The sequence below is a fragment of the uncultured Microbulbifer sp. genome (genome assembly GCF_947489355.1).
Classification (GTDB): domain Bacteria; phylum Pseudomonadota; class Gammaproteobacteria; order Pseudomonadales; family Cellvibrionaceae; genus Microbulbifer.
Genome location: NZ_CANLDD010000006.1, coordinates 57672 through 115342 on the forward strand (window position 1 = coordinate 57672; position 57671 = coordinate 115342).

The following is a 57671-nucleotide window of genomic DNA, read 5'->3' on the forward strand; positions in this document are numbered from 1 at the left end:
TGAATCCGTGGTGATCTGGTAAGCGGTAAGCTGGTCACCATATACCGGGCAGCTACCCGCATAGCAAAATTCCCGTGTGGTACTAAAGCCTACACCATCGGCATTGATCCGTTTTTTCTCCCGCCCAAAATTATCATAGTGAATTGTGGTGGTCCGGTTATTAAAATGAATGGATTTCACCAAACCAAAGCGCTTGTCATAGTCTAGCGACATAGCTTGGCCCAGTGCGTTAGCAATGGTAGTTGGGTAACGCTTATCAACATAGTTGTTGACCGTTGATGTACGCTCTGCAATACCGGCACCGGTCACGGTTTCCGATATTATGTTACCGCTTGTATCATAACCGTACTCCGTTGTCAGCTCATAGTTTACGTCATCCGGAAAGCGCGTAACCGTACCCACTTTGTTTGTATCGCCGTAAGGCGTATAGACGACACTTTGCACTATATCAGCCGGTCGGCTTAAGGGCCCATTAAAGTAGCTAACCTGTTCTGCGGCCTTAAAACTAATTAGCCAATCAGATGACCTGTTATTATAGGTTGTGATGGTCTCTTTACTGCGCTTGATACCAGTTATGGAAACGGGTTTGACATCGCCCCAAAAATCCTGATCAGATGAGACATTTGCGTAAAGCGCAAAGCGGCCGGTTTTTACCATGTTTTCTACAAGCTCCCCATGATCACCATAATCGGCTTTTTGGGGCTGGTGGATGTAATAGTTATAACCAAGCGTCTGCCCGTTTTCAATAACCCACTCCAGACTCTGCTTAACATAAATGTATTTGGTAGAGTTCAAGCCCGCTGAAAGGTCTAAATTACCATACCTGAGTTGACGCTTTGCCAGCAATTCGTTACTGCCAGGGTAGACACCGGCATATTGTACCTCCCTGGCAATACGACCCGTATAGGGATAATCCAGACGGAATTGCCTGTAAATAACAATATTAGAACTCAAGTCATGGACTCTTTGTGCATGATAGCCCAAAAATCCGCGCCGGTTGTTGCTGACAAATCCATTACCCTGGTATGCATAGCTGGTTTTATGCCAGCCGTTAACATTACCGTTAGAGCGCCAAACCTCGGAAACCACCGAGCGGTATTTTCCATCTACAGCAGCCAGGGGGGTGCCATTGACCGGCGTTGTACCTTGACCAAAAGGCCTTTCAGAAAACAAGCCATCATCGGAATTATCCGCAATCATCGTATGATAAAAGCGCGTACTTTTCCCCAAAGTATCGGTAACTCCAGAAACGCCGGTATTAAAGTCGATAGGATTGGCGTTGTCAGGTACAACCCAATCAAACGCCATAGGATTTAAGCATAATTCATTATTGCCGTTTGCGTCGAAGGCACACTTTTGGACATACTTTAAACGCCGGTAATCTTCTATCTCTCCTTCATCTTCGGAGATTAATTTATATTTTCTGACTAGCTTGTTATTATAGAGCACTTTGATATGGTGCAGCAAAACCAGTTGCTCTTGCTGTATATCACCAGAATCCAGCGGTTGGGGCGGAGCATCACTACGCGTGCCGTATTCAAACAAAATCTGAGCATCAGAGTCGTTACCATAATTTATTTCCAGCGGGTAGTTAATACCCTCCACTGTATCGCGGTGGTATGTATAGTTGATGGTATTACCGAATGCATCGGTAACTTTATTGAGTGTCCAGCCAAAATGCGTAGACAATCCAACTTTTAAACGGCTGTCACCGGTTCTGCCATACTCCTGCACCTTACCATCAGGGGTTTGTACCTCAAACCATTTCCTGCCGTTTTCATTTTTCAACGTCACAAGATGAAAACTATCTTTTTGTGTGCGATATTTGCTGCCTGCATTCCATTTGCTGCCGGATACCACAACAAGCGGTTCACCATTAAGGCAAATAGAGTCCGAGTTGCTCAACAGTATTTTATCGGCATTGGGTCTGCCAACCACGCAGCGGCGAATAGCACCAAAGCCACCAATACGCCAACCATAGCCTAGATAATCTTCTGGCAAAGATTCATTTTTGCGTTGCCTAAAGCGTGCACCCGAATAGTTTATACTGACCGAAGGCGTAAGATCATTGACCCCAGGGGCCACTTCTACAGGAATATTAATGATCGCATCGCCAGTTCTGGTGACATTGGTCGAGTAAGCCATTTGTCCAGGCGTGCCACCACTAGTAAGCACTACCGCAGGCTCGATACCATCGAGATTATGCACTTTTACCCAGCTGCTGGTTTGCCATCCCGTACATTGATTACCATTGCAGGCTTTTACCCGATAGCGGTATTTATCGGCGATCTGCCCACGCGCCTCATAGATTTTTGCAGTGGCATTGTTGAGTTGCACAGTTTGCCAACCATCTGCGCCACAAGTTTCTGTACCGGTTTTACATTCCCTTTGTAACTGGTAAGCAGTTACACTACCGGATGCATTCCAGCTGATATCGTAGTCACCAAAATCGCTGGATTCCGGCGTAGTAATGGATACACCGGTAGGTTTAGGAAGTGGGATATTCACGGAGACTGCTTTATAATTCGCAGAAGGTGTCCAGGGCCCCCAGCCGGCGGTATTGTATGCGCGCGCTCGAAATTGATAGGTCCCAGCCGTGCCTGATGGTAAATTAACCGTCAAGGTGGTTGTTGTGCCGGTATTATCGTCGCCGCAGTTATTGAAGGTAAAGCCGCCGCCATCTTTACTGCACTGTATCTGATACTGCGTGATTGGATCAAAGGCACCTGTGGGCGCACTCCAAGCCACCTGGAAATTACCCGTCTGTGTACCGCCGCTTGGCTGGGTAAAATTTGTTACCGCGTCAGGTTTGCGATTAACTGTAAGGTATGTACTGTATTTCCAGGAGCCTCCCTTTACAGTATTACCCACTTTGACATAAGCACGTACGCGGTAGCGGTATTTACCATTACTTATTTTTCCTGATGAGGGAACTCTAATGGATTTTGTCCCAGTGCTCGATGATGAATAGATACGACTCCAGCTACCACTGCTATCGCAAGAGGTTAAACACTGATCCACATGATACCCCCTAATTTTCGGCGGTGTTTGTGGAGCGCCCCACTGTAAAGTAAATACACCGTTTCTGTCGGTACCGCCTTCATTATTGGAAAAACTGACACTGCCGGACGTGTTGGGCTTCCTGATTACCTTAATTTCATCGGTGTACACCCAGTTGGAACCATTAATGTCACCAACGTAATAGTGTTTGATCCGGTATTTATAAATACCGGAATCCATATTCTTAACATTAAGGATACTTTCTCCCGACTTGACATAGTGGCTATATACCGTATAAGCGCCACCATCCTTACTCACTTCTGTAACAACTTCGCTACAGTGTGTAAACCAAGCCGGATTAATATAAAACTTTAAATCATAGTTACCGTCCGTGTCCGAGCTCGGCAAACTTACATTGGTAACCAGAGGCGCCCTACCCGTACAGTCATTATCGGGTGGCTTAGGTAGCGCAAAGCTAGCAACAGACAACATAAAGAGAAAAACTGCAATTGTAAATCTTGTAAACATTAGTTGATCCAATATAATTAAAATAATAATTTGTTATTACATTTTTGGTTGTTATTTTCTTTGTGCTGCAAACACCTCCATATCTATTTATAAAAGCGCATTAGGTTTATTTTCATAAATAAAATCCCACTATTGGCGCAGGTAACGCAAGCTAAATAACACCCACTTATTATCATTGTTTGGCTTTATAGCGGACAATAAATCATACCCAAACTGGTCACCCCCCATAAGAATCAAGGTATTCCAAAAGCCACGCCCAACCAGAATCAAACTATTTATATTTGGTAGAATTTTTCCTTATAATATGCATGGAAAATAGTGTTGCTGACAACCCCTTTTGATAGAATGGCAGGCACAAAAAAATATCAGGTTACAGACTCATAATATTTTCTAAAAAATTGAATTATTTACCTTCACTCTTTTTGCCCACTTTAAGTAAGAAGCATTAAAAAACTACAGCCAAGCTGAATGAATATTTGGTGGTACCGCCGTCTGATGCGTAGAATTAAAAGGGTGGCGGCAAGCAGTAATTACGTTTTGGCCACTTGTTTTATCGCGGAATTTTTCTTACACCCCCAAAGTCACTTATAATAAAATACAGCGGGGATTTTTCAGCAAAAACATTAGACAACACAACGAAAGCCTCAAGGATAAAAACCTATTTTCGCAACCCTTTGGACTTTTTAAATTATGACTCATGAAAGTACTTCCAAGCATTCAAAAAAGAGATCCCTGCTTTTAATAAATACGGGCTCATTTCAAAGTAGAGAATTATTTAACTCCCAGCTTCTCTCATTTCTACGAAAAATTTAGTTAATTCTTGACAAAAGAACACCTATCCTAAACTATTTTTTTGAAAATCAACTTTGTGTAATTCCCCATCACTTTTAGGTAACCGGCCATAGTGGGCAAAAATTATCGTAGCAGGCTATTGGTACTCCAGCTCCATTTACGTTACCCAGTGCGGTATGAATCAGTAAATTATACCTGCGGACACCACTACAAAGTGACTTTCACTAGAATACTCATCCGCTGATAAAATCCAAGCTTCTATTTGTGATGTAATCCAATTTTTTCGATATTCAGGAGCGATATCACAGATTGAGTGCATGCACTCTCTATTGTTGAATTAAAAGATATGACCGATTAGGAGAACTTTCGTACCACATAAAGTAAAGCTGGTACAAAAGATCAAAATGCAAAGCCGGAAAAGCTCCACTCTATGCGCTGAGGATATAATTACCGGGCCGAAAACAAAGAATACCCTCCTCTCTGGGCACGCTGTGAATACCTCCCTGTACGCTCGTAATCGGCATCCATGCCACATACGGTCCCGAGAGCAGGATATCTTTCCCTCCGCCCTATGCGTAGGTTCCTGATTGGTGGCACATCTGACCTGTCAAGCACTTCGCTTGAGGCGGCCTTCAGGATTCCCGTGTTGTAGCCATTGATGCAATTTGTTGCAAGCTGACAAACAACTGCAAGGGCATTGCACCGCCAATGAAAGCAAAAACCGGTATGGATCTCAAACAATTTTCAAGATGACAGGAGAGCTGGCGATCTTCGAGCTTAAGGCCAAAAAAATGGACCCGGACGGCATCAGGGAATCTTCCCTCGCACAGGGTCTGCAGAGGCTTTGATGTAACAACTGTATTGGCTGTATCATGATCGCTTTTCGCAAATTCTCGCCATAGATCTTATCACTGCTTTTATCGTCACTTCCGGTTAGCCACTTTGGAGATAACGGTCACTCTAAATCAGTAAAAGCTAGCTTATCCTGTGGCAACGCTGGGTGCCACTGGGAGTGTAACTCTCCCCATATTTTCCACTCTGCATCACTTAAGAATTTACAAAGTGGTTTTTGTCGTTTTGATTGGGAGCATTTCCACTATCTGTGGGTAATCTGGGTGGGACCCATGGAGCAAGCCCTCCTGTCCTCGTGTATTCTCCATAAGCCCACTCGCTGAAATCACCCTTTATCAGTGCCAATGCCACGAAACCACTACAAGTTAAGCGACGGGCACTCTGTGCCGTACTCGCGCTTCATTTCCCGGCCCAGGCTCTCCAGGCACCAGTTGAGCCAATCCCCGATAAACCAATGCCATTAATGCACCGGCGAAAAATACCACGGATGGAGAACTGAGCCAGAGCAAGCCAAACAGCACTGGAATGACAACAGCGGCAATATGATTAATGGTAAAGCTGACCCCGGCAGATGCGGCAATATCGCGTTCATCAACAATCTTCTGAAAGTATGTCTTAATAGCAATTGTCATGGAGAAAAACAGGTGATCAATGATATAGAGTGTCGCTGCCAGCATTGCGCTCTCTACCAGCGCGTAGCCGGCAAAGACCTGTATTAAACCCACATACTCCAAGGTGAGGATGCGGCGCTCTCCAAAGCGCACAAGAAGCTGGCCAATTTTTGGTGCTATATATAAATTGAGCAGATGGTTAACCGTATAGAGCCCGGCAATTTGCCCCCACGCTGTAGCCAAATTTTTCCACCATCAGGAAGCCGGCAAAGACGATAAAGATCTGCCGCCGCGCACCGCTCATCATGGTCAAGACATAGTAAAGCCAATAGCGCTTACGCAGTACCAGCTGTTTGCGCTGGTTGTGAGGTTGGGGAAACTGCGGGAAGAGCAGCCAAGCCATCAGGGCTATTGCCACCGTTGTGCCATCACCGATCATATAAAGCCAAGTGTAACCCAAATCGGCCAGGTTCATCAGCCCCCAAACCAATCCATAGGCCATCAGTGCTGCAAATGATCCGGCCGCAGCCATACGCCCCATCCAAATGGCTGAGGTCTGTTTGGGAAACCACTGCAAGGCCAGTGATGCCTGCAAGGTTTCGTAAACATGAAAGCCCGTGGACATTAACAGTGTGGTGAGCAACAGCCCAGCCAGGGAAGGGTAAAAACCCGTCAGCATTACCCCAACACCGGTCGCTATTAAAGACAGCAGCGCCAAACGCTGCTCCCGAATCCAGAACAAAACAAAGACCACCAGGAAGGCAAGAAAACCGGGAATCCCCCGCACACTTTGCAAAAGCCCAATATCTGCACCGGTAAACGCAACCTTCTCGATCACAAAATTATTGAGTAGCGTGTTCCAAACTGAAAATGAGAACGGCATGGAAACCGCGAGCATCAGCAGGAGCGCTTCCGGTCGACGAAGGGTTTGTAGCATGGGTGAACTCCAACAGCGGATGGGGCAATATAGATTGTTAACGACAAGGGGTTCATTGAGCGATACAGTAGCCAGAGAGCAGGATGAAAGCGGTGTTGCATCACTGCCAGCGGTGCGGCCACAAGGTTTGTTTAGAAAAAACTGCCACGTCTTCGCCTATGCTGTCTTCAACAGCCACCATATACACCGGCGTTATTTATCTGCGGGCAGTCAGTATCGAATCACCCTTGGCGGATCAATCATCAATAAAAAGCTTCTGGAGTAAGTAAATGCTCACTAGCAAAAAGCACTTTGGCCTGGTGCGACAAGCCATTCTTTATATTGTGCTCTTGATTTTGACGTCATTTCATACGCTAGCGCAAGAAACCGGTCTGCCAAGCCAGCTAACGCTGAAGGAATGGAAGGTACCGTGGAAAGGGCTGCCAAGAGACCCTTATGGTGATAACAAAGGACAAGTCTGGTTTTGTGGGCAGGCGGGCAACTATATCGGCCGGTTTACGCCCACAGGCGGAGCATTCAAGCAGTATGAGGTACCTGAAGGTACCCACCCGCACAACCTGATTGTGGATAAACAGGACCAGGTTTGGTACGCCGGTAATCGCAACGCGCATATCGGGCGCCTGGACCCGGAAACCGGTAAAATCCGCCAATACCCGATGCCCAAGGGTGTCGATGACCCCCACACACTGGTCTTTAATCGGGAAGGCAATATCTGGTTCACTGCCCAGCAGAGCAATCGCATTGGTCTTCTGAATGTTAGTAATAGGGAAGTCCGGGTTGTTACACCACAAACTGCCAAGGCGCGCCCCTACGGTATCAAAATAGACCCACAGGATCGTCCCTGGGTAGCGCTGTTTGGCACTAATAAACTGGCCTGGGTGGATCCAAAAAGCATGACCGTCACCGAAATCACTCTCCCCCGCACCAATGCCCGCCCACGACGATTGGAAATCGATCCATATGGCCATATCTGGTATGTGGATTATCCGGGAGGTTACCTAGGCCGCTATGTACCAGACACAAAAGCGTTTAGGGAGTGGAAATTTCCCGGCGAGAACCCACGTCCCTATGGCATGGCACTGGATAGCAAGGGGCGGATTTGGGTGGCGAATACCGGAAAAATTCCGAATACCATCCTGGCTTTTGATACAGGGTCGGAGAAATTTATCAGCGAGACCACAGTACCCAGTGGTGGAAATATCCGGCATATGTATTTTGATAACAGGGATGGAAGCTTTTGGTTTGGGGTGGATACCGGGTATTTGGATCAGGGGATACCCAAGAAGTGACTCTCTAGCAGTGTGTTGAAAAACCTTCTGTGGCCTTTCTCAACCCGGGCTTGCGGCGCAAGTCCGCAAACCCTCCACGACAAATCCAGCACTGACATGCTTGATTTGCGGCCCCTCGGAGAAACATACTACCGGGTCGGAAGCAAAGAATACCCTCCTCTCGGGACACGCTGTGAATACCTCCCTGTACGCTCGTAATCGGCGTCCATGCCTCATACGGTCCCGAGATAAGGGTATTCTTCCCTTCCGCCTTGTTAGTATGAGCCTGTAAGGGCGGGTTGGCTGACAACCGGAAGAAAATGAGGATACCAACGCCCCCCATTAATTCTGGCCTGCGCGATCAGCGCACCCTTGTTACCCCTTAGCAGGTTGTTGAAAAAGGCATCCTGCCTTTTTCAACACACGAAAAGCGAAACATGTGATTTTCACTTTTCTTCCAAAATTAACGACTTAGGCTTCGCCGATTTTGCCGAAATATCCATATTTCGGTACCAGGCGTCGAACTTCTTCGAATTTCAACAGCCTGTTAGGTTGCACAATCCCCTGAGTTCCTGGTTAAAGGGACTCAGGGTGCGATTTTTTTCTTTAAAGCTTTACTTAACGGCCTTGGGATATTCGGAAGGGTTTTCAATAACCAGGGCAGTACCTTGCGTTTCACGCCGTTTAATGACTCTGGTACCACAGCTTCGATCAGGTGTGGGCCTGGCATTTCAAGCGCATATTCCAGGGCCTTTAACAGCGCTTCTGACGTTTTCACACGTGTGCTATGCACGCCCATGCTCTGAGCCAATAGCGCATAGTTGGTGACCGGATCACTGATATCGAGCTGGGATTTGGCTTTCTCCCCGGCTTCATCCGCCCCTACGCGCTCCAGTTCAATATTCAAAACCGAATAGGAGGCGTTGTTGAAGATAATGGTGGTCACGTTCAGCTTTTCCCGCGCCATGGTCCATAAAGCCTGGTTGGTGTACATGGCGGTACCATCGCCAATCAGGGCCAGTACCGGCCTATTCGGGCAGGCTACGGCGGCTCCTACAGCGCTGGGCAATCCCTGACCAATAGCGCCGCCGGTGAGGGTAATCATATCGTGCCTTGGTGCTCCGGCGGTCATGGCATTGAGTAACAAACCCGAGGTGATGGATTCGTCCACAACGATACTATTTTCTGGCATCAACTCACCTACAGCCCGGCAAACTTTTTCAGCGGTCAGTTTGCCCTTGGGCCTGCCGGGCCTGCCGGCGGGTTGCAGCACTGGTTGCGTACTCCCCGCACCCAGGGTATCTGCGAGTTTATTCAGGCTGGCTGCGGCGTCTTGCCCAGACGTACTCAGAGTGTGAACGGTACAGCCATCCGGTACCAAATAACTCTGCTTGTCCGGGTAAGCAAAAAAAGATACCGGGGCTTTGGCGTCCACCAAAATCAAATTGTCGAATTCGGACAATTGCAAAGAGGCGAGTTCCGCCAGATAGGCTATACGCTCCACCGCGGGCAGGCCGGCACCGCGCTCTATACGGGTGGGAAAGGTTTCGGCAAAAACAACTACACCACTGTGGGCGGCAATGCGGGCAGCAGCCAGCAGCCCTGGTTCCCGCAGGGCGCGACCGCCAAGCAGCAGGGCCGTTTTCCTGCTGCTGCGTATTGCTTCAGCCACAGCATCAATGGCCGCATTGTCCGCTATCGGCGCTTTCGCCTGGGGTGGCACCACAAAGGGCTGGCCCCCTTCTCCCCAGGAGACATTCGCAGGCAGGATCAGGGTGGCCACCTGACCGGGTAAACCCCGAGCGGCGGTGATGGCATCAGCAGCATCCCGGCACAGGGATTCAGTGCTCGTTGAAGTACGGACAAAGTTGGGCGACACATTATAGGCTACTGTTTCAATATCTGACTGCAACTGGGCATCGTACTTGACATGATAAGTGGCGTGGTCACCCACAATGTTCACAATCGGGGATTTTCCTTTGCGGGCGTTGTGCAGATTGGCCAAGCCATTACCCAGGCCGCAACCCAGGTGCAACAGGGTGGCAGCGGGCTTGTCTGCCATGCGCGCGTAACCGTCGGCAGCTCCAGTGGCCACACCTTCAAACAGCGCGAGAACCGCCCGCATCTTGGGCTCGCCATCCAAAGCTGCAACAAAATGCATTTCACTGGTGCCGGGATTGCTAAAACACACTTCAATCCCGGCATCCACCAGGGTTTTCATCAAAGCTTGGGCGCCATTGGGCATACTGTCTCTCCTGATCCTATTCTTGTTCTATTTTTTGTTTTGGTTTTTTATTGTGCCGTTGGTCAATTACCCCTATTGATCGACCTGGCTGCTGCCTTGGCCGTCATGATGCAGCCGGGCAGGAAAGTGCCTTCCAGTGAGCGTTTACCGTTGCACCCACCACCGCCGAACCCGGCGGCCTCGCCAACGCAATAAAGACCGGAAATGGACTGGCCGTTGGCATCCAACACCCGGCTTTGCAGGTCGGTCTGCAATCCACCCAGGCTCTTACGAGTAGTCAGTTGTGTATGGATAGCAATAAATGGCCCGGCACCGGCTTTTTGTAATGGCGCTGGCTTACACGTACGTAACCGATCTGGCCCCCATTGGCGGGCATGGCGGATCAGGCGGATTTGCGGGTCGTTGTTTAGCTGGTCACCTTTGCTGAAATTGGCATCAAAAGCATCAGCAGTGGCTTTGAGTTCTGCCGGGTCAACATGCTGTGAACAGGTCAGTGCGTTCATTTTTTTTGCCAGCCCTTGCAGGGTGTTGTCCACAAGAAAGTGATTGCTCTCGTTCTGCATCTGATCCACTAGCGGTGTGTTGCCCAATAGCACTTCTTTTAGAAGTAGTGGGAACTGCTTATCCCGGATTCTGGCATTATGCTCTGCACCGGAAATGGCGAACTCCTTCAGTGCAATGCGTCTATTGAGTAGATGCCAGGTCCAAGGTTTCTCCTGGGCGGCAACTTGCTGGCATAACCAATGGGTATCGAATCCGGTAACCAGGGGTTCTGGACCGATACGCTCACCGCGATGATTCAGCCACAGAGCCGACTTACAGGGGATGGAGGAAAGACCATGGCCGGGGAAGTGAGGGAATGGGTGTGGAAAACCGGCGGCGTAATTCCACATTTCTCCGGCGTGAGTAATACAGGCTCCCAGATTGTCTTTTGTCCAGCGATGCAGCTTGCCATCAGACAAAGGGTGAGCACCATTCAGCATAGCGGTGGGTTGCGGCCGCTCAACCGGCCAATTGGCCCGACACTCATCGTGTCCGCTATTTAACCCCCCCATGGCCAACACTACAATCGGTGCTTCAAAGCGTTTTTCCCTGCCGGTGCTCTCATTCACCGCGACCGCCCCATGCACTTTTCCCGCCTGCTGATCCAGCCCGGTGATCCGGTGGTTATGATGAATCGTCAGTCTGCCTCCGGAACTGGCATCATGCAGCGCGCGCACCATGCATCGAACCAGTTCTCGTGAAGTCCCCCAAATGATGTGATAGCGAGGGACACTATTGCCGTCGCCAAAGCGGCCCCGTTCCACCCAGTTGACCGATGGCAGAAATTTCATGCCTTCACGGATAAGCCAGTCGTACACTTCAGCTTGCGAGTGCTCCACATAATAGCGGGCCCACTGCATGGGCCATTCATCTAGGGGGTCCAGCTCGCCAAAGCGTAGCCAGTCCTGCAGGGCCAGCTCTGCAGAGTCAGGAATTTTCATACGCCGTTGCAGCGCTGTGCCGATCAGTGCCATACCGCCAAAGGCCCACAGTGCCAGCCCGCCAAACCGCTGTGGGGTATCCCTATCGACTATGGTGACAGTTTTGCCTGCCCTTAACGCCTCTAGTGCAGTGATAATCCCTGCAAGCCCCCCTCCGGCAACCAAAATATCAGAGCAAACAGGTTTTGGCATGGTACTTTTCCCTATTATTTTCTTGCTGTAGACCATATAACGTTATAAACAGAGACTGATTGACTTAGCAGACCAGAAAATTGACTTTACAAGCCACGGTAGATAAAGCCGGCGCTACACCATTAGTGAACTTTGCCAGGCAACAACCTAGGCTATGCCGGATATACGCCTCTATCCAACCGCAGAGATGGACAGCCCTGCCGGCTTTGACTGCACTATGCCGGGGTTGTTTGTCACATTCCCATAACCAGCCCCTCGGTAGCTTATCTCTTATTGACGGCTCTGGCATTTTGACACTTTAATTCAATTCTCTCATACGGAGACCTATAGGCAATGTAAGCTACGCTGCCCTCCGCTCTTTAATTGAGAACGGGAGAATCTTGCTGTTCAGCGGGGGTTGAAAACGTCTGGAAAACCCTGTCCAGGGTGATCACTGCCTATTATCGGGTTTTCTTCGCCGGAAACGGCAAAGGTTTTGAAGCTTCTGGAGAGCAAGGTTAAAATTTCCAATCTTGTTGTTGTGTACCTTGACCGCCAATACCTTGTGCCATTCAAAAGCAGCACCAGCAGACGGTCTATTACCCCCGTCAGTTTTATTATTGGGTAGGTAGCTATTTTTGTGGCTTTAAGCATTTTATATTTTAAGTGCTCACTGCCATTAGCCAGTGATACTAGCGTTTCAGGGAAATATTATCAAGTGAACGGATTGGACCATAGCACACTCAATACATCCCAGCGACACAGGTAGAGTGTACAAAGCGGTTATGTATCTGGATTTCGCACCGCAGTTTAGCCACACAGGATTCTTCAATATATGACCATACAGTTTTGTAATACCTACTGAAATATCGGAAAAAATATACGACCAACTTATGAGGATGGACGAAGAGAAATCTCACATTCCTTGTTTGTCCACCTGCCCCCAAACTTACTCTCAGTGTTGTGGCTCACAACCTGAAAAAAATATTTCCTGCCGGGTAATGGGAAACAGGGCGTAGATTGGTTGACGGAAATACAGCTTTCAGTTGTCGTTGAAGCCGCGCTAAGTGAATATTATTACAGCAAGGAGCTGTATTCGAGGTGGACTCAACGCCTGTTTACGCCAACCTCTGTAAAATACAAATTGTTACGAATTCAAATGTGCAAATAAGCTGTCACGATAAGAACGGCTGAGTTTAAGTTTTGTACCGCCTTCAATCACTACTTCATAGTCACCAGAATCCATACTAACAAGCTCAATGATGAGGTCTACCTTGACAATTAATGAGCGATGAATACGCTGAAAGCCAGCACCTTCTAGGCGTTTTTCCATATTCCGCATGGTTTCACGAAGTAAATGTGTGCGGTTGTGAGTATGTACAGTTACATAATCTCCTTTCGCCTCCACCCATTGAATGTCTTGCGGGCGGACAAAATAGACATGGCCGTGGGAGCGCACAACAATTCGCTCGGGGTTCTGGGTATCAATACCACCAGGTTCTGTATTTAATCCTTGCAGGAGATCAGTAAGCTGTTGAGAATATTGGGAGATCTGCTTTTTCTTAATCTCAGTGCGTGCCCGGTTCAAACTTTCATAAAATAATGTTGGATTTATTGGCTTTAACAGGTAATCCAATGCATTAACCTGAAATGCTTCAATGGCATATTGATCATAAGCGGTCATAAATATAACCAGTGGCATGTTATCTGTACCCACTTCCTGAATAACGTCAAAGCCGGTTTTCCCAGGCATCTTAATATCCAGAAAGACCAGATCAGGTTTGTGGTCTTGAATAAAGTCTATCGCCTTCTCTGCATTCGGACACTCCCCTATAATTTCTATATCGACCTGAGATTCAAGATGAAATTTCACACCATCACGAGCCAAAGGTTCGTCATCAACAATAAGGATTTTGATAGTCATCGTTGATGCTCATTCGATTGTTTAATTGGCAATTTAATCGTAACCGTTACGCCTCTTCCAAACTCTCCGTTAAGGGTAAATAAATGATCGTTATCATATAATTGAATCAACCTTTGCCGCACATTTTCTATGCCAATACCGGGATTGTAATCCTTACCTGTAAAATCACAGCCTACACCATCGTCAATAACCTGTATCAACAGATACCCCCCGGCCATTTTACACCTCAAGGTGAGCGTACCGGGCCCAGTTTTTTCGCCCAGGCCATGGCTGATGGCATTTTCTACCAGGGGTTGCAGGATCATTGACGGAACAGAAATAGCCAGGACATTGTCATCTATATCCATTATTATTTTTAATCTTTCCCCAAAACGTGCTCTTTCAATAAATAGATATTGATCTAGAATCTCTATTTCAGATTTTAACGGCACCCATTGCGCTTCAGACTCTTCTAGTGTCTGACGGAAAAATGCACTTAATTTTTCAAGCAATGTGGCAGCTTGTTGTTTTTTTTCCTTAAGCACCAGCACCGATATGATATTTAATGTATTAAACAAGAAATGGGGGTTAATTTGCATGCGCAAAGCAAGCAATTTTGATTCCACCAATTGCCTTTTCAAGGTTTCACTTTCCAGTTCTTTTTCTTCGGCAAAGTTATAAAAATTACTTAAGTTCTGGCTTGCTACAAATAAAGTATAAATAATAAAATGAAAAAGAAACAGGTTATCACCAAACAAAAAATGGCCTATATGTTGCCACGGTTGATACCCCACCATTGATTCACTCATGGTTTCGAAAAAGTGATAATGATAACTGATCACAAAGGTTTGCAATAATGATAAAATCATCAATATAAAGAAATGCACACCTACCATTGGCAACCAATTTTCCGGCGTAATGGGGTAGCGTTTAGCAAAATACAATACCAGGGGGGATAGTATTGCCCAGGGCAACCACACTTTTATCATTAAATACGTGAATTGCCCCACTGGATTGGGTTGGTAGTTGTGAATCGTGAAAATTCCCGATAGCTGGGAAAGCGCGACATAACAACCAAGACCTATCGCAAGACAAAGCAGAATGACCATAAGTTGTCTATAGTTTTTTGCTGTTTCGCTCACCTAATGTCTTTCCTTTCCTATATTAGCTAAAGGTACACTGTTATAAGCCTATAGACAGATTATTGCAATAACTGTCCATCCAGCAGTTCGACGGTTCTGGTGGCTCTTTGTGCAAAACGAGAATCATGCGTCACCATACAAATCGTTGTGCCTTGCTGATTTAATTGATCCAGTAGCTCCATGATCTCTTCGCCATTTGCAGAGTCCAGGTTCCCAGTAGGCTCATCGGCCAAAAGTATGGAAGGATTAATGATCATTCCCCTTGCCACAGCAACCCTTTGTTGCTGCCCTCCCGATAATTGTGCGGGGTAATAATTCTCTCTGTGGGCCATGCTAACTTGATCGAGTTTCTCCATAACTCGTTGTTTTCGTTCGCTTTTTGATTCAAAACTGTAGGTAAGGGGTAATTCCACATTTTCGAAGACTGTCATATCACCAATCAGGTTAAACGCCTGAAAAACGAATCCAATTTCCTTGTTTCGTAATGCAGCCCTTTGGTAAAGATCGAAGTGTTCAACTTTGTGCTGCTTCAAGTAATAATTGCCTTTGGTCGCACCATCTAGCAGGCCCAATACGGATAATAAGGTGGATTTCCCACATCCAGATGGGCCAGAGATAGATACAAATTCTCCAGGATATATTTCAAGGTCAAGGTTGTGAATTGCGCGGGTCTCCATGCCGTTACTATTAAAATAGCGACATAAAGACTCCAACTGGATAAGGGGCTGTGTATCGTTCATCATATTTCCTTTAACTTATTCATTTCTCAGGGCGGAAGAAGGGTCGAGTTTGGTCGCTTTTAATGTTGGCGTCGTGACAGCCATAAGGGCTGCCAGAACTAACACGACTAAACTTGTCAGATATACAAATGGACTAAACACGCTTGTTTGATACAAAACACCTTGAAGGTAATTGCCAAGCAACGACATGACAACCAGCCCAATGCCAATACCAATTGCGATTACACTTATACTTTGTTTAAGTATCAATCCCATGATGGATTTAGGTGTGGCACCAACGGCAATACGTATTCCAATTTCTCTTAATCGCTGGCCTATGTTGTATGAGACCACACCGAAAATACCTGACAAGGTAATAAGGAGAGATAACAACCCGAACAATCCCAATAAACTGGCAATCAATGTAGGTGTGGTTAACCAGTCTTCTTTTATATCTGACATTGATTGCACTGATGCAATCGCTTGCTGAGGGTCCAGTTGACCAACAATTTTTGTTATAGGGTGCTGCAACTGATAAGGTGAACCGCGTGACTTAACCAACAATCTAACCTGCCCTGAAGGGAATTGCATAAAGGAGACATAAAATGCCGCTCCCTCTGTTTGATCAAGTCCGGTAGCTCTGACATCTGCCACCACTCCAACAATTTGGAGCCAGTTTTTCCCCCCATCTATGGATAGTCTTTCACCAAGTGGGCTCGCACCAGCAAAAAACTGCTCAGCAAGACTACGGTTAATCACTACTACACCAGAATTGTTTTCATCATCTGACTCATTGAAATAACGCCCTTCCAATAGAGCGATACCCAATAAAGAATGAAATTGATGGGAAACGGCAACCACTCTAGCCCTTGGACGAACGTCGTCCTGATTCAGATTTTGCCTTTGTGTTTCGAAGCTGCTTGGGCCAAGCACATTTGAAGCAAGAGGAAAACTGGCCGAGACGCTGACTTGTTCACTATCTGGCAGTGCTGATACTTCTCTGAGCAAATTGCGGGCAAAATCACGTACCTGCTGACCGTTAGTATAGTTGGTAAAGTTGAGGTCCAGGTTTATCGCCAAAACACTTTCAGTGTTAAAGCCAGTATCCTGGTTGCTGAGTTTATACAGGCTCACAGTCACCAGGGCTGAAACCGTCAGTATAACAAATGACAGAGCCAACTGAATAATCAACAATACGCTTCGCCACTTCTGTCCAGTGATGCTGGCGGTAACCTTATCTCCCCCTTCTTTTAAAGCATTATTGATGTTTCTTCTGCTAAATGCTGCTGCACTACCACTGATCAATCCTGCAACTACAGACACAACCAGGGAAAATATCAACACCATAGCATCCATTTTTACTTCGCTAGCCAGGGGTGTATAACGCGAAGAAAAGTCAGATAAAAGTGCAAGCGAGGGGTAGGCCAATAGTAGACCGACGAACCCGCCAGCTAAGGCATATAAAATACTTTCTGTTAAAAGCTGTTGCGCTATTCTCCCAGGGCTTGCGCCAATGGCCTCTCGAATAGCAAGTTCCTGACTACGCGAAGAAGCTCTAGCCAGATTAAGATTAGCAACATTAGCGCTGGAAATGAGTACTACTAATCCTGAAATAATCAACAGTAACAAGAAAGTGTTGGCAGAATCACCGATCATTTCAGATTTTAACGATACCAAATTTGCACTGTAGCCATTGCTGGTACGGTAGTCATCCGGATATTGTGCCTGTAACTGCCCTGCAATGGTGTTGACTTCTCTACTTACTCTTTCCAGGTCACCGTTCTCTTTAAGCTTTCCAAATAACGTCAACATACCTGTGCTTCGGTTATTGATCATGCCCTCACTGGAACGAAACGGACAACTTGCCGCCGAAATATAAATATCGTTATCATTCGGGTAAGCTGGCATGGGCGGCAGGACACCAATCACTGTATGTACGGCATTATTCATTTCAAGGCTGATACCCACTACATTCTCCCTTCCCCCAAAATGCTGCTGCCAGTATCGATAAGAAAGCAGAATAAGAGGTTCGGCACCGGGTTCGTCTTCACCATAAGAAAAATCACGCCCCAATAGGGGCTTAATTCCCAGCATGTTAAAAAAATCCCAACTCACAACACCCGTCTGAACCCTTTTGGGCATACCGTCGCCCAACAGAGTGAATTGCATGGAATGATACTCAACCAGGGAGTCCAGCCCCGTTGTCAAACTTCTGTAATCGAAGAAACTCTGTACCGATGAACCAAAATCCATTCTTTCCGCGATCGGTTGATGCTGTTGTAGGCGTACCAGCTTATCTCCTTCTGAATAGGGTAATGGTGCAAACATAACATGATAGACCATACTGAATATTGCACTATTAGCGCCTATTCCTAACGCAAATGTGATAACAATTAACGCACTGATTGCCGGTCTTTTTTTAGCAGCCCGCCAGGCATATCCAGTGTCTTGTAACAAACGGTGCATGATGATTCCTGTACTATTGAAGGCTAATCAGAGGACGTTGATTGAATTGCGAAATATCAGAAACAATGACTTTGTCACCGGCTTGAAGTCCACCGGTGACATGGATTCGGTCAACTGATCCACTTCCCAGGGATACTGCTACCAACTTAGCCTGCCTTTCATTCACTAGGTAGAGATTGTTATTACTGTTTTCCTGGCTTTGCACAGGCCTTCTGATCGTTAAAGCGTTTTCTACTCGCGCTATTTCTATTACACCATTTACCCTTAAATCCGGCCTTGCACCGGTTAAGCTTGCCTCATCAAAAATCACGTCAACCAAAACCACACCATTTTGTACAGCCGGATCAATGCGACTTATGCTTCCAGTAGCACGATTCCCCCCGGCACTAATCACTACTTTTTGCCCTAATACTACGTCTTTGATCAGGCTTTCCTGAACCCTGAGCTCAGCTTTAAGATCCTCTTCCCGGGCAACCCTGGCTAAAATATCGCCTGTATTTAGCTGCTGTCCTTGCTCTACCGGAATAAATTGTAATACCCCGGTTAATCCAGCCTTTACATTCAAATCACTTTCAAGGTTTTGCTGAAGTTTAAGCGCACTTCGTGCCTGGTTAACCTGGGCTTGTTTGGCTGCCAATTCAGCTAGATGAAGCTCCTTTAGGTGCTGCAGGCGCTTTTTCTCTATGCGTAGCCGGGATTGATATTGTTGTTGAAGCAGCTTATTTTCTTTCACATCCAAAACGGAAACGATCTGCAGGTCTTTTAGTGCTTCATTGGCTTTGAGTCTGAAATCGGCATTTTCGAATCTGGCCTGATAATCGATTACCATTGCTTCTTGAGCCAAAGCGTCACTTTTAAGACGTTTCCCCAAAGCATTAAATTCAGCTTGTGCGACCTCAAGCGCATAGGTGGCCCTTTCTAGCTCACGTGTCAGAGTTGGATTCGAAAGGCGCATGATAATGGTATCAATTTCTAATTTTGCGCCGGGTTGAACAAGGATTTGTTCGACCCTTGCCCTGGAAGTGGCGGCAATCCAGCGAAATGTTTGGGGCTGTAATGTACCCGGCGCGCGAATATCTCGAATAAATTGCCCGCGCTTCACACTGTCAATTACCAGTTCATTCATATTCACAGTGATAGCGTCTGGTCGATGTCTCAGGATTCCCCAGGCGGCAAGCACAATCACTGAAATTATGAATACGAAAATCTTTAGTGGTTTTAAAGCCAGTTTGGGCTGTTTAGCTTGCGGTATATCCACTCCCAAAGCCTCCTTATTGTGTTATTGGTACAATAAAGGGTGGGGTTTTTACTTTCAGTAGCCAATCGATAAAGCCCAGTTGCTTGCGGATAAGACGCAGGGAAATACGATGAAAGTGCCTTATCTAATGTTCGCAAAATTCTATACACGTACAGATTTGCTCACTTTTTGACCAGCAATGCATTTTTTGACGGTAACCGAATGGAGAATGTCACGGGTTAACGGTGGCTTTAAAGAGTGTACAGTCCAAATGATAAGGCCGCCCAATACCCTGCAGCAGCCCAAGTCAGCCAGGAGAGCAGCATGGTAGAGTCAGCCCTGTACAAGTAACGAAATCCATTTTGCAACCAGGGTGTGGTGGTACTGGCTAATCCAAAAAGCCCCGAAGTGTCGAAACAGGAAAAGCAAGGCAGGTAACGATCAGGACAGTGGTCAAATAGGCAGTATTTCGCTATTGATACCTTCATGGGCAAGGCTGTCGACTAAAAAGTCACACCGAGAAATCTGTTACCCCTTTGTTAGCCGCTTACAGGGCATCATTAAATTCTTCCCGGTATCTTACTACCCCGCCTTGTTTTGGTAAGGCGGCCTTATTGAACACAAAGACCATAAATACTTGATCTGGTACACCTTCCCATTGGCTGCGGAGTTTGTATCTCGATGCCACTTCAAAGCCGAAGCGTGGGTAATACTCCGCATGTCCCAGGACGATGACGAATGGGCAATGGGACTTTTGCAAGTACGCAAGGCCGTGGAGAACCAGCCGAGAGCCAATGCCTTTTCTCTGATAGGACGGCAATACCGCCATGGGTGCCAGCCCCATGCCAACAGAGGCCGATACATCAATAGTCACCGGGGTGAACAAGATGTATCCAACAACTGCACCGTGCTCGACAGCCACAAACGCGATATATTTCTCGCAATTGCTGCGAAGCCTATCGACGAGAGCCGCCTCAGGGCCGTTATTGAACGCGGCCAGGTTCAAGCGGTGGATCGCGTCGCTGTCTTCAGGTTTTTCTTGACGGATTTCGATCATTGAGTCAGTGTTCCATGTTGGAATGACTAATGTCCCAGGGGACGGCAGCAAACAGTGATGGCTATAATAATCCACTCAGTAGGCATTGAAACCCCATCAACTCCCTATTTTCTCCTTGGTCAACTTCCTCCTGGACACACCGTCTGTTTCATCAGCCTGCTAGCGATATCCCCGTTTTCGCGATAGAGTGGTGAAAAGTTCATCGAATCCAGGTGGCGATATGATTCAGCATAAGCATGTGGTCTATTCTCTACTTCTCTTGGTCAACTCATTTATTTTTCAGGCAAAAGCCGTCGAAATCGACAATATCACCTTCAAACCTACTCCGCTGAATGTCGGTGCAGGCCAACCGGCCATTACCGTTCTGGATTTCAATTCTGACGGCGCTGTGGATGTTATTTTTTCCAGTTATACCGCCAGTCATGCCGCGATTTACCAGGGTAATGGACGGGGCGGTTTAGCCAAAGTGGGCAGTGTCCCGGTGGGTGAGAATCCGGCAGATATGGCAGTTGCCGATCTCAATAAAGACGACAATGCCGATTTGGTGGTGGCCAACCACGAAACCGCCTACGTCACCTTACTGCTGGGTGATGGAAAGGGGGGCTTTCAACCATCGCCTCAATCGCCGCTGAAAATAGACGTGAAACCCCATATACATGTGGTTAAGCTGGCTGATCTTGACAGCGACAACAGAGTAGACCTGATTGTTGATAGCCGTGATGACAATGGCATGCGTTACTTTAAGGGGCTGGCCAATGGCAGCTTCACAACACCCGGCCAGCTGATCAACGCCGGAGGGGACCCCTATCGAGGCTTTGCGATCGGTGACATCAACGGTGACGGGCGCATTGATATGGTGACTCCCAACCCAAGGGAGATTGGCATTGTGACCCATACTGGCTCAAACAGCCCATCTTTTACCCTGAAAAAGCTGGCCCCCTATGTATCCCCCTTTGTTGTTGAATTGGCAGAAATGAATGGCGACGGGAAGCTGGATATGCTTGTCGGCTCAAATGGCAGTTCTGTCACCGTTATCCCAGGGAACGGTGATGGAACATTCAATGAAGCCAACAAAACCGCAATAACCACTCCCCCTGGTGCCAAGCAGATAGCCGTTGGTGATATCAATGACGATGGCCTTGAAGATGCACTGGTGGCTAACTGGTCCGGTGAACTGCTCGCTGTGCTCGGCAATAAAACGAAGGTCGAGACCATAAGATTCAAAGATGCCAACATCCCTAACCCATGGGGTGTGGCCTTGGCAGATCTCAATGGAGATGGAAACAGCGACCTGATTATTGCTGATGGAGACAGTAAAGCCGCAGTCGTATATCTTAGCCAAACGGAGTGATGGTTGGCAGACCTGAGTAAGCTCAGATGCGATACTGTCACGACAAATCAAGCAGTTACACGCTTGATTTGCGGCCCGAACGTCCGTGTTCGGGGCAGCGGGCTGCTGATATAGCTTTTTTCAGCAGCCTGCTAAGGTATCACAAGGAAATCTTCAGCGTCAGGGCATAAGCCTTCCACCCTAACCGAGTACTCCCAATCTGCAGTGGTATCAGCGAGGATCCAGTTTCCGGTATCGAGAAACACCTGAGTCCTTGCGCAATGCTGAGGATATACCGAGTAGCTTCTAGAGCCACCCCTGGGGTTGTCATAGTAATAACTGAAAACGTCAAACCCTTTGCCGATTCCAGGTCCACTACCCCGGTAGGGATTTAAGAAGCACTGTGAATTTTTCAAACACGTACGATCATCAACATTTAATGAGCGTTTGTATACGTGATGGTCATAATCCTCTGTGTTGGTGTCTTCATTTAGCTTTTTAACATTGGTTGAAAGCCAGCCTAAGAGGTAAGTTCCCGGTGATGTGGTGGTCAGGCTGCCTGTATTGTACTGATGCGGGTGTACGCATTGGTCCCAATTACGGGTTTCCCGACACAAGTCCATAGCGGTACTGATTTCCCCTATTGATGTGTGGCACTGGGTTGGCGAATTTTTGTTGTATGCACCGTAAAGATCACAACGCTCCCTATGCTGAACACTGATGTCCAGCCAGCGCCGCATTTGCGCCAAAGGACCCTGACTCCCTGTGTAATCGGCGAATATTTGACTGTGTGCATACGCATTGTACACGGTTGGCCGTTGATAATTATTGGTGGAGTAATCCACTGCCGCCCAATTTGAAGGATTGGTATCCTGTACAAATTGATTATATTTGTCTACAACATTTAAACCATTAAGCGCAATTCCAGCGGCCACGCCGGGAGGCCCTCCGATCTGGTCCGCTCTTACTTCAACGTTTAACCTGTCTAGGGTTTCAGTGAACGATGACGAAGAATCCGTAGCGCCACCAGCTTGAAAAACGTCTCCTATCGCTAAGCTCAGCTCTGCCTTTGCAGCCTCCCGCTCCTGATAACTGTATGCCTTGGCACTAAATCTAAACACCAGGTAGAGTCCCGATCCGATATTGACGCTGTTGATATAGTTATCTCCACAGCGTTCCCTAAAGTCTGCTTTGGCTTCGTCATCATTGGGTGACAATACGTTGCTGACCAATGCCGGATGGATTGCATTTACCGGTGTACTCAGACTCCAGAATTCACGCCTGTTTTTCACTTTAACGACATATCGAACATAGGTTTCGTCCGAAACTGAGTTGACATAGCGTTCCTTCTCGCCGGACAGACCCAAATTGAAGTCATCTGTTGAAAAACCAATTTGTGCGGAAGAGGAAACATCCAACAGTTGCGCCAGATGTCGATTATCGTTTACGTAGCTGATATCAAAGGTGCTCGCCTGATAAGGTGGTGTTTGCGTGATGACAAAATCCGGGTGATTGACATTTAAACAGGTTTCCTTAAGAGATCCTCTAACCAAATCAAAGCCATTGCCCAAATGGAATCTGCCCTCATCTGTATTCATTGAGCTACTTTGTCCTTCCGGGTAATCTCTTTTCAAACCTGTTTTGGCTGCTGAATTTACAGTTCGAAATTGATAATTTTCTGAATCCAGAGTGCTCATGGTCGTGGGATATTTTGAGTACAGGTTGGATTCCTGCCTGGGATTAATGAGGGAATAATTTCCATAACGATAAGAGCTGCTGAAACTGGCGTTTTTGGCCAACACCCTATACCGGTACTTTCCCGCAGTCTTGTTGCTCAGCACGCGACTGGGCAAAGATCCTGTGTAGATCTTTGCCCATCCCCCATTATTTTTACTTTCGTAAAGCTCATATGTAACTGGATAACCATTCCCGTAACTGGCAGCCCAGCTGATCTTTATAGAATTAGTATTAGTGTAAGCTGGATAGGTTATTGACGGAGGCGTGCTGGGTGGACCATAGGGTCCGCCACCACCGCCACCACCTGGGGCGCATGGATCTGGTTTAATTATTTCGTTTTGCTGACTGATTTCACGGGTAGTTAATGGTTCCAGACAGGGTTCGATTCTTTGAACTTCTACGCTTTGCAGGGAAACTGCAGCTGCAAATACCATTTTTGGAACTACTGCCGCTAAGGCTATATACTTGACGTATTTCATTGTCTGCGTACTCAAAGCTTAGTTATTTTTTTTGTAAAGCAAGTCTTATAGACCAGAAAGTCATATAGGAGATGTAAAATACCTAATTTAACCTTCACATAAAACATCCTGCCTGAAATTTTCGAGAATTTCTATCGGGCATCTCTAGAAATTGAGTTTTCCTTAATTTTATAGCCCTGGAGCCCCCATTACTCGGTGCTTATGGCCACCAAAAAAGTAATTTTTAGAAATGCCCTATCCTTTAAGTGACAATTTTCGGACTGCTATTAACTTACGGCCATATAGTTTTGTCTGATGTGGGTCACTCTAATATCAGAGTGGATTTTATACAGAACTATATGGTCGCCGGATTAATAACCCGGTAACTTATTTGGTTGCGGGGTTAACACTACTTCCAACAGATTGAACTCTAGTCAAATGTATCGTGCTACCAATTCGATTTTCCCTTTCAATTGACCAGGCTCTATATGCTTACTGTCCTTTGATGCCCCAGTGGACTTTCTAATACTGCTGGTTTGTGGTGCTGCGTGCAGGTTGTACCTGATATTAAGTGATCTTCGTGGTCACAACCTCAATCCCCACTAAGGCAGGATTGAATTAATCAGGTGTTTCTTTATAGTTATAATCATTATTGGTGTCAGCATATAATGTCCCATAAGCTACATAGGTTCATTTAGGTTTTCGCACAGACGGAGTAGCTTTTATCTGCTTTATAATTGAACGGCCCGGCTGGGTGGATAAGTAGGATGCGGATTGGGAGACTTAGTTTCGAGTTGTTGTTCTGCCTAATTAATATAACGTCTTGCTCAACGGCGACTATGGCTTTCCCGTTCGGTGGAGTGCCGAGGGACCGCAACGCATTGCAGCAATCGGCTGTAGGCTACGCATTGCGTGTTTTCTAAAATCACTGCGCTGGAGTCTCTATACCGCACTTTTCTTCGTGGGTTTCCTCCAACCAAGCGAGGCGCCTAAAGGAAACTTTGCGTGTATCAGGGGGCTACACCGTTTTTTGAGCCCCAATAACAGCGCTCAATTTCCTTTTTTATTCAGGTAGTGCCATGCACGAAAATTTCTTTCGTTCTGTATCACACTCCTTAGGGCCTATCACAAGAAAACAAACTCAATAGGCTCCTAGTCCCTGCGCACGTACCAGTTGATGGCCTTGGTCCCAACCTTGCGCGAGAAACGGAAACGGATCGTCTCCTGGTTGCCTTCGCGGTAGTCGTTGACCACGAAGCTGCCGGACTTCGTCTCAGAGGGCATGTTCAACTCCTTGATGATCCGCGTTTGCCAACCGCCGCCGGCCTTCTTCTGCTGGATCTTGACGGTCAGGACGTTGGAGCCTGAGCCCGCGCCCCTAACCGTGTACCTGTAAGTGGTGTTCTGGCTGGCGGTGTCCTCGAACGTATCAACGGTATCCAAGCCGGACAGGGTGCCATTGGAATTCCAGGCCAGCGGCGCCCTGGCAACGCTGGGTGTCCTCAGGGCAAACAGGCGCGGTGCGTTTTCTACCAGAGTGGGTAATACCTTGTGTTGAGACTCTGTGTATTGCTGCGCAACTTCAGTGACCGCAGTAATCTCCTTGTCAGCCGCAAACGAGCTATTCAGTAGAAATACTAAGTATAAGAACTTCATGTAACACTCCTTGTGTTTTAGCCAGTTGTTTATTGTCCTTTCGATGGCAGCTACGAAGCATCCTCCATAACTTGACTTTCTATTGTTCCGTGACTCAGTTTTATTTAATACTCCAGTTATTTCTGCAGTGATTAATCAGCGGGAACTGTAACTTATTGATTAATACAATACCATAAAAAATGCGGTAGTGTTCAAAACTCAATTAATTCAATATTACCCCTTGTTAGTTTACCATTTTTTATTAGGGAGGCTTGAACTACATTGCGCCTAACGCCGCGATCACCGACCTGTCCGGTGCAGCGCTTTATTATAAGCCATATCATCGCTCACACTAACTTTTTCCGGCTTAAGGCCGAACAGTCTGCGTGACATGTTGAACGGATATACAGCCAACAAGCATATGCTTGTCGTTACTAATAAAGAACTTACCAGCAATATCAAAGCCTTATATCCCAGCGATATTGGCCAGCTAATCACATAATAACCAATCACAACTATGACTGTTTGATGAAAAATATAAAAAGGGTAAATTAGCTCATTGCTGAGCTTAAGCCATTCAGGTGTGTTTTTTAGGTAATGCTGGGTATATCCTATTAGGGTCAGTAACGCCGACCAAGCAACCAAACAACAGACGAGCCACCAAATTGACCAGCGAGTTTGCAAGGATAAATACCTGCTTAAGTCTGGAGAGTAATAATATCCATAGAAGATCAGAGAACTTACAATCAACCACATCATATTGGCTCGACGGTTTTTACTGATTGACTGCCAAACAATCTGAGACTGGATGAAAGACATCCCTGAAACAAAAAAGAATAGGTAGAACAAAGAAGAAGCTGGATTACCAATAGTTTGGTCATTCTCTGGAAAATATATTTTTAATCCAACCCTAATTGCAATCAACACCGCAACCAGAAAAAATAGTCCGCTTGGGATAAATGATAGCCTTTCTAAACCAGACTTAATCAACATTGCCGGTTTCGATTTTAAAAAAATATGCAAAGGGATAGCGAATAGGGCGAAAACAATCAGATATTCAATAAACCAGAGGTGATTTGAATCAAACTTAAGTGCTAACGTAGGAAATGCTTGCCAGTACGATTCGTAGTCGCCAATGTTCTCTATAAAATTTTGTGGCGGGACAATGAACAGCATTCCCACCATCAAAGGAATAAATAGGCGAAAGAACTTTTCACGCAAAAATTGCAAAGCACTTATCCTGCGAAGAAGCAAGACACTACCTGCGCCCGCAATAAAAAATAGTGCGGGCAGCCTAAACTGCTCAAAATATACCATGATGTCATCCAGTAATTTACTAGATTCACTATTCATGATATGCCAACCATCCCCGTTAAATGGCATCAACACATGATGTAAAAATACTGCCAGAATTAAACCAACTCTTAACCAATCCAGTTCTGAAATCCTATTTATAATCATATTGTTCTTTCCATACTGCGTAGAACCCTAGTGACTTATAACCCCTAAAGCACCTGCGTCAAAACCATAGCGAAGCTGAAGTTTTGACGTCGAGTGCCTTTACTTGATAGCTGCCGGTTACTTTGATGCTGTTGCCAAGAAATAACCAGCACCTATAAAGGTTGAACCAAATATTCTACCCGGCACTTTACCCGAAACCACACGATTTGCGCTGAACCTGGCGCTTTGTGCCAACAGAGAGTACGTGGACAAACATATAAATGACAAGAACATAAAACTGAATACCAGAAATGTAAACTGAGGTAATAACGGCTCTGAACCTGAGATAAACTGGGGGAATAATGCTGTTATGAACACAATTGCTTTGGGATTTGTTAATGCTACAAATATACCTTGTGCATACAAACCAAAAATGCTGACTTTAGCGTTTTGAGAGATACTGCCCTCAAGTTTCCCTATACCATTTCTCCATAGTTTGAATCCCATGTAGATAAGATACATCGCTCCCAGAATCTTTACGGCAGTAAATGCTATGGCTGAATGAAGCACAACTACACTCAACCCAAGTACAGAAAACCCTGACATTATAAAGAGTCCAGAAATATTTCCTAGAACTGTCACCAGAGACTTCTTAAAACCAACGGATAAGCTATTCACTGAAACCAATAAAGCTGCCGGTCCAGGTGTTGCTGTAGCTAATAATGCAATGGAACAAAAAGCTAACCAACTTTCAAACTGCACAGAAATCTCCCAAGGTAGCTAATATCTCAATAACCGGCAGCTCAAACGCAGCAAAGCACAGTGTAAGCGGTTTGGCGCCGCAGGCGCGCTATTTATTGACTTGTTTTGAGACAGTTATCCGCTCAAGCGACTAACCACACGAGCATAAATAACTTTATAATTTCCGCGCAACCATAAAAACAACAGCATCCTTAATTCCATGATGCCACTGGCGTTCAATCGTAAATCCAGAATTATGGACTTCGCTAGCCAAATCAGATTTCGTCAGTACATACACATCAGGCATTACCCCTAGGAGTTTCCCTAGAGGCACAATAGGTTTAATAAAGCGGAGGTACGAATTACCTAGGCAAGCGGTACTACTAACGAAAACGCCCCCAGGTTTTAAGATTCTAGCCACTTCAGTGAGTACATACTGTCTATCTGGTAGTAAATGCAATACATTTAAACCTAAAACAACGTCCAAACTAGCTGCATCTGCGTTGAACTCAATCAGAGTTGAACGAGTGAACGTAATATTCTCAATACTTGCTTTGCTGGCTTTTTCACGACCAATATCAAGCATGTTCTCAGATATATCAATCGCATCAATGTGCAATACATGTGGTGCGTGATGCATTGCGGTTGTTCCTGTTCCGCAGCCAAACTCTAAAAGCCGCATTTTTTTCTCTAACAAGCTTTGCGTTTCGGTAAGCTTCCTCTTATAAGTCTCTTCGTCGGAAATCGGACTCTTTGCATACCCTTCTGCTTTTTTATTCCAAAACTTTTCAGATATATTCATATCAATCTCCATTAGACGGATAAAGCTCTGGCTCATAACGCTCAGTACACGGGGGGCTGAAGCATAGCATAGGTCGTCCATCCCGTGTTTTTTGAGGGGCGACCGTGCTGCTGCTTGTTAGAGTTTGTGTCAATCATGCTAATTTTTAAATGACAATATTTTGAGACCAAGACAAACCAGCTCCCCAATTAACACACCTTGCCCAGCAGCGATGACCGGAACTAATGGCACGACTAAAAGCATATTGTCAGGGGCTTCAGGTTGTACCAAAGCAGCAATTAAAAATAGCGGTGTAAAGATAACTGAAACACTTGTAGTCCAACCCTTCCATATTTGTTTGAACATTAATCACACTCGATCTTATTGGTAGCTCTAACATTTGCATACTGATCAGTATTTCTGGATTTTTTTCACGCCAAACTATTAAAAAATTACTGCAAAACAATCTAATACAGTAATTTAGTACTATCGAGCCACCTGGAATAATGATCACTACAACCAGTATCCCAAAAACCCCCAATAAATGTAACCCTCTGTATTTATTGGTTTTTAAGAAGAATAAGCCTTCACTGGGAAAATAACGGTCACGGTGATCGAAATATCGGCTCATATCTGATCATATTGCCTATAGAGCTGCACCACGATCCAAACAGGTATATCGCCAGGGCGGGCTCCCTCTCGCCCGTTGACACAGCTTTTCGGTACAGTTACGGCAGCGCCGCCTGCAGCGATTGAGCCTTGCGTATCTACAGCGGTACCAAGAGGGACGGAAATCCATTGTCTTGCCGTCCTGCCTGCGCTTACCTCCCCAGGGAGCGTACAAGAAGGTAAGCGTTTGCAGGGCTGCACAGGCTTTCAAGGTACCCGCTCAGCGCTACGTCTTTTTATTGGGGCGGTGCTTGAATGGCCTTAGGATGGCGGGGGGCTGATCGGTTGGGTACTTCTCCAGCGCCCAGGCTTCTTCCAACAATTGCAGTAACCGCACGGCCCGCATCACCCGGTTGCCCCTGCTGGGTGCAATGTGCAGATCCACAACGTTATCCCTGATGGCGACTGGCGTGATAATAAAATACCCACCCAGGTCCACTGGCTGAAATAATCGACAGGGTAATATAGGCATCTTGAATAGGCTCCTTATGTCACCTGTGGCGGAAAGGTGTAGCAACAGCGTATCGCTTTGCGCGGTTTCTCTCGCCGCAGGTGCGATCCTTGTGGGAAAAAGAAAAGGGAAACTTGCAGACAGGGTGCGTAGGAAGAGAGGCGGTGCGCGGCTGAAGTAAAAGACCACACCAATCATCACGCAACGCCACAGCACACTCCGCCGCCGGGTGCCGGAGTGACTCGGAAAATGCGCCTTCAGGGAGACGTTTATTGAAGGCGAACGAGTGTATGGCGTATCATTCAAGACAGCCTCGCTAGATAGCTCTGTTATCTATTGGGGTTAGCCATCCCCTGGTGTCTCTAGCACCGGGGGCTGGCGCTTACGCCTGACTTACGCGGCCATGATGCGGTCCTTCTTTTTGTGTTGAAAATTTGTTGTGGTTAGGGTTTCCCCACGAGTGCTGCCTTACAGGGCGCCTCGCGGGCTGAACGGTGATCGTTTGGGTGTTTTTTTCTATTTATTATTCTTTACTGGTGCCAGCTAAGCGGCTGGGTGCTATGACAGCAGGACTACCCTAATCGCTTTATGTCAAGAATTCAATCGAGATGAAGCTTTAAGCGACACCAAGTTTAGCCCCCACCCGCTGGTGAAGGGGGATGCAGTTTTGCCTGTGCAGGGTGAAGCGAAGCGGAGAACTACCTGGAGGCGCGGAGCGCCGGAGGTCCAGGCTGTCCTGACCGCGCGCATCTTCAATCAACTAAAAAAATATTTAAAAAAGCCATCGACCTCATCAGAATTCAATTTTTCTTCAGCCAAGAATCTGAGCCTTTCTAAAAAATCAGGCTTTAGATTGAGGTCCTCATCGCAACCTTCCATATCAAAATCAACCAGCTCACATTCCATCCAGTCAGAAAAAACATCAAAGAAACGGCTTAGGGAATTAGCAATCTTGAAACGATCTTTAAGGATTGATCCATAAACAACATTTGGAGAGATCGAAACATCTACAATCAGCGCATCACCGCTTTTATTGCCAATAACAACCCACGCATCTTGCCAGATAGAACTTTTAACTATCGCTCCATCTATATTTTTCACCCATTTCCATCCATACTGAGACCCCACGAGGTTACTAAACATATTGATCTGTAAAAACAAATCACCTCCGACTATCGCATTTTCAGAAAGGTCTAAATGCTCATAGAAAAATAACAATTCGTCGGAAAAAGGTATTTCAACTGGGTACTTAATAGATGATTTTTCTTGATATTTTATCGTTCCAATATCAAAACCATCTCTGCCAAAAATGTTGGCAAATTTCTGCAACGAGCACTCTAAATCTTTCATGGATTCCCTAAGGACAGTCTTTAGTTTTAGATGCTTTATATTGATCGACCATAGCTTGTCGATCAATCAACCTCCCCGTACTACTGTTATGGTAATCACCTCTATGACCCTGTGGTGAACTTATATGCTCATTAAAAGTAGCTGACCCATTAGGATGATTTTCATTTTCTAAGAACACAATATTTCTCGGATCTCCAGCCCACTTGGCCCCCAAATCTCCATTACCATTTACAGAGTTAATATGGTGGCCTGTATAACCTATATTCGACATTTCCGAAGTGAGTTTTTTGCTATTAGGGGTTGATTTTATTAGCTCTAATTCAGCTGCTGACCAATCTCTTGTGCCTTGACCAGTAGTCAACACCAATTCTCGCTCTAATTTCCAAGCACGATTGATTGCTGCTCCTCTACTCCCACTCAGAGCCGTCAATTCATTCCGGGGTTTATACCTTATTAAGTCACCCGAAGAGAGACCAAACGGATCAATCCAAGCAACCGGATTCGGCACATACTGATAATTATTAACCCCACCCAACAACCCAATCGGGTCCTGTTGGGTAAACTCCCCCACCTTCGGGTCATAGTATCTAAACCGATTGTAGTGCAGCCCGGTCTCTTCATCAAAATACTGACCCTGGAAGCGAATGGGCTGCTCCATCCGGTTTTCATGGGCCAGGGCGATATTGCCATAGCTCTTGTAGGCAACACTCCAGACCACTTCCCCTTCCTGGTTAGTGAGGGTGTCGGGGGTGCCGAGGTGGTCCAGATGGTAGTGATATAGCTGGTTGTCTTCCTTTAAGGCCACAGGCTTGAAAGTGCCGGGCTCAAAATAGTAGGTGCGGGTATTGAGTTCCTGCCGGGTTTGCCTATCGGTTTTGATTTCCCTCAACAGGGTATCGCCATCCCAGAGGAAGTGGGTCTGCTCACCATGGTCCGCCTTGTCAATACGGCGGCCCAGGGGGTCGTATTGGTAGTGGATCACCTGCTGGAACTGCTCGGTGCCCTTCTCTACCTTGAGCTTTTCCACCCGCACCAGTTGCTGGCGGCTATTGTAGTAATAACGGGTTTGCAGTTTTTGCCCTTTGCCGCGCAGTTCGGCGATGCGGTTGCCGTGCATATCGTAGCGGTAGTGGGTATCACCGCGAAAGGCTAAACGGTTGCCTTTGACTTCGGTGGCGCTGGCCTGCTGTTTGGCGTCGTCTTTTGCGTTGGCGGCGGCAAGAATATTGTGTGCGGGGTCGTGCACAAAGTATTCGGGGTTGGGGCTATCTACCTGGGTCAGGCGATCCAGGGCGTCGTAGTGGTAGCTGCGGGTGCCGCGCAGGCTGTCTTCGATTTTGGCGATCTGGCCGGCTTTGTTGTACTGGTAACTGCGCTGCAGGATTGGGGTTGTGCCCTGGGTGGGGTCAGACACCGGGCCCTGGCTTGCACTGCGGGTTTTGCCCAGTCGCAGTTTTTGCAGGCGGCCTTGTGGATCGTAGTCTCTCTGGCTTTCCAGTCCATTGCCGTGTTGCCGCTGGCTTTCCCTGCCCTGTTCGTCGTGGCTGATACTGGTGATCAGCTGATCGGTATCGCTGCCCAAGGGGCGGCGGTGCACGCTTTGAAATTGACCGGCGGGGTTAAAGGCAAAATTGAGCACTTCACCATCGGGCAGGGTAGTGGCGATACGGTTGCCGGCGGCATCGTACTGGTGGCTGAGTTTGTCCTTGCCCTGCCAGTCGGCGGTCACGCGGCCACTGGCGTCGTATTCCCAGCGCAGTTTGCGGTGGGTATTTTGCGCTTTGATAAGTTGTCCGCTGCGGTTGTAGCGGAAGCTGGTTATGCCATCCGGGGTGGTCTCTTCCAATAAGCGGCCGAAGGGGTCGCGCTCGAAGATGGTGTCGATACCTTTGCCGCTGTCTGTGTCGGTTACGGCTCTGGAGCTGACCAGGTGGCCGGCGCGGTTGTAGGCGTAGCGGGTAACGCGGCCATCAAAGCCCACTTCTTCAATCAGGCGTTCGTTGAGGTCGTATTTAAGCTGGTAGCGCTCGCCGTTTTCATTGGTGAGGCCGATTAAGTTGCGCTCGCCGTCATAATGATATTCCAGGCGGCTGCCGTCCGGGTTGATGCGGGTCTTAACCTGGCTGAGGCCGTCGTAGGCGTAGCAGGTACTGCGGCCTTCTGAGTCGGTCACCTCGGCAAGTAACCCCTGCGGATTGTAGCTGTATTGCGTGCGGGCACCGTCCGGGGTGGTCACCGCATGGATACGATCCTGGGCGTCGTATTCATAGCGGGTAACCTGGCCGGGGGCGTGTTGCACTGCTTCCAGGCGGCGGGCGCCGTCGTAGCGGTAGTGTTGGGCGCGCCCCATGGGGTCTTTGACTGCGGCGAGATTGCCCTCGGGGTTCCACAGGTAGCGGGTGGTATTGCCTAAAGGATCGGTAACACTGCCGATCAGGCCAACGGGGTTGTAACCGTACCGGGTACTGTTGCCGCAGGGGTCTTTGTTGGCAATGACCTGGCCATTGTTGTTGTATTCCCGTTGCCAGCTATTGCCGGCGGGATCGGTGACTTTTGCGGGCAGGCCTTCGCTATTGTATTCGATACGGTGGCTATTGCCGGCGGCATCGATCTTTTGTACCAGGCGACCCTGGCCATCGTATTGGTAAATTTCCTCACGCAGGCTGCCATCGTCGCTGGGCAACTGTACCCTGGTAACCTGGCCCAGGTCGTTGTAGCTATAGAGCGTCTCGGCCCCTTCCGGGTTGCGGTGGTAAATGGGCAGGGCGCGCTCGTTAAAGCGATAGCGTTCTTTACCACCACGGGTGTCGGTGACGGTAACGCCTTTGCCATCGTCGTCCCAGTCGAACTGGTAGTTGTACGTATCCTGCCCGCCGATCGGGTCGCCCCACTGGCGCACACAGCGGGCAGAAGGGCCTTCGGCATCCCATTCAAAGTGGAAGCGGTAGCCGGTTTTCAGGGTGCGCTGCTTAATGACGTGCTGATGGTATCGGTACTGCTCACTGTGGCCGTCGGCGTCGGTGACTTTGATCAGGTCGCCTTCATCGCTGTACTCATAATGCGCGAGTACTTTAATACGGCCATCGCGGGTTTCTTTTTTCAGCTCACCGATACGCTGGCTGTTGGCCTTTCCTGCGGGCGGGCTGATATGCAAGGCTTCGCCAAGACTGCTCTCGATGCAGACCAGGCGTTCGCCGATATAGTGGAGCAGGTAGTAGTTGCCGTAGCCATCGCGGATTTCCGCGAGCTTGAGGGCACCTTTATCACCGGTGGCCTTGAAGTGTTTCTGTACTCCGTTAGGGGCGCCGTAGGGAGCGATAATCCAGTGCTTGTCGTTGACACGACTGAGGCTGAGCTGCTCCACCACGTTGTGGCTGCGGCCACTGCCCCCCGGTGCGGGCAGGCTGATCACCCGACCTTCGGCATCGTGGAATTCTACGGCTTTGCCGAGGCGCAATACCAGGCGTTCGCCCAGGGTATGGGTCCAGCCGTGGCCCAGGCCAAAATCCATGGGGTTACTGCTGCGGTAGGTGCGCGCCAGGGTAAATGGCAGCGGGCCGTCCAGCACCGCGTCCACCAGGGTCAGGCGCTCTTCACCGGTTTTTAAGTTGATCGGTTCACCACCTTCACGGGCCCTGGCATTGCGCTGGGTTTTGTCGCCGTTGTGGTTTTCCCCGGTCGGGTTATTGGTGTTATCCGATTCGTTGGATGTGCTGCTATTACTCCTATTGCCCGCCTGGCTGTTCTGGGCGCTGGCGGAGCTTCCGTCGGAATGGTTGTTACTGCTTTGGTTGCCACTTTTATTGGCGCTTGAGCCACTGCTGGCTGGACCGGGGTTACTCGAAGACGGGCCGCTGCCACTGGGGGGCACCGCAGCATCAGTAGAACTAAAATCGGAGAAATTGGCCCCACTGCCCTTGGCCTTGCCGCCGCGCTTACTGGCAAGCAGGCTGCGCTGTTTTTTCAGTTTGGCGAAGTCCAGCATCAGTTCGCCGATACCGCGGAAGGCTTTCAGCAGACGGGCATTTTTTACCAGAGAGATTACAGCTCCGGCACCACCGGTAACCGCGGCCAATACGATGGTGAGAATAATCTCGAAAGCGCCGCTGCCGGCCAGCTCGGTGATTTCCAGACTGTGCTGGGCTTTGACATAATCCCGGGCGAAGCGGTAAATGGCGTCCCTTAGAGCCGGCTCTGCATAGATCAGTTGGGCCACGTCAAGGGCCAGCTCCAGTTGTTGCCTGGTGATCTTGGAGGGATCGAAGCCCAGTACATCCACCACTTCCCGCTGCACAGCAGACAGGTACTCCCTGCCCGATTCCTCAAAACTCTTGTCGTGCAGGAAGTAGTTGACGGTAGCGGTACTGTATTCGATGGACTGGCGGAGGGGATGCACCAGTGCCGCCACCTCCAGAATATCCTTGCTCCACACCGCCAGGCCCCAGGCCGCATTGCCCACGCCTTTAGCACCGCGATCAATATAAGCCCCCACCTTTTCCAGGGGGGAGCGCTGCTCGTGGCGTTGCTGGATTAATGCCGCCTCGGCGCGTTCCTGAGCAATAATCTGCTGTAAGCCCCTGCGAATCCTGGCGGTCAGTTCGGACTGTTTGTCGGCAAGCGCCGCATCCGCGAACGGGGCTTCTTCGATAATCAGGCGGTTTTGATTCAAAGCCAGGTAGATTTTCTGTTCCTGCCGGGAGAGGTGGCCAGGTGCTTCGGAAAGCGAGGGCAGGGGCGTTGTTCCCGCTTGGCTGGACTGGATACTGGCACTTTGCCCATTGCCGGAAATACCGTTCACGCCAAAGAAGTGATCGTAAATCTCCTGAATCACAGAGTCATCGAACATTGACAGCAGTTGGGTGGCACTGACCTTCAAGGGAATATCCATCTGATAGTCCCTGCCAGCCTTGACAATATAACGAACGCCCTGCCTGTTTTCGACACTTAGCTGCATGGATAATCCTTCAAACGTCGTGAGCCAGCTTTTTTCACTTTAATCAAAAAAATCGCAAAGAGTTATTGCGTTCATCTTCTTAACCGCGGCGGTCAATCTCCCAAGGGCAGCCACTTCCCTGTTACAAAAGTGTACCCACCCGGAATACACCAGACGGCGATCCCCTAGCGCAATACCCGTAAAAAACTTGCTGGATTAGGGTAATCGCAATTTGTGAAAACTTAAATAGTGTTGGCTGCCCACCGCTTGGGCTATGCAATGTCTATTCACCAATAGTTTCACTGCAATGCCGGCAGGCACCGCCCGGCGCCCTCCGGTATCGGGTTACAGCCGGTATGGTCACCCGCCTGAAGAGATTAACGCAATTCGGCAAAAGGCAACAGCGCTATGCCATTACACGATATTGACGCCCTATTGAAAAATAAAAAGTTTCGAAATAATTAAAATTATTTGATTTTTTAATAGGGTATTCCCACGCCTCTGCCGTTGTACCAATGAAAAGGGCACTGTCGTAGTGTGATACAACCACAACAGAATTTCTGCTGCAGATGCCCCTTTCAGCAGGCACCTTCGTTTCAGTGCGCACCATTATTAGCAAAATAAAAATGGATAATTTCCTGAAATCAGGATCTGGCAGCCAAAAGCGGAAGGCTCACTGTGAACTTGTGCACAGAATGGGTAAGGACTGGAAATGCAGGGTGCCCGGGTGGATCAAAAACCCGCGGATAGCACCCAGTGCTGACAGGGTATCGCCCGCTGCCCTGCCACCGCAACCCCGCAGCGGCGCCGGATCTATGGTGGCTATAGGGGGGGCCGGTTATTCGATTTCCTTAATCCGCATGGAGCTGGTGTAGCCGCCCACATTCACCCGTTCTCCCTGGGTGATGAGAATGCGCTGCCCCTTTTGCAGGTCAATGCGCGAGTTCAGCACTTCAATAACGGCGCCGGTCAATTGCCCCAGAGGCACTGCGGCCGGATCGAAGCTGACCGGCTCAACCCCCCGCAGCAGTACCAACTGGCGTGCGATACGCGGATGCCGGGTAAGCGCGTAGATCGGCAAGTGGGTATTGGCTCGGGACATCATGCGCGGGGTGCGTCCGGATTCCGTCAGTGCCGCCACCGCACAGAGGTTTTCCACCCGCGCCGCCACATCGATGGCCGCCTGGGCGATCACGGTATCGATACGGTCCGAGGCGCCGTGCTCCTGCGGGGTGTAGGGCACACTGCCGAGGTATTGCTCGGCCCCCACAATCACCTCGCTCATGGACTCCACTGCCGCCACCGGGTAATCACCGGCGGCGGTCTCGGCGGAAAGCATCACCGCATCGGTCCCATCCAGTACGGCATTGGCCACGTCCATCACCTCGGCGCGGGTGGGTGTGGGGCTGGTGATCATGGACTCCATCATCTGGGTTGCGGTGATCACGCCGCGGTTGAGGGCATTGGCGCGATGGATCAGTTTCTTTTGCACCCCCACCAGGGCCGGATCTCCGATCTCGACCCCCAGATCACCGCGGGCCACCATAATGGCATCCGAGGCAAAGATCAGGGCATCCATCTGTGCGCTATCGGCAACCGCTTCGGCGCGCTCCACCTTGGCCACAATGGCGGCCTGGCTACCGGCAGCCTGTATCGCCTTGCGGGCAGTTTCCAGGTCCTCGGCGCAGCGGGGGAAGCTCACCGCGAGGAAATCCACCTCCAGCTCTGCGGCCAGCTCAATATCCCGGTAGTCTTTTTCCGTCAGCGCCGGGGCAGACAGGCCGCCACCGAGCAGGTTGATACCCTTGTTATTGGACAACCGGCCACCCTGCAACACGCGGCAGTAGAGTTTGCTCGGGGTAGTGCCGGTCACTTCCAGGCGGATCTTGCCGTCATCGAGCAACAGGACACTGCCGGACTTGCAGTCGCTGACCAGGCTCGGGTAGTCGACCCCAACGCGTTGCGCATCGCCGCCCTGGGGCGGGCAGTCGAGGTCCAATGTAAATTCGTCGTTGTCCTCCAGCACCACGTGGCCTTCGGCAAAGCGTGCAATGCGGATCTTGGGTCCCTGCAAATCGCCCAGTACAGCAACGGTCCTGCCCTGTGCGGTCGCGGCGTTACGCACCTCCTGTACCCGGCGGCGGTGGTCGTCCGCGGAGCCGTGGGAGAAATTCAGGCGCACGATATTGACGCCGGCTCGAATCATTTCCTCGATAATATGGGGCTTGTCAGTACCGGGGCCCAGGGTGGCAACGATTTTGGTATGGCGAATCATAAGGTCCTGTGAATTGATCAAGTAAGAAGATAAAAGTGAACGGGGGCAACCCAGCTACTGTTGGCGCTGGGTTGATGCGCCGCATAAAGTGCGAGGCCATTCCCGTCCCTGTTTGCAGGCTGTGGAACAGGTTTACGCACAGATCAGGCAGACTCAGCAACCGGCAACTGCAGCTGCAACGCGGCGGCCATGGCCAGGCTGGTATCCAGCATACGCTGGGAGAATCCCCACTCATTGTCGTACCAGGCCATCACTTTTACCAGATTGCCGTTCACACGGGTGTGATTGGCATCGAAGTGGCTGGAGGCGCTGGTATGGTTGAAATCCACGGAAACCAGGGGCCGGTCGCAATAGGTCAACACCCCCTTGCTGGCCTCCGCAGCCTGCCGCATGATGTGGTTCACCTCTTCGACGGTCGTATCGCGAGCGGCGATAAACTGGCAGTCTACCAGGGAGACATTGTTCACGGGAACGCGTACTGCCATACCATCGAGCCGGCCTTTCAATTCCGGCAGTACCAGGCCCACTGCAGCGGCAGCGCCGGTCTTGGTGGGAATCATATTATCGGCTGCAGCGCGGGCCCGATACATATCCGCATGGACTGCATCCTGGGTGTTCTGGTCATTGGTATAGGCATGCACGGTGGTCATAAAACCGCGCTCAATACCCAGCCCGCGGTGCAACGCCTGCACCACTGGCGCCAGGCAATTGGTGGTGCAGGATGCATTGGAAACCACCCGGTGGTCCGCGCTCAGGGTCGCATCATTGACACCGTACACCACGGTAAGGTCGGCGTCCTTGGAGGGCGCGGAAATCAGTACGGCACCGGCGCCCGCTTCAATATGTGCGCAGGCAGAGGCTCTGTCGGTAAAGCGACCGGTACATTCCAGCACCAGATCCACACCGAGTTTCCCCCAGGGCAGTCTGGCCGGATCGCGCTCCTGACAAGCCTGCACGCGGTCGCCACCGATCACCAGCGCGTCGCCATCCACGGTTACCTCGGTGGCAAAGCGGCCGTGGATCGTGTCGAAACGGGTGAGGTGCGCATTGGTGGCCACCGGGGCGAGATCGTTGACCGCAACCAGCCGGATATGATCGCGATAGCCGGATTCATAGATGGCCCGAGTGACATTGCGGCCGATTCGACCGTAACCATTGATGGCAATGTTTATTTTCATCTGGCGTTACCCTATTGTTTTGGCTTTCCGCGCTGCCTGCCTGTGCGGATACCTTTTACCGAACGTTTGTGGCACTGAACCCGTTAGCCCAGGCAACTCTCTGCGACTGGCCGGATGGCAACTGCCACAACCCTACCTGCGGGCTGACTTTTGCAACGGCCGGTGCCAGCGCATGGCTATCGGCCTATTAAGGTTTCAATGCCGCAGCCTGCTTTGACAGGCGGGTGATCTCCGCCCATTTTTTCTCCCGTACCAGAGCGCTGGGTGCCATCCAGGAGCCACCCACACAAATCACATTGCCAAGGGCCAGATAGCTCGCTGCGTTATCCGGACTGATACCACCAGTGGGGCAGAAGCGCACTTCCGCCAGCGGGCCCGCAATAGATTTCAGCATCGGTGCACCACCGGCGGCCTGGGCCGGGAAAAACTTCTGGTAGCGATAGCCGCGCTCAAACAGGCGCATGACCTCGGAAACACTGGCCGCTCCGGGCAGCAGCGGTACATCGTAATCATCCGCAGCCGCCAACAATCGCTCGGTCGCTCCTGGGCTCACCACAAAACTGGCGCCGGCCTCGGTGGAGCGCCGCAAATCGTCGCCATTTAAAATGGTACCGGTGCCTATTTGCACTTCGGGCAAATGTTTGGCAATCCGTTCCACTGCATCCAGGGCAGCCTCGGTGCGCAGGGTAATTTCGAGTACACTCAGGCCGCCTTCGAGCAGCGCCGCCGCCAGGGGCAGTGCATCTTCGGGGTGTTCAATCACCAGTACCGGAACAACACCGGCAACCGGTAAAATGTCGGCGATATTTTTCTGCATCCGTCACATCCAGATCGTTCGTTAAGGTGCCCAGTAAACCGTGACCGGTTTCAGTGCCTGTTTGAGAATGCTGCGCACCGGCATTTCCATTTCATCACTGCCGAGCAAAGCTTCGCGGTAAACTTTCAGTTTTTCCCCGCCAGTAATCAGTAGTTTGATATTTCTCGCCTGCAAAATGGCGTTTGCGGTCAAGGTCATACGCTCGGTGTAAGTACCGGTCACGTCACTCTGCCTGGCAGTAATGGCGCTGCAGAGTTTTTCAGAGTGCGGATTCAGCGCGGGTGCAAGGCCCTGTGCATGGGGAAACCATGAGGCGGTGTGGCCATCAGCACCCATTCCCAGAACGCAGACATCGAAAGGGCGCGGCAGCCGGGCGTAGGCGCGCTCACATTCAGCCTCTCCCTCAGCCGCTGTTGCGTGAGAGGTTTTCATGGCCAACAGTGTCGCGTCTGCGGCACAATCCTGTAACAGGCATTGTTGAATAAATGCCTGGTTGCTGCCGCTTTGCGATGGGTCCACCCAGCGCTCGTCCACCAGCGCGGCAGTAATGTGCGACCAGGGCAGCGGGCGCTTGGAAAGCGCGCGATAAACAGGCTCTGGCGTGCTGCCACCAGAGACCAGGAAGGTGGCATGGCCCTGCGCCTTGATCCCCTGTTGCAACTCATAGGCACAGTCATGCGCAAACACCTGTACCAGACGCTCGCGATCGGGATAAAATTTTTCCTCTACCATGGGTATTTCCAGTTACTACCGGGTCGGAAGGAAAGAATACCCCTCTCCCAGGACACGCTGTGAATACATCCTTGTACGCTCGAAATCGGCATCCATGCCTCATACGATCCTGGCAGAGGGCTATTCTTCCCTCCTGCTTTACTAGTACTTCCCTGGAGGTGCCCCTGTCGCAGACAGGCAACCCCAGCAATCATTACTTGGCGTTAAACCAGTGGCGGCCGCTACGGGCCAGCAATTCACCGGCCTCCGTCGGCCCCCAGCTTCCCGCGGTGTAAGGTTTGGGCTGATTATTGGTGTCACGCCAGTGTTCAATAATCGGGTCGACCCAGTCCCAGGCTGCGGCCACTTCATCGCGATGAATAAACAGCGCCGGATTGTTGGCCGCGGCATCCAGCATCAAGCGTTTATAGGCATCGCTGCGGAAGCTGTCGTAGGTATCCGACAGGTTTAAATTCAATTCCGCCTGCTGCAACTTTGTGGCCAGACTGTCCATCTTCTTGGCCATCAATATCAGCTTGATACTCTCTTCGGGCTGCAGGCGGATTACCAGGCGGTTGGGAATGACTTTGCCGGCACTTTCATCGTAGACGTGATGGGAGACTTTCTTGAACTGCACCACAATTTCCGCACAGCGCTTATCCATACGCTTGCCGGTACGCAGAAAAAAGGGCACACCCGCCCAGCGCCAGCTGTCGATATGCGCCCGTATTGCGACAAATGTCTCCGTAGCACTGGCACCGTGTTCCAATTCGTCCAGGTAGCCGGGCACACGCTGCCCGTCGATCTCTCCAGCCACGTATTGCCCGCGCACGACATTCTTATCCACTTCTGATGCCGCGAGCGGGCGCAGGGCTTCCAGCACCTTGATTTTCTCCGCGCGAATATTTTTCGCGGACATGGTGTTGGGCGATTCCATCGCGATCAGGCACAACAGCTGCAACAGGTGGTTTTGCACCATATCCCGCAGTGCGCCCGTCTCATCGTAAAAACCGGCGCGCCCCTCCAGGCCGACCGTTTCCGAGATACTGATTTGGATATGGTCGATCGCTTTTGCATCCCACAGGTGCTCAAACAACACATTGCAGAAACGCAGGGCAAGCAGGTTTTGTACGGTTTCCTTGCCCAGGTAGTGATCAATGCGGAATATATTGTCTTCGGGAAAATAGCTGGCGAGTTTGCTGTTGATTTCGCCGGAGGTCTGTGCGTTGTAGCCCAGTGGCTTTTCCACAACCACTCGGGCTTTCTCACTGATCAGACCCTTTCTGTTGAGGTTTTCACAGCAAAGGCCAAAGACTCCCGGTGGGATTGCCAGGTAGAAAATACGCACACGCCCGGGGTCTGCACCCAAGATGTCCGCGAGGTGTTCCCACCGGGCATCGGGCACGGCTATATCCAACGCCACGGGACACAGCAGCCGGCTGAAATCGCACCAAATGGAGTCACAGTATTCACCCTCGCGCAGGTGCGCCTGCAGGGCCCGCTGTGCGGTTTCCAGGTAATGATCGGCATCTTCCCGGCGTCGGCATACCGGGAGGATTCTGCAATCCTGTGCCAGACTGCCCTCTCTAAACGCGCGGTAAAGCGCCGGTATCAACTTGCGCAAGGCAAGATCACCGACGCCACCAAACAACACCATGTCAAAAGGATCAAGCATAGGTTCCGCTCTGAGATCGTTTTCCTGCAATGCCTGGCGGCACCGTCCCGGTTAATACAGAATACTGGCGCCCGTCTCCGCACCACTGGCCATTGCACGCATATTCGCGAAGAGTTCTCGACCCATGCCGCGGGCGTTTTCCGACAGATCGCACTGAGCGGGTTTGCGCGCGGCGAATACCTTTTCATCCACAAGCACGCGCAGTACACCCGCTTCACAGTCCAGTTCAATCAGGTCGCCGTTGCGCACCCTGGCAATGGCTCCCCCCTCAACGGCCTCGGGGGACATATGGATGGCCGCCGGCACCTTGCCGGAAGCCCCGGACATGCGCCCATCTGTCACCAGCGCCACTTTGAATCCGCGATCCTGCAGTACCCCCAGCGTCGGCATCAGCTTGTGCAGCTCCGGCATACCATTGGCGCGGGGGCCTTGAAAACGCACCACAACGATAAAATCCCGCTCCAGTTCGCCGGCCTTAAAACGCGCCAGTAGTTCATCCTGGTTGTGCAGTACAATGGCCGGCGCCCTGATCTTGAGCTGCGCGGTTTTCAGCGCGGAAACCTTGATCACGCTGCGGCCCAGATTGCCCTCAAGCAATTGCAGACCGCCATGGTGGGAAAAGGGATTGCTCACCGGGCGAATCACCGAGGTATCGGCACTCTCTTCAGCACTTGGCCGCCATACCACGCCATCTCCGGCATCGTTGAGGAAAGGATCGCAGCAATAGGGCTTGAGCCCCGAATCCCCCAGCACTGTGTGTACGTCCGGGTGCAACAGACCGGCAGAGAGCAATTCTCGAATCAAAAACTGCATACCGCCCGCCGCGGCAAAGTGATTAATGTCTGCGGTGCCGTTGGGGTAAACATGACACAGCAGCGGCACCACTTCGGAGAGATCCGCCATATCCTGCCAGGTCAGCTGGATGCCCGCAGCACGGGCCATGGCCACCAGGTGCAAGGTGTGGTTGGTGGAACCACCGGTTGCCAATAACCCCACCACGCCATTAACAAAGGCTTTTTCTGTGAGAATCTTGGCGATCGGTGTGTGTTGGCTGGGCTCGGTAATTGTTACCAATTGCGCCACTGCCGCTTCGTTCAGGGCATCGCGCAGTCCGGTGCCGGGATTGACGAAAGAGCTGCCCGGCAACTGCAGCCCCATAATTTCAATCAGCATCTGGTTGCTGTTGGCTGTACCGTAGAAGGTGCAGGTGCCGGCACTGTGATAGGAAGCACTCTCCGCTTCCAACAGCTCTGCACGGCCCACCTTGCCCTCGGCATAGAGCTGGCGTACCCGCACCTTTTCCGTATTGGAGAGGCCGGTGGGCATAGGGCCCGCCGGTACAAAGATCGTGGGCAGATGCCCGAATGCCAGCGCCCCGATCACCATCCCGGGGACAATCTTGTCGCAGGTGCCGAGGAACATGGCGCCCTCAAACACATCGTGGGACATCGCCACTGCTGAGGACATGGCAATCACGTCGCGGGAGAACAGACCCAGCTCCATACCCGGCCGCCCCTGGGTAACGCCGTCACACATCGCCGGCACACCACCGGCCACCTGGGCGCTGGCTCCGTGACGCGTCGCCGCCTCTTTCAGGCGGGCCGGGTAAGTCCCGAAGGGCTGGTGCGCAGATAACATATCGTTGTAGGCGGTGACGATCCCCAGGTTGGGCCCACGCCCCGAGGCGATCAATTGCTTGTCTCTTTGCGGAGAGGCGGCAATGGCATGGGCCAGGTTGCCGCAGGACAGGTGTGCACTGGCGCGACCTTCAATATGCGCCTTTTCCACCTGCGTCAGATAGTCTGCGCGGGATTCTTCACTGCGCAGGATAATGCGCTCCGTAACTGCCTGAACCTTACTGTGCACCATGACTTTTCCGTATTCACTCTGTTGGAGTGGCCACCTCGGGCCATCTGCCAACACCCGATTTTGGCGGTATTCCCACCACCACTGACCATCTAGCCCTGAAAAGACAATCCACTGTGGAAAACCCTACTCCAGCCCTTGGGTTGTAGTGCGACTGGCGGCCTATCACCCCACAAAAGCATCTGGACCAGAGAGAACCCCAGGGCGTTTCTGGGCAAAAGGGCCGGGCTTCACCACAACAGCGCCCGGAAAGGACTCAACCTTATTTGACAGACACTATGTAGTAAAACTACATAAAATTCAATATTTCCTGAATATGTTATTCGAGTTCAATAACATTCAGGTAAAAAGTGCTTTTTTTAGCGTTAATTGACCTAATTTTTATCGAAATAAGAGGATGTTATCTCTTTTATATGGAATTACTGACTTGATAGACGAGTAAAACCCAACCAAAATATGTAAGAAATTTACATATTGGCAATACAGCACTGGGTAGCCTGGCCTCAACACGGACTTCGGCAAACTAGTATTGTTATTCTATGAAAGTCACTATCACTGACGTTGCCAAGCGTGCAGGGGTGTCGATTAAGACCGTCTCACGGGTCATCAACAATGAACCCTCTGTACGTCCGACCACCAGAACGCGGGTCCTTATGGCAATACAGGCGCTCGATTACCGCCCCAATCTGGCGGCGCGCAACCTGGCAGGCACTCATTCCTATTCCATAGCCCTGATTTACGACAACCCCGATGCCTACTACGTGATCGATATGCAAAACGGTATCCTCGCAGCCTGCAGGGCGCGGGACTATGAACTGCTGATCCATCCCAGCAGCGCCAAATCGCCCTCCATTCACGACGAACTGCACAAACTGGTGGAGCAAAGCCGGATCGCAGGCCTGATCCTCACCCCCCCCTTCTCTGAATACCCCGAGGTCATCGACACCCTGAAAGCGCTGAATGTGGAATTTGTGCGGATTCTCTCCTCCCAGGCTGCCGACCAGCTGGACCAGATGGAGGAAAACTGTATTCAGGTGGATGACGGTGCCGGGGCCTTTTCAATAACCCGGCACCTGGTGGAGCTCGGGCATCGGCGCATCGGTTACCTGCACGGAGGCATTGAACACTTTTCCACCCTCGGCCGCCTCGAGGGTTATATGAGGGCACTGCAGGAGTCGCAACTGCCTGTCGACGACCAGATGATTCTTGAAGGGGAATATTCTTTCGACTCAGGCGTGGCAGGTGCCACTGCCCTACTGAAGTCCGACTCCCCCCCCACCGCCGTCTTTGCCGGTAATGATGAAATTGCCGCAGGCGCTCTCTTTGCCGCACGCAAGATGAACATTGATGTGCCGCAGCAGCTGTCCATTGCAGGCTTTGAGGACAGCCCCTTTTCACGCCAGACCTGTCCCAAACTCACCACTGCCCACCAGCCCAACGAGGAAATCGGCCGTTGTGCGGCAGAGTTGACACTTGAGCGGATTCACTGCAAGGGGAATATGGGGAAGGAGAAATCGCAGGAGAGTATTACCCGCCGTTTCACTCCCAGGCTGATCGTGCGGGATTCCACTGGAGCGGCACCAAAACAATCTTCTACCATTCAAGCTCAGCCAGCGTCCCATAAAAAGACCGGATAACTGGGCTCCGAAGGCTTGACGTTCATTAATCCTGACCCCTGTTTTTCGTATCTGGCACAGATTGTCCGGCAGGGTCTGGTTGACACGGGGCCCAGTCCTAGCGTGCCAGGGATATGACCCCGGTACAGGCGGGATGACCATCGGCATCGGAAATGCCATTGCGTCGGCCATTGCCCTATCATCTATGCTTGGAGTTGCCCCGCCGGAAGCGACCGAACAATTTCCACAGGAAAGCGCCGATGGCACAGCCACCAGGTACGCTGATAATATATTTCTGGCGCAAAATTGCGCTAATTTCCCTTTTTGTATGCATTGGCAGCTGTTCCAGTGTCCAGTTCGCCTACAACAATATCGATTACTGGATACGCTGGAAAGTGCACGACTATGTGGACTTAAACCGGGCACAGGCGGCTGAACTGCAAGCTGCCCTGGACAGCTTTTTCCGCTGGCATCGACAGACCCAGTTGGAACATTACGCGGAGTTTCTAACCCGCCTGGCCGACGGAGTGGATGAGGGCGCACTGGAAAGCCCCCGCTTGGAACCTGTGGAACAGCAGCTACAGCAGTTTTTGCACAGCGCCAGCGACAGTGCCTACGACCTGTTTCTTCCCATTGTGGCGCAGCTGGATAAACACCAAATTGACGAGTTGCAGAAAAACCTGCGGAAAAAACAGCAAAAGGCTTTGGAAGAATGGCAGCAGCCGCCGGAGAAGATCCGGCGGAAGCGCAACCGACAGATCCGCAAAGAAGGCGAGCGCTGGCTCGGACACCTCTCGCAAGAACAGATAAATCTGATCGCCGCCTGGGTCTCCAAGGTGGAGTACAATCCCCAGTCCCGCAGTGCGCAGAGGCAACTCTGGCAATCGAAAGTTATTGGCCTGTTGCGCAGCAAACCGCCAGGCTATGTGGCAACATTGCGCAATCTGCTGGTAGACCCACAGCAACTCTGGTCACCCCAATACCGGCAGGCGCAGGAGCGGCGCCAGGAACAGGCGCGCGAACTCGCCGAACAGATATTATCCAGCACAACTCCGCCCCAGCGCCATCACCTGAGTCGCACCCTGCGGGAATATGCGCAAAATTTCCGTATACTGGCGAGCCAGTAAAACTGCAGCCATACCCATTCGATCACCTTAACGGATGAATACTGCAGGCAAAGGCACCGGCAGGCTGTTAAGCTCGCACACTTAAATGATCAGCCAGGGGAACCCCCGTGCACATTGAATCCGCCACCAGCAGCCAATTAGCCAAATGGGAAAAGGAACTGAGTGCCCACTACGAGCGAATCTGCCAGCATGCACTGAACCTGGATATTACCCGCGGCAAACCTTCGGCGGAACAATTGAATTTATCCGACAAACTCGATGGCATTCTCGCCACCGATTATCGTGCCTCCGACGGTACGGATACACGCAATTATGGCGGCATGACCGGCCTTACCTGCGCCCGGGCCCTGGGCGCGGATATGTTGCAGGTGCCAACAGAGGAAGTCATGGCGAGTGGCAACAGCTCCCTGACCCTGATGTACCATGCCGTACTGACCGGATACCTATTCGGCTTCGCCGGCAATGTTCCCTGGCGGGAGCTGGAATCCCCCAAGTTTCTCTGCCCGGTGCCCGGCTACGACCGCCATTTTACGATTTGCGAGCAGCTCGGCATCCGTATGCTCGCCATCCCCCTGGAGAAAGGGGGGCCGGATATGGAGTGCGTCGAAAAGCACGTCCGCGAAGACAGTGACATTATCGGCATCTGGTGTGTGCCCAAATACGCCAATCCCAGTGGTATCACCTACGATAGGGAAACGGTGGAGCGCCTGGCCCAGTTGGGGCAGATTGCCAATCCCGGTTTCCGTATTTTCTGGGATAACGCCTACGCCGTGCATGACCTGGGACACTTTATCAGCCTTGCCAGTATCCGCGCAGCCACCCTGGAAAACGACACTGTGGATTCCGTGCTGCAGTTTGCCTCCACATCCAAAGTCACCCACGCGGGCTCGGGTGTTGCCTTCGTCAGCGCCAGCAGCGCCAATCTGGATTCGCTGAAGCACCAAATGCAGGCGATGACCATAGGCCCGGACAAAGTGAATCAGCTGCGCCATTCGCGCTTTTTCACCGAATGCACCACGCTTGAAGAGCATATGCACAAGCATGCCAGTATTCTCAGACCAAAATTCGAGTGTGTGCTGGAGCACCTGCAAAATGCCCTGGGAGATTCGGATATGGGCCGATGGGAGAAGCCTCAGGGGGGGTATTTCGTCTCTTTCAACACCCGCCCCGGCTGCGCAAAGGCAGTGGTGAAGCTGGCGGCAGACGCAGGCGTGAAACTCACACCCGCAGGTGCCACCTTCCCTTATGGCAATGATCCGGAAGACAGCAATATCCGCATAGCCCCGAGCTTCCCAGCGCTGGAAGAGCTGGATACCGCCCTGTCGGTGTTTGTGCTTTGCGTTCAACTGGCAAGTGTGCGCCAGCGGCTGGCGCAGTGCCGAAATGCGAGCAGTTAAGCCTGCACCCTATCTGGTGGCCGGGCCAATCGTGGGGGGCGATGTGATAGCGGGAGCCATTCCGCTCAAATAGCGCTTGGCAAATTTCTTATCCGCCAGGCTGAGGTCAACCACCACCAGACCATCCACGGCATCGCAAAAACCCGGATCGATATTAAATGCGTGAAAACTGGTCCCTCCCGGTTGGGTCAGTGCTGCATATTTCTTAAAGAGCGGGGGCAACACCACACCCTCTTCACGCAGCACCTGCTTTAATTGGCGCAAATCCGCCAATGCATCCCCGGATAATGCCGGTAGAGGTGCCCGGGCCCACGGAAAGGGCAGACGCGCGTCCCCCAGGGGCCTATTGGGGGCAAAGTAGCGGGAGAAATAGCGCACAATGGCGGATTTGGCACGCACAGAAAATGTTCCCGGCATGGACACAGGTCCGAACAGGTAGCGTACCTTCTTGCGCATCACCCACTGGCCGATGGCACTCCACAGCAAGTCCAGGCCGCCTCCACGCCAGTATTCCGGCAGCAGGAAACTGCGCCCCAGTTCCGCCGAACCCGGCAGGCACTCGCGCGGCGGGTGTGAATAATTAAACAGGGTGCTGCTGTAGATCTCGTCCTCCGCCAGGGCCTCGGTGGACGCCAGGCGGTAGGCTCCAGCAATCCGCCTGCGCCCGCCATCCCAAAGCAGCAGGTGGTCATAATGCGCATCGAAGGCATCCCAGTCGCGGCTCTGTCCTGTGCCCTCTCCCACCGCCCGAAACGCCACCTCACGCACTCGCGCCAGTTCACGCATCACCGGACAGTCGGCTTTCTGCCGGTAGAGATGCACCGACAGGTCACCCTGTCCGGCAAGTACCTCACAGGGCGCAATCAATTTCATCACCTCAGCCGGGGGCTCCGCAGCGGCGATCAATTCGGGACCAAGGGGCGGGGGCGAGCGATGCAGTTGGTAGACATGCTTGCGCCAAAGAGCGGCCTTGGCTCTCAGTGTCAGGGGCCAACTGCAAAAGTGTTCCGCTTCGAGGGGATGGCCGATGCGCACTTCTATGCTGCGGCTGGCCTGCTTGAACATTTCCCGCACCAGCCAGAGCGTCGAGATGGGTTTGTTCAGGGCTGACAGGCCGTAAAACCACCAGGAATTTCTGCCGAGTACCTGAACAGGCAGAATCGGCGCCCCGGCCTTCTCCGCAATTCGCGCAAAACCCGGATTCCAGCGCCCATCCCTGACGCCCTTGGGGGTCAGTCGAGAAACCTCACCGGCGGGGAAAAACAGAATGGCCCCTCCCTGCCCGAGGTGATCGTAAATACCCTGCACATCTGCACGGTGGGTGCGGCCGTGAAAATTATCCACCGGCAAAAAGAACGGGCGCAGGGGTTTGAGACTCCACAATAGCCGGCTGGCCACAGCACGCACGTCCCTGCGCACCCGGGAGATCATATCGATCAGTGCGAGGCCATCAAGACTGCCGAGAGGATGATTGGCGACGATCACCAGAGGACCATCAGCCGGCACCCGCTCCAGTTCAGAGGGATCCAGGCCGTAGCGGAAATCCAGATCGGTGAACAGCTGGCGGATAAAATCGATCCCCCCCAGATGGGGGTATCGCCGCCCAAATTCCACTACCCACTCTTCACAACAGATTTTCTTCAGGGTTGCGGAAACCAGTTTGCGAGTGGGTTTTTGTGGCGCAGCGCTATACCAGGCATTTTTCTGCAGAAGGTGCTCAACTCGAATCATGCCACCACCACCTCTGCCGGAAGGTTGGAGGGGGTCGGCATCCGACACCAGGCCCCCCGTTTCAGAGACGGCGCCTGCCTATCGAAAATATCCCCGGCCAGATAAACCCTGTCAGCGCAATTCTGCGCCAGAAAATCCACCAGCCGGCAGGACTCGCAGTCACTGCTGCCCAGAGGGACATCCGATATCCACAGCGCGCGGTAGCGATTTCTCATAGCAAGATTTCCGCCTTTGATCAGCAACTAACCGGGCCACCGGCCAGGTCTGTGCGGGACGCAGTCAAAATCGAAACCGGTAAAACGGTTTGTCGTCTAAACAATGACTGTGCAGCGGCTTGATGACAGTTCAGTGTATCTTTCTTGAAGCTTATATGGCAACAGAAGACAGAGGCGCAAAGGGCTGATGGCGGCCAATCCGCCGAGTCCAGGCCCGGCGGCATCGGTTCAGGCGGGGAGGATGCCTTACTCGGTATCCTGGGGGCGACTGATGGGCGGCGCAAAGGGAAACTTTGCCACTTTGTCCCCCCCTTTGGCCTCTACGATCTTGCCCGTGCCCTCCTTTTCCACTTCGTCGATACGCACAATGCTGTGCATCGGGATATAGGAGCGCGTGACCGAAGCAAACTCGGTTTTCAGCTTCTCTTCGCTGGGGTCCACCACCAACTGTGCCCTTTCTCCAAATACAAACTCTTCGACTTCGATAAAGCCGTACATATCACTCTGGTAGATAGCCCGAGCGTAGAGTTCATATACCTGGTTCTGGTTGTGAAAAATTACTTTATAAATCGGGTTGGCCATAGGTCTCTCTGAATGGGAATTACCGCGAACCTCAAAATTAGTCAGACAGCGGGCAAAGCGCGCAAGAATAGCACAGGTTTGCAACCGCTAATATAGCCATCTAGGCAGTGCGGAGCCGTATGGCTATAATGCGCCCCCCGTTCAATTGACCAGATTTCAATCAGGCAGAATATGTCCGATATACCGGTGAAGAAACTTTACATCAAGACCCACGGCTGCCAAATGAACGAGTACGATTCCGCCCGGATGCGCGACCTACTCGGGGAATCTCACGCCATGATCCCCACTGACAATCCCGCTGAAGCGGATGTGCTGTTGGTCAACACCTGTTCTATCCGCGAGAAGGCCCAGGAAAAACTGTTCCATCAACTGGGCCGCTGGAAGCACCTCAAGGAAAAAAATCCCGGCCTGCTGATCGGTGTTGGGGGCTGCGTTGCCAGCCAGGAGGGGGAAGCGATCGCCAGACGCGCACCCTACGTGGACCTGATTTTTGGCCCACAGACCCTGCACCGCCTACCGGAGATGATGGAGACCCGGGCGCAAAAAAATGGCGCTGTGGTGGTAGATGTGAGCTTCCCGGAAATCGAGAAATTTGACCGCCTGCCCCAGCCCGAGGCCGATGGTGCCACTGCCTTTGTTTCCGTCATGGAGGGTTGTTCCAAGTACTGCACCTTTTGTGTAGTGCCCTATACCCGCGGCGAGGAGGTGAGCCGCCCGCTTGCCGATGTATTGGAGGAGGTTGCGCACCTGGCCGGTCAGGGCGTGCGCGAAGTGAACCTACTGGGCCAGAACGTCAACGCCTACCGAAGCGTCGGTGAGGATGGCCATGCAGTGGATTTTGCCGAGCTGATTACCTATGTTGCAACCATCGAGGGTATTGACCGCATTCGCTACACCACCTCTCATCCAGTGGAGTTTTCCGATGCGCTGGTCGATGTCTATGCCCGGGTGCCGGAACTGGTCAGCCACCTTCACCTGCCGGTACAGAGTGGTTCCGATCGTATCCTCATGGCCATGAAACGCGGCCATACTGCACTGGAGTACAAATCCAAGATTCGCCGCCTGAAGGGAATCCGCCCGGACATCTGCCTTTCCTCGGACTTTATTGTGGGCTTCCCCGGCGAGACCGACAGGGACTTTGAAGCCACTTTGAACCTGATCCAGGAGGTGGGTTTTGATCTTTCCTTCAGCTTTATCTACTCGCCGCGCCCGGGTACCCCGGCAGCCGACCTGCCCGATAGCACCCCGGAAGAAATCAAAAAACAACGCCTGCAGCTACTGCAAAATCGCATTAACCAGCAGGCCTCCGCCATTGCGCGGCGCATGGTTGGCAAGACTGAGCGGGTCCTTGTTAGCGGCGTATCAAAAAAAGATCCGGGACAATTGCAGGGCCGCACTGAAAATAACCGAGTGGTCAACTTTCGCGCCGACAACCCGGCCCTGATCGGAAAATTTGCCGATATACAGATTGTGGAGGCCCTGCCCAACTCCCTGCGCGGGAAATTACTCACATCAGAACTGGAGCAGAGTCTGTTCTAAAAAGTCCTGGACAACCTGTCCCCCAGCAAGATGCAATGGCAGCCCCTGTCCTGCCGCCCAGAAGAGGCTGTGGTCACCAAAAAGTACTATTTGTTATTAAAACAATATTTGCATATAACCTATTTGTAGCACTCAAGTCTTTCCCATTCCGGGAAAATGGGTATACCCTAGCAATGAACCCCTAACATTAAGGTACCGTAACCAGTTTGGAAACACATACCCTCGCGCACAGCATCACCCTCGAGCCCAACGACGCCCGCCGCCTCGCCAACCTCTGCGGTCAATTTGACCAACATCTGCGACAAATAGAACAGCGGCTGGATATTGAGATCCGCAATCGCGGCAATCTGTTTACTTTTTATGGCGAATCCCAGCCCGCCCGCGCTGCCGGCGAGTTACTGAACGCCCTCTACCGGGAGACCGGCTCTCATAACCACCTGACTCCAGATGAGATTCACCTGGCCCTGCAACAGTCGGGCGTGGAGGAGTTGCTCAGCAATGGCGAATCCGGGGAAGGCGACCAGGTGGTTTTGATTCGCACCAAAAAGTGCTCGGTACGCCCGCGCGGTCTGAACCAGCGCAAGTACGTGTATGCAGTACAATCCAACGATATCAACTTCGGCATCGGCCCGGCGGGGACCGGCAAAACCTACCTGGCGGTGGCCTGTGGGGTGGAGGCCCTTCTCAAGGACCGGGTCGAGCGTATTCTGCTGGTACGTCCGGCTGTCGAGGCCGGTGAAAAGCTGGGCTTTTTGCCCGGCGACCTGAGCCAGAAGGTGGACCCCTACCTGCGCCCGCTCTACGACGCCCTCTATGAGATGCTGGGCTTTGAGACCGTTGGCAAGCTGATCGAGCGCAACGTCATTGAAGTGGCACCGCTCGCCTATATGCGCGGGCGCACCTTAAACAATGCCTTCGTCATCCTCGATGAGAGCCAGAACACCACCCGCGAGCAGATGAAGATGTTCCTGACCCGTATCGGTTTCGGTTCCACCGCAGTCATTACCGGCGATCCCAGCCAGGTGGACCTGCCGCGCGGACAGGTTTCGGGCCTGCGCCACGCCGTGGAAGTCCTGGGCAAGGTCAAGGGTATCAGCTTAACGTATTTTGGTGCCAAGGATGTTGTCCGCCACCCCCTGGTCCAACGCATTGTGGAGGCCTACGATATTCACGAGGCCGAACGCGACATGACCGCCGGCAAGGCCAGCGAGAATGCCGCTTGACACCCAGCTGCCGAGTCATGATTGATTTGACACTCGATGTACAGCGGGCCAGCCGTTGCACACCACTGCCCCCCGACGAGGCCATTCACACCTGGGTTGCCAAAACACTGACCGGGCACCGGGAGGTGGCCGAACTCTCCGTGCGCATTGTCGACAGGGAAGAGAGCCAGCAGCTCAACAACCGGTACCGAGGCAAGGATGGTCCTACCAATGTTTTGTCCTTTCAAGCGGACTTACCTGCGGAGCTAAATCTTCCCCTATTGGGGGATCTTGTGATCTGTGCTCCGGTAGTACAGCTGGAGGCGGAGCAGCAGCGCAAATCGCTGTCGGCGCACTGGGCACATATGATGGTCCATGGCACACTGCATCTGCTGGGCTATGACCATATCGAGGATAACGATGCAGCGGTGATGGAAAAGCTGGAGACAGACCTGCTGTGTAGCCTCGGCTTTTCCGCCCCCTACACTCCTGCTGGGAGGGCGAAATGACAGCCCACTGCGCAGCCGAATTACCCAAGAAATACTACCAATTACCCAGAAATGAGAGATATCCGGAGCATGGCCACTTCCATGACCACAGACGAACCCCCAAGTAGCCACTTGTCCAGCAAGTCCCGATCCAGTGAAAAAAACTGGTTGGAAAAACTGTTCAGCGCTTTTTCTGCTGAACCCAAATCCCGCGATGAGTTACTGGACATCATCAAAGACGCGGCTGAAAACCAGCTGGTGGACGCGGAAGCGCTGTCCATCATTGAAGGCGCACTGGATGTCTCCACCCAGCAGGTGCGGGAAATTATGATTCCCCGCTCTCAGATGGTTGTGGTGGGCCTGCGGGACAATCCCGAAACCTTTTTGCCCAAAATTATCGAATCCGGCCACTCGCGATTCCCGGTAGTCGGTGAAAGTATCGACGATATCCGCGGAATACTGCTCGCCAAGGATCTGCTCCCCCTGCTCCTCAAGGGTGTCGGTGAATTTCAGCTCGAGGATATCATCCGCCCGGCCAATATCATTCCAGAAAGCAAGCGCCTGAACATTCTGCTGCGGGAATTTCGTGAAAACCGCTACCATATGGCCGTCGTTATCGACGAGTATGGTGGCGTCTCCGGCGTTGTTACCATTGAAGATATTCTCGAAGAGATTGTCGGGGAAATTGAAGACGAGACCGACGAGGAGGAAGTGGATAGCTTTATCCGCCGGGTGGGTGACAATGACTATATCGTCAAAGCACTCACCCCTATCGAGGAATTCAATGCGTTTTTTGAATGTGCCTTCAGTGATGAAGAATTTGACACGATTGGTGGTCTAATCATGCAATCTTTCGGCCACCTCCCCGGGCGCGATGAGGTGACTCGCCTCGGGGACTTTATGTTCCGCGTGCTCTATGCAGACAACCGGCAGATTCACCTGTTGCGCGTGGCCCATATACGCAAGCCGCCGGAAGAGGACAGTTGACAGAGGGCGCCCTAAAAACCCGCAGCCGGCACGCAGATTGATAGCGCGCCGGCCGATGGCCCAGGTGTTTGAATAACTGGGCACACTGGCCAACAGGACACCGAACACGCGAATCTATGCGCAGATTACTTTTTCCTCTCGCCAGCGCTGGCGCCGGCGGGCTGATGACACTCTCCTTTGCCCCGTTCAACTACTGGATGTGCGGCCTGCTGTCCCTAGCCCTGCTGGCCTGGCTGTACTTGCTGGCCTCTGGGGAGCAAACTCTGCGCGGACGCAGCGCCCTGTGGCTGGCATTCTGCTACGGCCTGGGGCTGTTCGCCAGCGGCGGCTCTTGGGTCTACATCTCGATTACCAACTTCGGCAACGCCTCTGTTCCCCTTGGGGTCGCGCTTACCGGAGGGTTTGTCGCCTTGATGGCGTTGCTACTGGCCACCCCGTTCTATTTTGTCGGCCGTTTTACCGATAACCGGTTCAGCTTTGCCCTGGCCTTTGCCGCCCTCTGGTTTATCAGCGAATGGTTCCGCAGCTGGATATTGACCGGCTTCCCCTGGTTGTTTGCCGGCTACGCCCATTTGGATACCTGGCTGTCTGGCTGGGCTCCGGTACTGAGCGTCTACGGCATTGGCCTGTTGCTGGCGTTTGGCGCGGCTGTGCTCGCCCTGGTGGTCAGCGGCCGCCTGGTGCCACTCAATCAGCGCGGCCATATTGCCTTGATTATCACGGCACTTCTGCCCTGGCCCGCAGGCGCCCTGCTTTCCCATATGGTGTGGACCCACGCCGAGGGTGGGATCATCACTGTGGGGCTGGTGCAGGCCAATATTCCCCAGGAGAAAAAGTGGTTGCCGGAATTCCGCGGAGAGACCATAAGCCGCTACCAAGATGGTACCCGCACCCTCAGCAGCCAGGATGTGGATGTGATCATCTGGCCGGAGGCCGCCCTGCCGATGCTGTACAGGCAGGCCCCCAACCTGATGCAGGCGCTGCAGCGCAATGCGGAAACATCCCAAATCGACCTGATCAGCGGCATCCTCTACGATAGACGCGACCCCAACAATAATGGCCGAGTTGTGCATAATTCGGCCGCAGTGTTCGGCCAGAGTCCCGGTGTCTACCACAAGCGGCATCTGGTTCCCTTTGGCGAATACGTCCCCCTGGAGGAGTTGATCCGAGGCACCATCGAGTTTTTCGACCTGCCCACTTCCTTTATCCGCTCCGGCCCCGACGAGCAGCGCCCGCTGAACGCAGCGGGCGTCAGCTGGGCGCCGCTCATCTGTTACGAGATCGTCTACCCACGCCTGGTGGCGAACAGCGCACTATCGGCCCAGGTACTTCTCACGATCAGCAATGACGCCTGGTTCGGGAAATCCATCGGCCCGCTGCAGCACCTGCAAATGGCGCAAATGCGCGCGCTGGAAACCGGCCGCTATATGGTCCGCAGTACCAATACCGGCATGACTGCCATCGTGGACCCCCAGGGACACATCCTGAAACAACTGCCCCAGTTTGAACAAGTCAATTTGACAGGCGATATCCGTGCGATGCGGGGAGCCACCCCCTTTATGCTTGCCGGTATCTCCATCGTATTTGCTCTGGCCCTACCCATGCTGGCTCTGGCAGTCATTCTGCGCCGAAGAGGCAGTACCCAAGCCAAGGCACCTGCCACCGGCGAAGTCACCGGCCCGCAAACCTTCCGCAAAAAGTGCCCCGGCAACCCCGCGGGCACACCCCAAGCCCAGCCCGGGCCCCGCCATGATTGAAGATGACTGCTATGCTGCAAGCACTTTACCAGTGAAACTGCGGCAGGGGCGCCCTACCTATGCATTGTTTAATCAGTGGCGGCACCGGCCTGATCGGCAGGCTCTTTTGCCAGCGGTGGCTGGCCCGCGGAGGCAGTCTCACCGTACTGAGCAGGCAGCTGGATAAAGTGCGCGCACTGTGTGGAGAGTCTGTGGATGCCTGTAAGGAGCCGGAAGAGGTCGAGCGACCGGTAGACGTCGTGGTGAACCTGGCGGGAGAGCCTATCTCCCGTCGCTGGACCGAGAGGCGCCGCGCAGAGATCCGCAATTCACGTCTGAAAACCACAGAGAAACTGGTGCGCTGGACGCTCGTGCAAAGAGCGCGCCCCGGTTACTTCCTGTCCGGGTCGGCTATTGGCTACTATGGGGACCGCGGTGGAGATTTGCTCAAGGAAGACAGCCCTCCCGGAGGGGGTTTTGCCGCGCAGTTGTGCCGGGATTGGGAAGCTGCAACCCTGCCCCTTCAACAGGCGGGTATCTGTGTCGGCATTATGCGCACGGCTGTTGTACTCTCCAACCGCGGTGGTGCCCT

At 51.4% G+C, this 57671-nt stretch carries 41 protein-coding genes (2 of these 41 cut by a window edge); 12 read left to right on the forward strand and 29 right to left on the reverse strand.

Features of this window, described 5'->3' with window-relative positions; genetic code table 11:
• The 3 genes from Q1A48_RS04680 to Q1A48_RS04690 form a co-directional block, all read right to left on the reverse strand.
• Positions 1-3528 carry the 5' portion of an RHS repeat-associated core domain-containing protein gene (locus Q1A48_RS04680; RefSeq protein ID WP_299941874.1) on the reverse strand. 2793 nt of this gene lie to the left of the window's left edge, so the window shows 3528 of its 6321 coding nt (coding positions 1-3528); its start codon is at positions 3526-3528; the stop codon falls past the left edge of the window.
• Positions 3529-5537: 2009 nt separating this feature from the next.
• Complete coding sequence (locus Q1A48_RS04685; protein ID WP_299941877.1) at positions 5538-6026, reverse strand: hypothetical protein; 489 nt, start codon at positions 6024-6026, stop codon at positions 5538-5540.
• On the reverse strand, positions 5983-6720 hold the full coding sequence (locus tag Q1A48_RS04690; protein WP_299941880.1) for a hypothetical protein: 738 nt from the start codon (positions 6718-6720) through the stop codon (positions 5983-5985). The genes Q1A48_RS04685 and Q1A48_RS04690 overlap by 44 nt, the downstream gene beginning before the upstream one ends.
• On the opposite strand from Q1A48_RS04690, the gene Q1A48_RS04695 reads away from it, so the two are divergent.
• On the forward strand, positions 6719-6985 hold the full coding sequence (locus Q1A48_RS04695) for a hypothetical protein (RefSeq protein ID WP_299941882.1): 267 nt from the start codon (positions 6719-6721) through the stop codon (positions 6983-6985). The two genes, Q1A48_RS04690 and Q1A48_RS04695, sit on opposite strands and share 2 nt — an antisense overlap.
• Positions 6986-6989: 4 nt before the next feature.
• Positions 6990-8009: a lyase gene (locus tag Q1A48_RS04700; protein ID WP_299941885.1), complete on the forward strand. Its 1020-nt coding sequence runs from the start codon at positions 6990-6992 to the stop codon at positions 8007-8009.
• A gap of 565 nt (positions 8010-8574) precedes the next feature.
• Here the strand turns inward: Q1A48_RS04700 and Q1A48_RS04705 are convergent.
• The 8 genes from Q1A48_RS04705 to Q1A48_RS04740 all read right to left on the reverse strand — a co-directional run bounded on the left by Q1A48_RS04705 (position 8575) and on the right by Q1A48_RS04740 (position 20412).
• Positions 8575-10233 carry an acetolactate synthase large subunit gene (locus tag Q1A48_RS04705; protein WP_299941888.1) on the reverse strand — a complete coding sequence of 553 codons (1659 nt, stop codon included), beginning with the start codon at positions 10231-10233 and terminating at the stop codon, positions 8575-8577.
• A 62-nt stretch (positions 10234-10295) separates the two neighbouring features.
• Positions 10296-11909: an FAD-dependent oxidoreductase gene (locus tag Q1A48_RS04710; RefSeq protein WP_299941893.1), complete on the reverse strand. Its 1614-nt coding sequence runs from the start codon at positions 11907-11909 to the stop codon at positions 10296-10298.
• A 1126-nt stretch (positions 11910-13035) separates the two neighbouring features.
• Positions 13036-13812: a LytTR family DNA-binding domain-containing protein gene (locus tag Q1A48_RS04715; RefSeq protein WP_299941896.1), complete on the reverse strand. Its 777-nt coding sequence runs from the start codon at positions 13810-13812 to the stop codon at positions 13036-13038.
• Positions 13809-14933, reverse strand: a complete 1125-nt coding sequence (locus Q1A48_RS04720) for a histidine kinase (RefSeq protein ID WP_299941899.1) — start codon at positions 14931-14933, stop codon at positions 13809-13811. Before Q1A48_RS04720 ends, Q1A48_RS04715 begins: the two co-directional genes overlap by 4 nt.
• Positions 14934-14992: 59 nt before the next feature.
• Complete coding sequence (locus Q1A48_RS04725; protein WP_299941902.1) at positions 14993-15673, reverse strand: ABC transporter ATP-binding protein; 681 nt, start codon at positions 15671-15673, stop codon at positions 14993-14995.
• Positions 15674-15688: 15 nt separating this feature from the next.
• A complete protein-coding gene (locus tag Q1A48_RS04730) occupies positions 15689-18118 on the reverse strand; it encodes an ABC transporter permease (RefSeq protein WP_299941905.1) in 2430 nt (809 codons plus the stop codon).
• A 13-nt stretch (positions 18119-18131) separates the two neighbouring features.
• Complete coding sequence (locus tag Q1A48_RS04735) at positions 18132-19376, reverse strand: HlyD family efflux transporter periplasmic adaptor subunit (RefSeq protein ID WP_299941908.1); 1245 nt, start codon at positions 19374-19376, stop codon at positions 18132-18134.
• A gap of 526 nt (positions 19377-19902) precedes the next feature.
• Positions 19903-20412 carry an N-acetyltransferase gene (locus tag Q1A48_RS04740; protein WP_299941911.1) on the reverse strand — a complete coding sequence of 170 codons (510 nt, stop codon included), beginning with the start codon at positions 20410-20412 and terminating at the stop codon, positions 19903-19905.
• A 220-nt stretch (positions 20413-20632) separates the two neighbouring features.
• Here Q1A48_RS04740 and Q1A48_RS04745 point away from each other — a divergent pair, with 220 nt between their 5' ends.
• On the forward strand, positions 20633-21763 hold the full coding sequence (locus Q1A48_RS04745; protein WP_299941914.1) for a VCBS repeat-containing protein: 1131 nt from the start codon (positions 20633-20635) through the stop codon (positions 21761-21763).
• 131 nt (positions 21764-21894) lie between these two features.
• Here Q1A48_RS04745 and Q1A48_RS04750 read toward each other — a convergent pair whose 3' ends face one another.
• The 15 genes from Q1A48_RS04750 to edd form a co-directional block, all read right to left on the reverse strand.
• A complete protein-coding gene (locus Q1A48_RS04750; RefSeq protein WP_299941917.1) occupies positions 21895-23958 on the reverse strand; it encodes a fibronectin type III domain-containing protein in 2064 nt (687 codons plus the stop codon).
• Positions 23959-25089: 1131 nt separating this feature from the next.
• Positions 25090-25593, reverse strand: coding sequence for a hypothetical protein (locus tag Q1A48_RS04755; protein ID WP_299941919.1), 504 nt, complete (start codon positions 25591-25593; stop codon positions 25090-25092).
• Positions 25594-25872: 279 nt separating this feature from the next.
• Positions 25873-27033, reverse strand: a complete 1161-nt coding sequence (locus tag Q1A48_RS04760) for an acyltransferase (RefSeq protein ID WP_299941921.1) — start codon at positions 27031-27033, stop codon at positions 25873-25875.
• Between the two features lie 117 nt (positions 27034-27150).
• Positions 27151-27774: a LysE family translocator gene (locus tag Q1A48_RS04765; RefSeq protein ID WP_299941923.1), complete on the reverse strand. Its 624-nt coding sequence runs from the start codon at positions 27772-27774 to the stop codon at positions 27151-27153.
• 154 nt (positions 27775-27928) lie between these two features.
• Entirely contained in the window at positions 27929-28555 is a 627-nt protein-coding gene (locus tag Q1A48_RS04770; protein WP_299941925.1) for a class I SAM-dependent methyltransferase, read from the reverse strand.
• A gap of 138 nt (positions 28556-28693) precedes the next feature.
• Entirely contained in the window at positions 28694-28900 is a 207-nt protein-coding gene (locus Q1A48_RS04775; protein WP_299941928.1) for a hypothetical protein, read from the reverse strand.
• 529 nt (positions 28901-29429) lie between these two features.
• Positions 29430-29675 (reverse strand): hypothetical protein, encoded by a 246-nt coding sequence (locus tag Q1A48_RS04780; protein WP_299941931.1) that lies wholly within the window; start codon positions 29673-29675, stop codon positions 29430-29432.
• Positions 29676-30410: 735 nt separating this feature from the next.
• The gene (locus Q1A48_RS04785) at positions 30411-31004 is read right to left on the reverse strand and encodes a hypothetical protein (RefSeq protein WP_299941934.1); all 594 of its coding nucleotides are present in this window, start codon (positions 31002-31004) and stop codon (positions 30411-30413) included.
• Between the two features lie 7 nt (positions 31005-31011).
• Positions 31012-35958 (reverse strand): RHS repeat-associated core domain-containing protein, encoded by a 4947-nt coding sequence (locus Q1A48_RS04790; RefSeq protein ID WP_299941937.1) that lies wholly within the window; start codon positions 35956-35958, stop codon positions 31012-31014.
• 817 nt (positions 35959-36775) lie between these two features.
• The gene (gene pyk, locus Q1A48_RS04795) at positions 36776-38212 is read right to left on the reverse strand and encodes a pyruvate kinase (RefSeq protein WP_299941940.1); all 1437 of its coding nucleotides are present in this window, start codon (positions 38210-38212) and stop codon (positions 36776-36778) included.
• A gap of 143 nt (positions 38213-38355) precedes the next feature.
• Positions 38356-39390: a type I glyceraldehyde-3-phosphate dehydrogenase gene (gene gap, locus Q1A48_RS04800; RefSeq protein ID WP_299941943.1), complete on the reverse strand. Its 1035-nt coding sequence runs from the start codon at positions 39388-39390 to the stop codon at positions 38356-38358.
• Positions 39391-39577: 187 nt separating this feature from the next.
• A complete protein-coding gene (gene eda, locus Q1A48_RS04805) occupies positions 39578-40207 on the reverse strand; it encodes a bifunctional 4-hydroxy-2-oxoglutarate aldolase/2-dehydro-3-deoxy-phosphogluconate aldolase (RefSeq protein WP_299941946.1) in 630 nt (209 codons plus the stop codon).
• A 21-nt stretch (positions 40208-40228) separates the two neighbouring features.
• Complete coding sequence (pgl, locus tag Q1A48_RS04810; RefSeq protein ID WP_299941949.1) at positions 40229-40939, reverse strand: 6-phosphogluconolactonase; 711 nt, start codon at positions 40937-40939, stop codon at positions 40229-40231.
• Between the two features lie 193 nt (positions 40940-41132).
• A complete protein-coding gene (zwf, locus tag Q1A48_RS04815) occupies positions 41133-42593 on the reverse strand; it encodes a glucose-6-phosphate dehydrogenase (protein WP_299941952.1) in 1461 nt (486 codons plus the stop codon).
• Between the two features lie 51 nt (positions 42594-42644).
• Complete coding sequence (gene edd, locus Q1A48_RS04820) at positions 42645-44459, reverse strand: phosphogluconate dehydratase (RefSeq protein ID WP_299942028.1); 1815 nt, start codon at positions 44457-44459, stop codon at positions 42645-42647.
• Between the two features lie 539 nt (positions 44460-44998).
• Here edd and Q1A48_RS04825 point away from each other — a divergent pair.
• From Q1A48_RS04825 to Q1A48_RS04835, 3 genes are all read left to right on the forward strand, one after another.
• Positions 44999-46096 (forward strand): LacI family DNA-binding transcriptional regulator, encoded by a 1098-nt coding sequence (locus Q1A48_RS04825; protein WP_299941954.1) that lies wholly within the window; start codon positions 44999-45001, stop codon positions 46094-46096.
• 239 nt (positions 46097-46335) lie between these two features.
• Positions 46336-47202: a DUF6279 family lipoprotein gene (locus tag Q1A48_RS04830; RefSeq protein ID WP_299941957.1), complete on the forward strand. Its 867-nt coding sequence runs from the start codon at positions 46336-46338 to the stop codon at positions 47200-47202.
• A 107-nt stretch (positions 47203-47309) separates the two neighbouring features.
• A complete protein-coding gene (locus Q1A48_RS04835) occupies positions 47310-48599 on the forward strand; it encodes an aminotransferase class I/II-fold pyridoxal phosphate-dependent enzyme (protein WP_299941960.1) in 1290 nt (429 codons plus the stop codon).
• A 9-nt stretch (positions 48600-48608) separates the two neighbouring features.
• Here the strand turns inward: Q1A48_RS04835 and Q1A48_RS04840 are convergent, their stop codons facing one another.
• The 3 genes from Q1A48_RS04840 to Q1A48_RS04850 all read right to left on the reverse strand — a co-directional run bounded on the left by Q1A48_RS04840 (position 48609) and on the right by Q1A48_RS04850 (position 51127).
• Positions 48609-50330, reverse strand: a complete 1722-nt coding sequence (locus Q1A48_RS04840; protein ID WP_299941963.1) for a GNAT family N-acyltransferase — start codon at positions 50328-50330, stop codon at positions 48609-48611.
• Positions 50327-50545 (reverse strand): hypothetical protein, encoded by a 219-nt coding sequence (locus tag Q1A48_RS04845; protein ID WP_299941966.1) that lies wholly within the window; start codon positions 50543-50545, stop codon positions 50327-50329. Before Q1A48_RS04845 ends, Q1A48_RS04840 begins: the two co-directional genes overlap by 4 nt.
• Before the next feature lie 246 nt (positions 50546-50791).
• Positions 50792-51127, reverse strand: coding sequence for a DUF1820 family protein (locus tag Q1A48_RS04850; protein WP_299941969.1), 336 nt, complete (start codon positions 51125-51127; stop codon positions 50792-50794).
• Between the two features lie 171 nt (positions 51128-51298).
• Between Q1A48_RS04850 and miaB the strand changes: the two genes are divergently transcribed.
• The 6 genes from miaB to Q1A48_RS04880 form a co-directional block, all read left to right on the forward strand.
• Entirely contained in the window at positions 51299-52666 is a 1368-nt protein-coding gene (miaB, locus tag Q1A48_RS04855) for a tRNA (N6-isopentenyl adenosine(37)-C2)-methylthiotransferase MiaB (RefSeq protein WP_299941971.1), read from the forward strand.
• A 206-nt stretch (positions 52667-52872) separates the two neighbouring features.
• The gene (locus Q1A48_RS04860; RefSeq protein ID WP_299941974.1) at positions 52873-53889 is read left to right on the forward strand and encodes a PhoH family protein; all 1017 of its coding nucleotides are present in this window, start codon (positions 52873-52875) and stop codon (positions 53887-53889) included.
• Between the two features lie 17 nt (positions 53890-53906).
• On the forward strand, positions 53907-54377 hold the full coding sequence (ybeY, locus tag Q1A48_RS04865) for an rRNA maturation RNase YbeY (RefSeq protein WP_299941977.1): 471 nt from the start codon (positions 53907-53909) through the stop codon (positions 54375-54377).
• Between the two features lie 81 nt (positions 54378-54458).
• A complete protein-coding gene (locus Q1A48_RS04870; RefSeq protein ID WP_299942030.1) occupies positions 54459-55343 on the forward strand; it encodes a transporter associated domain-containing protein in 885 nt (294 codons plus the stop codon).
• Positions 55344-55459: 116 nt separating this feature from the next.
• Positions 55460-57100 (forward strand): apolipoprotein N-acyltransferase, encoded by a 1641-nt coding sequence (gene lnt / locus Q1A48_RS04875; RefSeq protein WP_299941980.1) that lies wholly within the window; start codon positions 55460-55462, stop codon positions 57098-57100.
• A 59-nt stretch (positions 57101-57159) separates the two neighbouring features.
• A protein-coding gene (locus Q1A48_RS04880; RefSeq protein WP_299941982.1) for a TIGR01777 family oxidoreductase crosses the window boundary here: on the forward strand, positions 57160-57671 show its 5' portion. 406 nt of this gene lie beyond the right edge of the window; 512 of the gene's 918 nt are visible here — the first part of the coding sequence; it begins with the start codon at positions 57160-57162; its stop codon lies beyond the right edge, outside the window.

Bases quoted from the DNA above. Each gene is read 5' to 3' on its own strand.
- Q1A48_RS04775 (WP_299941928.1), bottom strand. From the start codon at position 28,900: ATGTTCAAACAAATATGGAAGGGTTGGACTACAAGTGTTTCAGTTATC.
- Q1A48_RS04710 (WP_299941893.1), bottom strand. From the start codon at position 11,909: ATGCCAAAACCTGTTTGCTCTGATATTTTGGTTGCCGGAGGGGGGCTT.
- Q1A48_RS04755 (WP_299941919.1), bottom strand. From the start codon at position 25,593: ATGAAGTTCTTATACTTAGTATTTCTACTGAATAGCTCGTTTGCGGCT.
- eda (WP_299941946.1), bottom strand. From the start codon at position 40,207: ATGCAGAAAAATATCGCCGACATTTTACCGGTTGCCGGTGTTGTTCCG.
- Q1A48_RS04760 (WP_299941921.1), bottom strand. From the start codon at position 27,033: ATGATTATAAATAGGATTTCAGAACTGGATTGGTTAAGAGTTGGTTTA.
- Q1A48_RS04825 (WP_299941954.1), top strand. From the start codon at position 44,999: ATGAAAGTCACTATCACTGACGTTGCCAAGCGTGCAGGGGTGTCGATT.
- Q1A48_RS04785 (WP_299941934.1), bottom strand. From the start codon at position 31,004: ATGAAAGATTTAGAGTGCTCGTTGCAGAAATTTGCCAACATTTTTGGC.
- Q1A48_RS04850 (WP_299941969.1), bottom strand. From the start codon at position 51,127: ATGGCCAACCCGATTTATAAAGTAATTTTTCACAACCAGAACCAGGTA.
- miaB (WP_299941971.1), top strand. From the start codon at position 51,299: ATGTCCGATATACCGGTGAAGAAACTTTACATCAAGACCCACGGCTGC.
- zwf (WP_299941952.1), bottom strand. From the start codon at position 42,593: ATGCTTGATCCTTTTGACATGGTGTTGTTTGGTGGCGTCGGTGATCTT.
- Q1A48_RS04780 (WP_299941931.1), bottom strand. From the start codon at position 29,675: ATGCCTATATTACCCTGTCGATTATTTCAGCCAGTGGACCTGGGTGGG.
- Q1A48_RS04730 (WP_299941905.1), bottom strand. From the start codon at position 18,118: ATGCACCGTTTGTTACAAGACACTGGATATGCCTGGCGGGCTGCTAAA.
- Q1A48_RS04695 (WP_299941882.1), top strand. From the start codon at position 6,719: ATGGGTGAACTCCAACAGCGGATGGGGCAATATAGATTGTTAACGACA.
- Q1A48_RS04690 (WP_299941880.1), bottom strand. From the start codon at position 6,720: ATGCTACAAACCCTTCGTCGACCGGAAGCGCTCCTGCTGATGCTCGCG.
- Q1A48_RS04725 (WP_299941902.1), bottom strand. From the start codon at position 15,673: ATGAACGATACACAGCCCCTTATCCAGTTGGAGTCTTTATGTCGCTAT.
- Q1A48_RS04715 (WP_299941896.1), bottom strand. From the start codon at position 13,812: ATGACTATCAAAATCCTTATTGTTGATGACGAACCTTTGGCTCGTGAT.
- ybeY (WP_299941977.1), top strand. From the start codon at position 53,907: ATGATTGATTTGACACTCGATGTACAGCGGGCCAGCCGTTGCACACCA.
- Q1A48_RS04845 (WP_299941966.1), bottom strand. From the start codon at position 50,545: ATGAGAAATCGCTACCGCGCGCTGTGGATATCGGATGTCCCTCTGGGC.
- Q1A48_RS04790 (WP_299941937.1), bottom strand. From the start codon at position 35,958: ATGCAGCTAAGTGTCGAAAACAGGCAGGGCGTTCGTTATATTGTCAAG.
- Q1A48_RS04740 (WP_299941911.1), bottom strand. From the start codon at position 20,412: ATGATCGAAATCCGTCAAGAAAAACCTGAAGACAGCGACGCGATCCAC.
- Q1A48_RS04840 (WP_299941963.1), bottom strand. From the start codon at position 50,330: ATGATTCGAGTTGAGCACCTTCTGCAGAAAAATGCCTGGTATAGCGCT.
- gap (WP_299941943.1), bottom strand. From the start codon at position 39,390: ATGAAAATAAACATTGCCATCAATGGTTACGGTCGAATCGGCCGCAAT.
- Q1A48_RS04700 (WP_299941885.1), top strand. From the start codon at position 6,990: ATGCTCACTAGCAAAAAGCACTTTGGCCTGGTGCGACAAGCCATTCTT.
- pgl (WP_299941949.1), bottom strand. From the start codon at position 40,939: ATGGTAGAGGAAAAATTTTATCCCGATCGCGAGCGTCTGGTACAGGTG.
- Q1A48_RS04870 (WP_299942030.1), top strand. From the start codon at position 54,459: ATGACCACAGACGAACCCCCAAGTAGCCACTTGTCCAGCAAGTCCCGA.
- Q1A48_RS04830 (WP_299941957.1), top strand. From the start codon at position 46,336: ATGGCACAGCCACCAGGTACGCTGATAATATATTTCTGGCGCAAAATT.
- pyk (WP_299941940.1), bottom strand. From the start codon at position 38,212: ATGATTCGCCATACCAAAATCGTTGCCACCCTGGGCCCCGGTACTGAC.
- Q1A48_RS04705 (WP_299941888.1), bottom strand. From the start codon at position 10,233: ATGCCCAATGGCGCCCAAGCTTTGATGAAAACCCTGGTGGATGCCGGG.
- Q1A48_RS04750 (WP_299941917.1), bottom strand. From the start codon at position 23,958: ATGAAATACGTCAAGTATATAGCCTTAGCGGCAGTAGTTCCAAAAATG.
- lnt (WP_299941980.1), top strand. From the start codon at position 55,460: ATGCGCAGATTACTTTTTCCTCTCGCCAGCGCTGGCGCCGGCGGGCTG.
- Q1A48_RS04745 (WP_299941914.1), top strand. From the start codon at position 20,633: ATGATTCAGCATAAGCATGTGGTCTATTCTCTACTTCTCTTGGTCAAC.
- Q1A48_RS04770 (WP_299941925.1), bottom strand. From the start codon at position 28,555: ATGAATATATCTGAAAAGTTTTGGAATAAAAAAGCAGAAGGGTATGCA.